Source organism: Paenibacillus sp. FSL L8-0435, from assembly GCF_037965655.1.
Taxonomy (GTDB): Bacteria; Bacillota; Bacilli; order Paenibacillales; family Paenibacillaceae; genus Paenibacillus.
Map to the genome: position 1 here is coordinate 2,941,243 of NZ_CP150185.1, position 57,671 is coordinate 2,998,913.

38 protein-coding genes and 1 riboswitch (2 of these 39 only partly in view) are annotated in these 57,671 nt (G+C 46.2%); of the genes, 29 read left to right on the forward strand and 9 right to left on the reverse strand.

Annotation, left to right across the window (positions count from 1 at the left end):
• Positions 1-1,392 carry the 3' portion of an acyl--CoA ligase gene (locus NST33_RS12975; RefSeq protein ID WP_221819577.1) on the forward strand. 201 nt of this gene lie to the left of the window's left edge, so 1,392 of the gene's 1,593 nt are visible here — the last part of the coding sequence; the start codon falls outside the window, past its left edge; it ends in the stop codon at positions 1,390-1,392.
• Positions 1,393-1,635: 243 nt separating this feature from the next.
• Positions 1,636-2,880: an aminopeptidase gene (locus tag NST33_RS12980; RefSeq protein ID WP_221819576.1), complete on the forward strand. Its 1,245-nt coding sequence runs from the start codon at positions 1,636-1,638 to the stop codon at positions 2,878-2,880.
• A 318-nt stretch (positions 2,881-3,198) separates the two neighbouring features.
• Here NST33_RS12980 and NST33_RS12985 read toward each other — a convergent pair whose 3' ends face one another.
• Positions 3,199-3,657, reverse strand: coding sequence for a GyrI-like domain-containing protein (locus NST33_RS12985; RefSeq protein ID WP_339308119.1), 459 nt, complete (start codon positions 3,655-3,657; stop codon positions 3,199-3,201).
• Positions 3,658-3,823: 166 nt separating this feature from the next.
• Between NST33_RS12985 and NST33_RS12990 the strand changes: the two genes are divergently transcribed.
• Positions 3,824-4,984, forward strand: a complete 1,161-nt coding sequence (locus NST33_RS12990; protein WP_339308121.1) for a leucine-rich repeat domain-containing protein — start codon at positions 3,824-3,826, stop codon at positions 4,982-4,984.
• 231 nt (positions 4,985-5,215) lie between these two features.
• Here the strand turns inward: NST33_RS12990 and NST33_RS12995 are convergent, their stop codons facing one another.
• The gene (locus NST33_RS12995; protein ID WP_076214767.1) at positions 5,216-5,848 is read right to left on the reverse strand and encodes a nitroreductase family protein; all 633 of its coding nucleotides are present in this window, start codon (positions 5,846-5,848) and stop codon (positions 5,216-5,218) included.
• 130 nt (positions 5,849-5,978) lie between these two features.
• On the opposite strand from NST33_RS12995, the gene NST33_RS13000 reads away from it, so the two are divergent.
• Positions 5,979-6,218, forward strand: a complete 240-nt coding sequence (locus NST33_RS13000; protein ID WP_260632639.1) for a hypothetical protein — start codon at positions 5,979-5,981, stop codon at positions 6,216-6,218.
• A gap of 134 nt (positions 6,219-6,352) precedes the next feature.
• Here the strand turns inward: NST33_RS13000 and NST33_RS13005 are convergent, their stop codons facing one another.
• On the reverse strand, positions 6,353-7,126 hold the full coding sequence (locus NST33_RS13005; RefSeq protein WP_339308123.1) for a M15 family metallopeptidase: 774 nt from the start codon (positions 7,124-7,126) through the stop codon (positions 6,353-6,355).
• A 462-nt stretch (positions 7,127-7,588) separates the two neighbouring features.
• Entirely contained in the window at positions 7,589-7,951 is a 363-nt protein-coding gene (locus NST33_RS13010) for an iron-sulfur cluster biosynthesis family protein (RefSeq protein WP_221819572.1), read from the reverse strand.
• A 167-nt stretch (positions 7,952-8,118) separates the two neighbouring features.
• Here NST33_RS13010 and NST33_RS13015 point away from each other — a divergent pair, with 167 nt between their 5' ends.
• From NST33_RS13015 to NST33_RS13045, 7 genes are all read left to right on the forward strand, one after another.
• Entirely contained in the window at positions 8,119-8,703 is a 585-nt protein-coding gene (locus NST33_RS13015) for a TetR/AcrR family transcriptional regulator (protein ID WP_339308126.1), read from the forward strand.
• A 13-nt stretch (positions 8,704-8,716) separates the two neighbouring features.
• Entirely contained in the window at positions 8,717-9,280 is a 564-nt protein-coding gene (locus NST33_RS13020) for a nuclear transport factor 2 family protein (protein WP_339308128.1), read from the forward strand.
• Entirely contained in the window at positions 9,270-10,130 is an 861-nt protein-coding gene (locus NST33_RS13025) for an ergot alkaloid biosynthesis protein (RefSeq protein ID WP_339308130.1), read from the forward strand. Before NST33_RS13020 ends, NST33_RS13025 begins: the two co-directional genes overlap by 11 nt.
• A gap of 222 nt (positions 10,131-10,352) precedes the next feature.
• A complete protein-coding gene (locus tag NST33_RS13030; protein ID WP_339308132.1) occupies positions 10,353-11,327 on the forward strand; it encodes an ABC transporter ATP-binding protein in 975 nt (324 codons plus the stop codon).
• Entirely contained in the window at positions 11,320-12,834 is a 1,515-nt protein-coding gene (opuFB, locus tag NST33_RS13035) for an osmoprotectant update ABC transporter permease/substrate-binding subunit OpuFB (protein WP_339308134.1), read from the forward strand. Before NST33_RS13030 ends, opuFB begins: the two co-directional genes overlap by 8 nt.
• Before the next feature lie 50 nt (positions 12,835-12,884).
• Positions 12,885-14,231: an NAD(P)/FAD-dependent oxidoreductase gene (locus NST33_RS13040; protein WP_339308684.1), complete on the forward strand. Its 1,347-nt coding sequence runs from the start codon at positions 12,885-12,887 to the stop codon at positions 14,229-14,231.
• A 41-nt stretch (positions 14,232-14,272) separates the two neighbouring features.
• On the forward strand, positions 14,273-14,893 hold the full coding sequence (locus tag NST33_RS13045; RefSeq protein ID WP_339308136.1) for a DUF1349 domain-containing protein: 621 nt from the start codon (positions 14,273-14,275) through the stop codon (positions 14,891-14,893).
• Positions 14,894-15,123: 230 nt separating this feature from the next.
• Here NST33_RS13045 and NST33_RS13050 read toward each other — a convergent pair whose 3' ends face one another.
• Positions 15,124-15,597: an SET domain-containing protein gene (locus NST33_RS13050; RefSeq protein WP_091031152.1), complete on the reverse strand. Its 474-nt coding sequence runs from the start codon at positions 15,595-15,597 to the stop codon at positions 15,124-15,126.
• Between the two features lie 196 nt (positions 15,598-15,793).
• On the opposite strand from NST33_RS13050, the gene NST33_RS13055 reads away from it, so the two are divergent.
• The 5 genes from NST33_RS13055 to NST33_RS13075 all read left to right on the forward strand — a co-directional run bounded on the left by NST33_RS13055 (position 15,794) and on the right by NST33_RS13075 (position 27,973).
• Positions 15,794-17,350 carry an ABC-F family ATP-binding cassette domain-containing protein gene (locus NST33_RS13055; protein ID WP_017688769.1) on the forward strand — a complete coding sequence of 519 codons (1,557 nt, stop codon included), beginning with the start codon at positions 15,794-15,796 and terminating at the stop codon, positions 17,348-17,350.
• A 452-nt stretch (positions 17,351-17,802) separates the two neighbouring features.
• The gene (locus NST33_RS13060; RefSeq protein WP_339308139.1) at positions 17,803-23,028 is read left to right on the forward strand and encodes a fibronectin type III domain-containing protein; all 5,226 of its coding nucleotides are present in this window, start codon (positions 17,803-17,805) and stop codon (positions 23,026-23,028) included.
• Between the two features lie 337 nt (positions 23,029-23,365).
• Entirely contained in the window at positions 23,366-25,201 is a 1,836-nt protein-coding gene (locus tag NST33_RS13065) for an assimilatory sulfite reductase (NADPH) flavoprotein subunit (RefSeq protein ID WP_339308141.1), read from the forward strand.
• A 53-nt stretch (positions 25,202-25,254) separates the two neighbouring features.
• Positions 25,255-26,976, forward strand: coding sequence for an assimilatory sulfite reductase (NADPH) hemoprotein subunit (cysI, locus tag NST33_RS13070; RefSeq protein WP_339308143.1), 1,722 nt, complete (start codon positions 25,255-25,257; stop codon positions 26,974-26,976).
• Positions 26,977-27,256: 280 nt separating this feature from the next.
• A complete protein-coding gene (locus NST33_RS13075) occupies positions 27,257-27,973 on the forward strand; it encodes a YebC/PmpR family DNA-binding transcriptional regulator (RefSeq protein ID WP_036608916.1) in 717 nt (238 codons plus the stop codon).
• An 85-nt stretch (positions 27,974-28,058) separates the two neighbouring features.
• Here NST33_RS13075 and NST33_RS13080 read toward each other — a convergent pair whose 3' ends face one another.
• The 4 genes from NST33_RS13080 to NST33_RS13095 all read right to left on the reverse strand — a co-directional run bounded on the left by NST33_RS13080 (position 28,059) and on the right by NST33_RS13095 (position 31,047).
• Positions 28,059-28,547 carry a DMT family transporter gene (locus NST33_RS13080; RefSeq protein ID WP_221819561.1) on the reverse strand — a complete coding sequence of 163 codons (489 nt, stop codon included), beginning with the start codon at positions 28,545-28,547 and terminating at the stop codon, positions 28,059-28,061.
• A gap of 14 nt (positions 28,548-28,561) precedes the next feature.
• The gene (locus NST33_RS13085) at positions 28,562-29,260 is read right to left on the reverse strand and encodes a helix-turn-helix domain-containing protein (RefSeq protein ID WP_339184651.1); all 699 of its coding nucleotides are present in this window, start codon (positions 29,258-29,260) and stop codon (positions 28,562-28,564) included.
• A 45-nt stretch (positions 29,261-29,305) separates the two neighbouring features.
• Complete coding sequence (locus NST33_RS13090; RefSeq protein ID WP_036608521.1) at positions 29,306-29,731, reverse strand: DMT family transporter; 426 nt, start codon at positions 29,729-29,731, stop codon at positions 29,306-29,308.
• Positions 29,732-30,249: 518 nt separating this feature from the next.
• Positions 30,250-31,047, reverse strand: a complete 798-nt coding sequence (locus tag NST33_RS13095; protein ID WP_339308147.1) for a Nif3-like dinuclear metal center hexameric protein — start codon at positions 31,045-31,047, stop codon at positions 30,250-30,252.
• 346 nt (positions 31,048-31,393) lie between these two features.
• Between NST33_RS13095 and NST33_RS13100 the strand changes: the two genes are divergently transcribed.
• The 13 genes from NST33_RS13100 to NST33_RS13160 form a co-directional block, all read left to right on the forward strand.
• Positions 31,394-31,990: a biliverdin-producing heme oxygenase gene (locus tag NST33_RS13100; protein WP_339308149.1), complete on the forward strand. Its 597-nt coding sequence runs from the start codon at positions 31,394-31,396 to the stop codon at positions 31,988-31,990.
• A gap of 314 nt (positions 31,991-32,304) precedes the next feature.
• Positions 32,305-33,882, forward strand: a complete 1,578-nt coding sequence (locus NST33_RS13105) for a TerB N-terminal domain-containing protein (protein WP_339308151.1) — start codon at positions 32,305-32,307, stop codon at positions 33,880-33,882.
• A 6-nt stretch (positions 33,883-33,888) separates the two neighbouring features.
• The gene (locus tag NST33_RS13110) at positions 33,889-35,232 is read left to right on the forward strand and encodes an ATP-binding protein (RefSeq protein ID WP_339308153.1); all 1,344 of its coding nucleotides are present in this window, start codon (positions 33,889-33,891) and stop codon (positions 35,230-35,232) included.
• The gene (locus NST33_RS13115) at positions 35,229-37,448 is read left to right on the forward strand and encodes a DEAD/DEAH box helicase (protein WP_339308155.1); all 2,220 of its coding nucleotides are present in this window, start codon (positions 35,229-35,231) and stop codon (positions 37,446-37,448) included. Before NST33_RS13110 ends, NST33_RS13115 begins: the two co-directional genes overlap by 4 nt.
• A gap of 147 nt (positions 37,449-37,595) precedes the next feature.
• Positions 37,596-37,706: riboswitch (purine riboswitch) on the forward strand.
• Between the two features lie 106 nt (positions 37,707-37,812).
• Positions 37,813-38,766, forward strand: a complete 954-nt coding sequence (locus tag NST33_RS13120; protein WP_221819555.1) for a DMT family transporter — start codon at positions 37,813-37,815, stop codon at positions 38,764-38,766.
• Between the two features lie 395 nt (positions 38,767-39,161).
• A complete protein-coding gene (locus tag NST33_RS13125) occupies positions 39,162-39,587 on the forward strand; it encodes a cupredoxin domain-containing protein (protein ID WP_074094860.1) in 426 nt (141 codons plus the stop codon).
• A gap of 96 nt (positions 39,588-39,683) precedes the next feature.
• Complete coding sequence (locus tag NST33_RS13130; RefSeq protein ID WP_339308157.1) at positions 39,684-40,706, forward strand: SDR family oxidoreductase; 1,023 nt, start codon at positions 39,684-39,686, stop codon at positions 40,704-40,706.
• A gap of 156 nt (positions 40,707-40,862) precedes the next feature.
• Positions 40,863-48,365 (forward strand): fibronectin type III domain-containing protein, encoded by a 7,503-nt coding sequence (locus NST33_RS13135; RefSeq protein ID WP_339308159.1) that lies wholly within the window; start codon positions 40,863-40,865, stop codon positions 48,363-48,365.
• A 127-nt stretch (positions 48,366-48,492) separates the two neighbouring features.
• Positions 48,493-49,203 (forward strand): trehalose operon repressor, encoded by a 711-nt coding sequence (gene treR / locus NST33_RS13140; RefSeq protein WP_237175597.1) that lies wholly within the window; start codon positions 48,493-48,495, stop codon positions 49,201-49,203.
• A gap of 173 nt (positions 49,204-49,376) precedes the next feature.
• The gene (locus NST33_RS13145) at positions 49,377-52,715 is read left to right on the forward strand and encodes a DUF5107 domain-containing protein (RefSeq protein ID WP_339308162.1); all 3,339 of its coding nucleotides are present in this window, start codon (positions 49,377-49,379) and stop codon (positions 52,713-52,715) included.
• Between the two features lie 51 nt (positions 52,716-52,766).
• Positions 52,767-55,103, forward strand: coding sequence for a beta-galactosidase (locus NST33_RS13150; RefSeq protein WP_339308164.1), 2,337 nt, complete (start codon positions 52,767-52,769; stop codon positions 55,101-55,103).
• A gap of 350 nt (positions 55,104-55,453) precedes the next feature.
• Positions 55,454-56,434 (forward strand): glycoside hydrolase family 5 protein, encoded by a 981-nt coding sequence (locus NST33_RS13155; protein ID WP_339308166.1) that lies wholly within the window; start codon positions 55,454-55,456, stop codon positions 56,432-56,434.
• A gap of 179 nt (positions 56,435-56,613) precedes the next feature.
• Positions 56,614-57,671, forward strand: the 5' portion of a protein-coding gene (locus NST33_RS13160; protein ID WP_339308168.1) for a bifunctional aldolase/short-chain dehydrogenase. It continues 1,012 nt past the right edge of the window; the window shows 1,058 of its 2,070 coding nt (coding positions 1-1,058); the start codon lies at positions 56,614-56,616; its stop codon lies off the right edge, out of view.

Sequence of the window (57,671 nt, forward strand, 5' to 3'; positions counted from 1 at the left end):
TTGGTCATGGTACCACGCCGTATTATTGCCTATGTCATTTATATCGCTTGTCTGAAACTGGGGATTGCCGTTATTCCTTCCTCCGAGATGTTACGGGCAAAAGATCTGGAATATCGTCTGCGTCACTCTGAGGCGCGGGCTGTTATTGTATGGTCCGAGACGACCTCAGAAGTAGAAAAAATGGACGCGGATCTGCCGTCACTGGCACATCGCATCGTGGCATCACCGAATGGAGAAGTTAGCGTACCTGCTGAAGGTTGGGTCAATGTGCATCAGTTAATGCAGAATCAACCCGATGAGATGGCTGCGGTGGAAACACACCGTGATGATACGGCTATCCTTGCTTATACTTCGGGTACAACAGGTAATCCCAAAGGAGTTGTACATAGCCACGGTTGGGGATATGCCCACCTGCGGATTGCTTCTTCATTATGGCTGGATATTCAACCTTCAGATACCGTATGGGCAACGGCTGCACCTGGCTGGCAAAAATGGATCTGGAGCCCGTTCCTGTCGGTACTCGGAAGAGGCGCGACTGGCTTGGTCTACAATGGATCATTCCAGCCCAAGCGTTACCTGGAACTGATGCAGGAACATCAGATTAATGTCCTTTGCTGTACCCCAACGGAATATCGGTTGATGGCCAAAGCCGATGATCTTGGACATTATGACCTGTCTCATCTGCGCAGTGCAGTTTCAGCAGGTGAACCGCTCAACCAGGAAGTTATTGAAATCTTCCAGCGTCACTTCGACCTGACCATTCGGGATGGATATGGACAGACTGAGAGCACGTTGTTAATCGGCAGTCTCAAAGATGCGCCTGTACGTATTGGTTCCATGGGTCAGTCGATTACACCTGGCTTGATTGAAATTATTGACGAAGAGGGACAACTTGTTCCTCCGGGTGAAGTAGGAGATATAGCGGTACACAAAGAGATGCCGGCCTTGTTCCGTGCCTATTATCAGGATGAGGGACGGAAGGAAGCGAATCAGCGTGGCGATTATTTTGTAACAGGGGACCGTGCACGTAAAGACGAAGAAGGTTACTTCTGGTTTGAAGGGCGCAGTGACGATATCATCATCAGTTCGGGTTACACGATTGGACCATTCGAAGTGGAAGAAGCACTCATGAAACACGCCAGCGTGAAGGAATGCGCGGTGGTTGCAAGTCCGGATGAGATCCGTGGCAATATTGTTAAAGCATTTGTTGTACTGCGAGATGATTCACTGGCTTCACCAGAACTGATGCGTGAATTGCAACACCACGTCAAAGAAATTACAGCACCTTATAAATATCCACGTAAGATCGAATTCGTTACGGATCTGCCAAAGACCAACTCTGGTAAAATCCGCCGGATCGAGTTACGTGAACAAGAAAAACGTAATGGTTAAATCGTTTTGTATAAATGAAATTTTAGATATTAAGCCTGCGTAATGAAAGAGAAGGAATCGATTCTGCAGAAGCGATAGCGGTCGTATTTGTCTCCAAATTTTAACCTTTGAAAATACGATGAAGAAAATTTGGAGACAACGACGATCTAAAGAACGATCCTTCGCTGTAACGGCCACTCAACAGATCCGAAGTCAATTTCCAAACCGATGCCATTAATATATTAAAATGGAGTGAATACAACTATGAGTCAATTTGAACAAACCTTTGAAAAGTCATTGGAACAATACGCAGAACTTGTTGTTAAAGTTGGCGTGAATATTCAAAAAGGACAGGATCTGCTCGTTACTGCACCGATCGAAACGCTTGAATTTACACGTCTGATTGTGCAAAAAGCCTATGCGGCTGGTGCAAACTATGTACAGGTGGACTTTGATGACGACAACATTACCCGCAGTCGTTTTGAACATGGTTCCAATGACAGCTTCGACTATTATCCAGCCTGGAAAGCGGATATGATGGAGAATTTTGCAGCAGCAGGCGGCGCTACCCTGACGATCAAAGTTCCAGATCCTGAACTGTATAACGGAATTGACTCCGATAGCGTTTCCCGTGCTACCAAGGCAGCTGCACACGCACGTCGCGGATATGCCAAATACACACGCAACCATGAAATTAGCTGGTGTCTGATCAAGGCCCCGACCAAGGCTTGGGCGAACAAAGTATTTGCCGACATCCCGGAAGAAGACCGAATCAACGTGATGTGGGAAACCATCTTTAAAATGAACCGTGTAGATGGCGGAGACGCTGTACAAAATTGGAGAGAGCACCTGAATACCTTGACTGCAATGGGAGACTTGTTGAACAAAAAGAACTATAAGAGCCTGCACTACCGTGCGCCAGGTACAGACTTGAACATTGAATTGGTCCACAACCACATCTGGGGTGGCGGTGGTAGCGAAAATAAACAAGGTGTATACACGGTCGCCAATATGCCGACTGAAGAAGTATTCACCATGCCTAAGCGCAGCGGAGTGAATGGGTATGTTAGCAGCACCATGCCTTTGAACCTGAACGGGCAACTGGTAGACCAGATGAGAATCACATTCAAGGATGGACAGGTTGTAGCGTTTACGGCAGCATCTGGTGAAGAGCATCTGAAGAACCTGTTTGCTACTGATGAAGGTGCACGTTATCTGGGTGAGGTCGCACTCGTACCACATGACTCTCCGATCTCCAATCTGAATCGCATTTTCTACAATACGGGTATTGATGAGAATGCATCTTGCCACTTGGCTGTGGGAAGTGCGTATCCATTCAACATGAAAGATGGCACAACCATGTCGAACGAAGAGTTGCTGAAGCATGAGTGCAATGTGAGCTTGACTCACGTCGATTTCATGATCGGTTCCGCTGAACTGGATATCGATGGTGAGTTACAGGATGGTACAATCGAGCCGGTATTCCGTAAAGGCAACTGGGCATTTTAATTTCTAATCTAGTTATATAAGTTGAACTAAAGATTATTTACACTGACACTACGATGACAGAATAACCTTCCAATCGCTGTTATCCCCAGATTTTTTTTGATTCCCTTTTCCGAAGGGGAAAATCCGGGGATAGCGTATGCTTCCGATGCAGCTTTCTTTCAGAAAGCTTTTAGGCGCACGCTTCGCTTTTTCAGGTTTTTTCTGTCCTCTCCGTTATCGTGTAAATGATTAGTTCAACTTAAATAGTAGCAGTAATATTACTGAATAAAAAAGTGACTTCAACTTGAAGTCACTTTTTTCGTTTCCTCGTAACATGGGTTACACAGGTTTCACAGGCACACATATCTCGCAATAATGCTGATGGAGCAGTTCCCAACGATATCGTTCTATAACCGGCTTGTTGTCCATCCGATAACCACTTGTTTGTAAATGAGGGATGATCACATTCCATGCATGCTGAATATCTTCTGCCGTGTGCTTCACTTTACAGATGAGATAATCTCCGCCTGTTAACTCGCCAATCTTAACAAACTCATCTTCCAGACGTTCAGATTCTGTGATAACAATACAGGCATCATATCTACATTTCTCGGGCGGTGTGGTAGTAGGGTCGTCTTGGGGTATGCCCAGTAATGTTGCTGATTCATGAAGCAATTGTTTTTTGTCTGCCCATTGTTTCAGCGTATTCATCGCTTGAGCATTGGCTGGACCGTAAGGACCAACTTGTCGAACATAGGCGATACGGTATGACGGAAGGTTTTCGATAACCATTTCCATGAAAATCACCTCTCTATATGGTTTTCTCTTACATGTTGGATGCTAACATGGTATAAAAGAATTTGCTTAGGTAATTGTTGAATCCCGGCGACGAACCTCATAGAATAGGGATAATATGTTGGAAGACTGTTCCAATAGAACAAAACGAGAGGGGGAGGTATCAGATATGGATATTACTTATGCCTTCACGGATGAACATTTCAGGCAAGTTGTGTTGGAACGTTTTTGTGATCAGCGGGATTTCATTCAGGAGAGTGACGTTTGTGAGGTTGAGATATTGCAACTTTCCAATCACAATATTAGCAATCTTGATGGAATTGAATATTTCAGGGATCTTCAAGAGTTGGATTGTGCCTATAATCAATTGACAAGTGTGGATTTAGCTCAGAATCACAAGCTGAGAATATTACGTTGCAGAGAGAATCAACTTCTTACACTGGACCTCAGTCTCCATTCGGAATTGCAGGTGCTGGACTGCAGCTTTAATCGACTTCGAAAATTAGACCTTTCTCATAATTCCAAACTTATAACGGTGGAGTGTCATTGGAATATGTTGTCGAAGCTGGCTTCGGAGCCCCTTGAGCAGTTGGAGGAACTTAGTTGCAGTTATAACGCTCTTTTCTCACTTGAACTTGAACACAATAAGCAACTGCGGCGACTTGATTGCGCCAACAATTACATGTTGGAACTTGATGTAACAAGTTGTCCAAACTTGATTGAACTTCGTTGTAACCACAACCATATCAAACAGTTGGATTTTCGTTCAAATATGGTTTTAGAGAGTGTCCGTTGTTTTAACAACCATATTAGCAAGCTGAATATTCGCCATAACATGCAACTAAAAGAGTTGTACTGTTCCGAGAACAAATTAACTGAGTTGGATTATAGCGCTAATCCCAAGCTGGAAAGACTGCAGTATGCAGATAATCTAATGTTTGAATCCAATCATGAAGTTCCGGGTATGGGGTTGTTTCAGTATGACGTCTCGATGTCCAACTATCAGATGCGCTTACTTACTCAGGATAAAGAACTGGTAGTCACTGCACAGGTTTCAACCAAGACAGAGATGGAAATATTGTCCCTATATATGGAAGAGACGTGGAAACGGTGGGACATGCTAGGTGAGCAGGCACTTAAAACCATTGCCGAGGCTCATCCGGACGAAGATATCAATGCATTGATTTTGGCTGATGCAGAATTTCAGGGAGATCAATATTTCCGATTGGGTTATGATGCGGGGGATACACCTGCTGGTCGACTGTACATATATGCGGAGTTTGACGATGAATTTCACATGTTGGATACGTTGATCTATGAAACGTATTAAAGCCACGAGATCGTGGCTTTTTTGCTGTGTTGAACTAAAGATTATTTACACTGACACTACGATGACAGAACAACCTTCCAATCGCTGTTATCCCCAGATTTTAATTCCATTCCTTTTCTAAAGGGGAAAATCCGGGGATAAAGGCGCACGCTTCGCTTTTTCAGGTTTTTTCTGTCCTCTCCGTTATAGTGTAAATGTTAGTTCAACTTATATAATTTGTTATATTATATGTTATTCAGCGTGCATTTTGTTGAAGCTAACATATTCGTTAATCGGTTTACGGTAACCGCGTGGGCGCTGTTTGGCTTCCGACTTTTTGCCGATGGTGATCAGCATAACCGGTACGTAATGGTTAGGGATTTCCAGACTCCGTTGCAGTTCTTCCGAGTCAAAGCCAATCATTGGACAAGTGTCCCATCCGCGATCCTGAGCGATCAGCATCAATTGCATGGCAGACAGGCTGGCATTGCGAATCGCATCCTCACGTTGGAAGAATCTGCCGCGAGATTCGTAAAATTCGGTGACACTTTGGGATTCCTGCTCGTATTGGAACGGAGTAAGAGCGCCTAGGTTCAGCAGGCCTTCGTTAATCGTGCGGATATGGTGATGAGCGTTGACGTCGCCCAGTACCACGATGACCGCAGAAGCTGTTTTTACCTTATATTGCTGGGAAGCTTCATAGACTTTCTCTTTCTGTTCCTCGTCTTTAATCACAAGATAGTGCGTGTGTTGCAGATTAAAGGCAGATGGTGCAAATTTGTTCAGGGCAAACATTTCTTGCAGTTCCGAATCCGAAATTTCAATTCCTTCTTCAAAAATAACGGCCGATCTACGGTTTTTGACCAGATTCTCCAACTCACTCATGGTAGTTTCCCTCGCTTATGTATGATTTATAAACTGACTATAACACACTTAGTTACTTTATGTAAGTATTATTTTAGAATAAGACAAGGATTGTCTGCCATACGCTAAAATAAAACACTAGAGGTGATTCATGAAAGCATTGATCGCAAGGTATATGGGAGGACATGACCCTCATGAATTTCGGGTATATGTAATCCAATCTTCGACGTTAAAACGTTTTGTAGTAGTGGAGATTATTCTAGGCCCCATCGTGTACAATGTCGCACTTTATTTGTGCCAAAATGCAATACTGGCTGGAGTAGGCTCTTGGGCTGGAACAGAAGGTCTGAAGAGACTGCCACTGGTCTTCAGAAAAATCGTTGGGACATGATGAAGTGTGTAAATGAAAAATTGAAGCAGAAGAGGGCCAGTTGCGGCCCCATCTTCTCCTTCAGTCATGTTATCTATAGTCACGCTTCTTTTATCTAATCCAATAACTGTTTAGGCTTTGGGCTCAAACCTGCCTTATTTGGCACGTTCCAAATACTGCTCCAGCGTAAGTTTCTGGTTGGTAATCTCACCAGCAATATACACCCCTACATAACGTACATGCCATGGCTCATAGGAGTAACCAGTCAATTTCTCCTGATCTTTGCCATAACGGATGATGAAACCGTACTTGTGGGCATTGGCTTTCAGCCATTTGCCTTCTTTGGTGTTGCCAAAGCTTTGCTGAAGATCATAACCAGCCGAAGCGCTGGAGATATCCATAGCTAGACCAGTCTGATGTTCGCTTTGTCCTGGCCGAGCACTTGTTTTATTGGCAACAGCTTCACCTTTGATACTGGCATTACGGTCAAAGATCGATTTCTGGGTCGCATAAGAACGATAGCCAGACACCGCTTTGATATCAATGCCTTCTTTTTTGGCAGCGGCAAATAGTTTCTCTAGCGCTGTTGCAGCCACTTTACGCATTTGTTTCTTCGGACTGGAGCCTGAGAAGCTAAAAGGAATATTAGGCACAACCAAATCTTGAGGTGTATAAGTTGAAGGCAGATTTCTCTTTTTATTGACAAGTACAACTGTACTGGACACATTGGTCACAGTTGCCACATTTTTAATCGTTTTGATCGTACGACCAGGTGCATTGTCATGCAGAAATTGAGTGAAGCTAGAGCTTGCCGCAGACGCGATGGGATTCAGGCTTGAAGTGATGGGAAACGTAGTAAAAGCAGAACCTGCTACAACAGAGCCTACGAGAATTGTAGATATGATGGATTTACGAGTGAAAGATTTCATGATGTGTGTTCCTCCTCGGAATATATGAATCTATATACCGAGTATACTAGAGGATTATATCCATAGGTTCTCCAATTGTTTCCGAGTTGTAAACAAAGTTTGCTATAAAATCTAACTAGAGGATATTTACCTTGCCACTTCGATGACAGAACAACCTTCCGATCGCTGTTATCCCCTGATTTTTTTGATTCAATTTTATAATGGTGAAAATCTTGTGATAGCGTATGCTTCCGATGCAGCTTTCTTACAGAAAGCTTTTAGGCGAACGCTTCGCTTCTTCAGGTTCTTTCTGTCCTCTCCGTTTCGTGTAAATGTTTAGTTTATCTTTTATAGAGTCTTTTTTGCAACTCTGATAGAGGCATATAAGGAAAAGAACGTTAAAAAAGCCGTTGCATTAGATGCAACGGCTTTTGATGTGAAGAGAGATAATACTAGATTACTTCAAGTATGCTGGAAACTGTGTTACAACATGCAAGCATCGGATCCACCGGAGTTTCCCGCAGTTACTGCACGGGTATCACGAACGCGAACGTTGGCGCTGAGCACACCAGAATCACTGCTTAATTTGAAAGAAGGATAATTCTCTTCTGTATCCAGCTTCATGTGTTGTTCTAGGTTTAGCTGCTGCTTCGGGTCAACATAGAACGGAACCAGATTGGTTTCAATCTGCGCGTCGAGAGCCGCAAGTTCATCAACAATGATAATAGCGATAACTCCGTTACATCCGCAACCTTCCAGGTCATAGATCACTTTGAAATATCCAAGTTGGTCATTCAGGCTTTCCGTCAATCGTTTTGCAGCCAAATCTGTAATTTGAATATACATATAGGTACACTCCTTTATATGTGGTCATGGTTGTAAGTGGTAAAAGAATTCATTCAGCTTCTATTCCCATTATACCACTTTGGCAAAAATCAAAGCATTTATTTTCTTGACTGATCAGTCTGGAAAAGGTATTCTTTAGTTAATGAATAGGGAGGTGAGGTCTGAAATTGGGAAGAGCCAAGGAGTTTGACACGGAGACCGTTCTAAGAAAAGCAACGTCTGTATTTGGAGCGTACGGTTATGAAGGTACATCTTTGAGCTTACTGCTGAGTGAACTTGGTATTGCGAGGCAAAGCCTGTATGACACCTACGGAACTAAACATGATTTATTTGTCTCTGCTCTTAAATTCTATATTCAGCAGAAGACAGAGGCGGGGATCAGAATATTAAACGAATGCACAAGTGTGAGGCAAGGCGTGACGGAGTTGTTCAACGAAGCGGTTAACGTGTTGACAGACAACGAACGTCGTAATGAATGTTTCATCATTAATAGCGCGGTTGAACAGGCACCACAAAATCACGAAATCGCAGCCTTTATTCAAACCACTAACCAACAAATGGAAGATGTTTTTCATAGTGCACTGTTACGAGGCCAAAGGAGTGGCGAATTGAAGCACACAGAGGAAGACTTGCCCGGACTTGCCCGTTTTCTAAATTATTCCCGACTCTCATTGACCTTTACGGCGAAGAGTGGTGCAAGTGCAGAAGCGCTGCGGGATTTTGTACAGATGACCCTAAGGGCTATGGATTAACGTTTTACATGATATGAGTAAGAATTCTTTACGTTTTTTTGAAAATGAACGCTTAGGGCGTTTATTTTTTGAATATTATAGACCGATTGGTCTGGAAAAAGCGCCGAACAAACAGAAGGAGGAAATAAGGATGACACAATCTCAGCAGTTGGAAGCGGGCAATAGTACACCGTATCGGATCATGCAAGGATTTACTCAATTGCTACTGGAGGGAAAACTAGAACAATGGTTGGAGCTATATACATCTGAAGCTATCTTCGAATTCCCATACGCACCAGCAGGATACCCTCAGATACTGGAAGGCAAAGCCGCAATTAAGAATCATCTTCATAATCTGCTGGGGATGATTGAAATTCAGCAGTTTTCTGAACCGGTGATCTTGGCTGATTCCACGAAACAACAGTTTGTGGCTGAATTTACTTGTAAAGGGCGTTCATTAGTTACAGGCAAGCCATACAACCAAACGTACATCTCTGTAGTGAGCCACTCTAATGGAAAAATTACACATTATAAAGACTATTGGAATCCGATGGTCGTACTCGAATCGGACTTAGGAGGAAACAAGCATGATCAATGATAAACCGTTGACACTTATTACGGGAGCTAATGGAAAAACAGGAAGCCGTGTTGCGGCCATACTTCAAAAGCATCAATATCCGGTGCGTTTGGCAGGAAGAACGAAAACATCTCTTTCTGGTTCTGCCGATAATTATGTCTATTTTGATTGGTATGATTCCGAGACATATGCGCCGGCGCTGAAAAATGTGAACCAGGTGTATCTTGTTGTGCCAGTCATGGACATGACCCCAGAAGACGTCATGATTCCGTTCATCAAGGAAGCATTGTGGAACGGCGTTAAGCGATTTGTCTTGCTTGGCAGTGCTTCAATTGATGAGGATGGTCCTATTTTTGGCAAAGTACATCAATATTTAAAAGCCCATGCTCCTGAGTGGGCTGTATTGCAGCCTTCCTATTTTATGGAGAACTTTACGGAGGGGCCACATCGGGAGACGACGAAACAACTTGGGAAAATATACAGTGCTACGGGTGACGGGAAAATTGGATTTGTTAGTGCAGATGATATCGCAGCGGTGGCCTTCCATGCTCTGACAGATGTTGTCCCTCATAATACGGAGCATATCATTACAGGGCCAGAGACGTTGTCCTATGGACAGGTTGCAGACGTCTTGAGCCGTGTACTGGGTCAGTCCATTCAGCATGAATCTTTGTCCGATAATGAATTGAGGAACAGCATGATTCGCGCAGGAATGTCAGAAGAATACGCTGCTGCCCTCGCAGGACTGGATGTGCCTATCCGGGAGGAGGGGAGAGAAGATCAAAGGACGGATACGGTGAAAAAATTAACGGGGAATAACCCGATTTCATTCGAGCAATTTATTCTAAATCATATGGAAGTATGGGAATAATGGAAGAAATATTTTCATATTCAATGAGAAGACGGTGCCTAGTGCCCGTCTTTTTGCATGTCTGCCAGCATGTTGACATCGTTGATTCGAATATGGATCTCTCTCTAACCTGGGTCACTACGGAAAGCAGTGATTATACGAACTCACTTTTGGGGAAATAGATGAGAATGAATGTTAGGGCGTGTCTGAGACACGCCCTAGATAAAGGGGCGAAGAGAGCGAATGATTCAGTTCGAAAATGTATCGAAACAATATCCTGATGGAACAACGGCTTTGCGTCAGGTTAACCTCAACATTAACAAGGGAGAACTGTTTGTCATGATTGGTCCGAGTGGATGTGGCAAAACCACCATGCTCAAAATGATCAATCGCCTGATTGAGCGAACAGATGGAACCGTGCGCATTAATGAACGCCCAATCGATGAATACAACATTCACGAATTGCGCTGGAATATCGGATATGTGCTGCAACAGATTGCACTATTCCCGCATATGACCATTGCCGAAAATATTGCAGTTGTTCCTGAACTGCGAAAATGGAAGTCAGATCAAATCAAGGAGCGTGTACATACGTTACTGGACATGGTGGGTTTGCACGGAGATACGTACAGTGAGCGTAAACCGTCCGAGTTATCCGGAGGACAACAGCAGAGAATTGGTGTATTGCGTGCACTCGCTGCCGATCCCGAGATAGTTTTGATGGATGAACCGTTCAGTGCACTCGACCCAATGAGCCGCGAGAAATTGCAGGACGATATTCTGGATATCCAGCGTCAGATGAAAAAAACAATTGTGTTTGTCACCCATGATATTCAGGAAGCGATGAAGCTGGGGGATCGCATCTGCATTATGAAGGATGGACAGGTTTTGCAGGTAGGCACCCCGGAAGAACTGATCCGACAGCCAGCTAATGATTTCGTACGTGAATTTGTTGGAAGTGCTAACACCGATACAAGTTCACAATCTGATTTTGATCTCGAATCCATCATGTCACCACTCTCACCGGGTCATGTGCCTAAATCAGCCAAAACTGCCGTTCCTGTATCCATTACGTTGATGGAGTTAGTTGATATCATGGCTTCCCATGACCATCTGCTGGTTGAACGTAACCGCCAGGTTATTGGTGAGATCAGTCGAGTTGATCTGATGAAATACTGGTCTGGTCAGTTACAGGAACGAGGTGAAGGACATGAATAGATTCTCGGAGGTGTTCAGTGAGCGCAAAGGTCAGTTGTTGTCTGCTCTGCTGGAACATATTCAGATCTCATTTATCGCCTTGTTCTTTGCTGTCCTCATCGCTATTCCGCTTGGTATTTACTTGACACGCAAGCCAAAAGTCGCTGAACCGATTATTGGGGTTACGGCTGTGTTGCAGACGATACCTTCCTTGGCGCTTCTCGGATTGCTCATCCCGTTATTCGGCATAGGAACACTTCCTGCAATTATTGCATTGGTGGTGTATGCGCTGCTTCCTGTACTTCGCAACACGTACACAGGCATATCCGAAGTTGATCCTTCCATGGTGGAAGCAGCGAATGCGATGGGCATGAATAGTTGGCAACGTCTAATCAAAGTGGAACTGCCACTGGCGATGCCTGTCATTATGGCCGGAATTCGGACCGCTATGGTGCTTATTGTAGGAACGGCGACGCTTGCTGCCTTGATCGGCGCAGGAGGTTTGGGTGCATTAATTTTGCTGGGCATTGATCGGAACGATACGGCACTGATCATCCTTGGAGCCATTCCGGCCGCCTTGCTGGCGATTTTGTTTGATGTACTATTGCGTCAGTTCCAACGATTATCCTTTAAGAAAACACTGGTTACCCTTGGTTCGCTGGCAATAATCGCGATACTTGTGATTACCATTCCCTTCGTGGCACGTGGTGGACAGAAGGATCTCGTCATTTCCGGAAAATTGGGGGCGGAACCCGAAATTCTCATTAATATGTACAAATTGCTAATTGAAAAAGATACAGACCTGACCGTTGAACTAAAACCCGGATTAGGCAAAACGCCATTCCTTTTCAATGCACTCAAGTCAGGTGATGTTGACATCTATCCCGAATTCACCGGGACAGCGATCTCCGAATTCATGAAGGAAACAGCAGTCAGCACCGATCGGACAGAGGTGTACGAACAGGCAAGAGATGGAATGCTGAGCCAGTTCAACATGGTGCTTCTGAACCCTATGGATTACAACAATACGTATACGTTGGCTGTTCCAAAGAGCATCGCAGATCAATACAATCTCAAGACCATTTCGGATCTCAAACCGGTTGAGCAGCAGATCAAAGCAGGATTCACACTTGAATTCTCGGATCGGGAAGACGGATACCTTGGCATACAGAAAAAGTATGGGATTGAATTCCCGAACGTTGCAACAATGGAACCCAAGCTTCGTTATGGTGCTCTTCAGCGCGGAGATATCAATCTCGTTGATGCTTACTCCACAGACAGTGAGTTGAGACAGTATGAACTCGTTGTGCTGGAGGATGATCAGGAGTTATTCCCACCGTATCAAGGTGCGCCGATGCTTCGTCAAGAAACGGCAGATCAATATCCACAATTGGTTGAGGTGCTGAATCAGCTTGCTGGAAAAATTACGGATGATGAGATGCGTCAGATGAACTATGACGTGAACGTAGAGGGCGAGAATCCTGAACAGGTTGCAGCAGAATACCTTAAACAGGCCGGATTGTTGTAACTTCAGGCATCCCTGCAATAGATGTACCAAAAGGATGAGGAGGAACCATGATGACACAAGAAACGTATGACTTGATTGCGATTGGCACAGGAAGCGCGGCAAGCTCTGTAATCACCCGTTGCGCTGAAGCTGGCTGGAGAGTTGCTGTAATTGATGAACGTGAGTTCGGCGGAACGTGTGCACTGCGTGGCTGTGATCCCAAGAAAGTGCTGGCTGGAGCGGCTGAGCTGATTGACTGGAATGAACGGATGCAAGGGAAAGGAATTCAGGGACAGGCGACCATCAACTGGTCTGAACTTATGGCCTTTAAACGCACCTTTACCGAGAGCATACCTAGAGCAAGTGAAGATCAATTCAAACAGGCCGGAATGGATACGTTCCATGGTAAAGCTTCATTTGTCGATGAAGACCATATTCAAATTGGAGAAGAAGTGCTCCATGGCAAACACATCCTGATTGCTACCGGTGCAACACCTGCGCCACTTGAGATTGAGGGCTCAGAGCATCTTATATATAGTGATGACTTTCTGGATCTGGAACAGCTGCCGGATCGATTAGTTCTGGTAGGCGGTGGATACATTGCATTTGAGTTTGCGCATATTGCGGCCAGAGCCGGGACGGAAGTTCATATCCTGCATCGGAGTGAGCAGCCTCTGAAATCGTTTGATGCGGAGCTTGTAGAATCTTTGTTGCAAAAATCAAAAGAGATCGGCATTCATGTTCACTTGAACGCGGAGGTGAAGTCCATACGGCAAGAGGGGAACGCCTATGTTGTTCATGGCACACGTAATGGTGCAGATCACCAGTGGCAGTGCGGACTTGTCGTTCATGGAGCCGGGCGTGTTCCTAATGTGGATGGGCTGGAATTGGAGAAAGCCAACGTCAGCTACAGCAAAAAGGGGATTACGGTGAACGAGTACTTGCAAAGTGAAAGTAATCCGAGAGTGTATGCTGCTGGCGATGTAACGGATACAAAAGGGTTGCCTTTAACCCCGTTAGCAGGTCAGGAATCCCGGGCTGTATCGTTCAATTTGTTGGAGGGAAATCAACACAAACCAAATTATAAAGTGATGCCTTCCATTGTGTTTACTGTCCCTGCCCTTGGAGCTGTAGGTATGAGCACGGAACAAGCCAAAAAAGAGGGCTACGAGGTGCAGGTTAATGATATGTCGAAATGGTATACTTACAAGCGAACTCATGAAAAATTTGCCATGGCCAAAGTGGTGATCGACAAATCAACCGGACGTATTCTGGGTGCGCATGTGCTCGGGAGCAAAACAGAAGAATTGATCAACCTTTTTGCAATGGCGATTCAGTTCAATCTGACTATCGATCAGTTAAACACCATGAATTTTGCATATCCTACTGCTGCATCGGACGTGGGTTCTTTAATTTAGAAGTGATGATGAATGAACTCCCCTTTGGGACGGAAGGAAGGATGAAAACAACGATGTCATCGGATTTTATTGGGCTTCATGAAGGCAAGTGGACAAAGGAACCCGTTGCTGCACGGATGGATGGGGATCGTTTCGTTGTGGAAGCTCGGGAAGGCAGTGACTTCTGGGAGAACACATTCTACGGGTTCTGTCATCGGGATGGACATGCCATGCTTGCTCCATGGGACGGAACGGAAGCGATTGAGGTATCGTTTGATCTAAGCTCATTCACCCAATTGTATGATCAGGCTGGACTAATGTTATGGTACGGAGAAGACCAATGGATCAAGGCCGGAGTTGAGGTTAATGATGGCGTGGCACATGTTGGAGCTGTCGTGACGGATACGTATTCAGATTGGTCACTCTCTCCTGTGCCAGAGTGGGGTGGACGAATCGTAACAATCAGAGCCTCCTACAGTAATGAGGCTGTTGTCATTCGTGCTCGCACAGATGAGCATCCTTGGCGTACGATTCGGGTTGCACGGTTTGCCTATCCAACGAACAAACATGCAGGTCCATTTCTGTGTTCACCAAAGCGTGCAGGGTTCGAGGTAGCCTTTACCAAGTGGAGATCCACGACACCCGATCAAGACTTGCATACAGATCCGCCGATTACGGATTAAAACAAGTTCAGATGCACGATAAACAATGAAACATGAACAGGTGTATCTGGCTTAGAAAGCAAGACAACACAAATAAGCAAGTCTTCCATTAACGGAGGACTTGCTTATTTGTGTGTTTAAACTTTGGACTGTTAAAAGTCTCCAGTTACTCGTTTCATCATTCACCGGGGTCAGTGAGTTCTTTTCCCACATACAATAGAGTACTTGCGAACTTTACTTGAGTTTAACGTTTATTTACTCGTGTCCGTATCCAGGGACTGGGGTTCGGTCTCTTTTTCACCCTCATCATCATTGGACTTATTGAACTCAAGCATACGCTCCTCGTAATCATCAAGGAACCATAACGGGTCCATACTATCTTCCTCACCGTTGTAATTGATTACGATTTCTTCACCAGCCTTGATGTCTGTATACGCGTAGAAGTCAAAGGTGTGGTTATCAAAATTGATATCATAAGTAGCGTTGGGTTCATAGGAGTGGTTGATCAGACTGCCGTAACCGAGCAAAATAGCGGTATGATTCGCCCCATATTCGAACACGTAATCTTCCAGAATCGTTTTTTCCACATGCTCATGATCTTCATTTGGGTAAGGCACAACGGGTGCCTGATGAATAAGCGTTCCTTTGGCAATATCAACGGTAGCAAATACCCCGCGGTTAAACTCACCACCATCACCCAACTTGGATTGTTTCACTTCAATCATATTGTTCACCTGATGCTCTTCGAAGAGCTCCGTTCTATATAATAGTAATTCGTTAAGGCAAAATTTTAACCCATACTTTCATATAAGGCAAATTTCAGACAAAAAGGTGCAATATTTTTAATATGGCGTTGAGTTGTGCAGGATATAACGCTTATAATATACAAAGAATTAAGTCTATATAGAAAAGGTGTCATGAATGAGCATATTAAATGTAGAAAAATTAAGTCACGGTTTTGGTGACCGTGCTATCTTTAACGACGTTTCATTCCGCCTGTTGAAGGGCGAACATATTGGTCTGATCGGGGCCAATGGTGAAGGTAAATCCACCTTCATGAACATTATTACAGGAAAACTTCAGCCGGATGAAGGCAAGGTAGAGTGGTCCAAACGGATGCGTGTTGGTTATCTGGACCAGCATGCTGTATTAAACAAAGGCCAATCGATCCGTGACGTACTTCGTGGCGCGTTCCAGTATTTGTTCGACATGGAACAGGAAATGAATGATATGTATGGCAAAATGGGCGATGTTACCCCGGAGGAACTTGAACAACTACTTGAAGACGTGGGTACGATTCAGGATACGCTGACAAACCAGGATTTCTACATGATCGATGCCAAAGTGGATGAAACCGCACGTGGTCTGGGTCTGACGGATATCGGTCTGGATAAAGACGTCAATGACCTGAGTGGTGGACAGCGTACCAAAGTACTGCTTGCCAAGCTGCTGCTGGAAAAACCCGATATTTTGCTCCTCGATGAGCCTACGAACTATTTGGATGAATTGCATATCGAATGGTTGAAACGTTATTTGCAGGAATATGAGAATGCTTTTATTCTGATCTCCCACGATATTCCGTTCCTGAACAGTGTTATCAACTTGATCTATCACATGGAGAACCAGAATCTAACTCGTTATGTAGGCGATTATGATCATTTCCAGGAAGTGCATGAGATGAGAAAACAGCAGCTGGAGTCGGCGTACAAACGCCAACAACAAGAGATTGCTGACCTTAAGGATTTTGTGGCGCGTAACAAAGCAAGTGTAGCAACACGCAATATGGCGATGTCCAGACAGAAGAAACTCGACAAGATGGATGTTATCGAGATCGCCAAGGAGAAACCGAAACCGCAGTTCAACTTCCGTGATGCAAGAACATCTGGCAAGCTCATTTTCGAAACTAAAGGTCTTGTAATTGGATACAACGAACCGTTGTCCAGACCACTGGATCTGCGTATGGAGCGCGGACAGAAGATTGCCCTTGTTGGTGCGAACGGAATCGGTAAAACAACCCTGATGCGCAGTATTCTGGGTGAAATTCAAGCTCTGGAAGGAACCGTTCAACGTGGTGAACATCTGGAGATTGGTTACTTCCAGCAAGAGATGAAGGATGCCAACTACAATACATGTATTGAAGAGATCTGGCAGGAGTTCCCTTCATATACCCAATTCGAGGTGCGTGCTGCACTTGCAAAGTGTGGTTTGACTACAAAACACATTGAGAGCAAGGTAGCTGTACTAAGTGGTGGCGAGAAAGCTAAAGTGCGTCTCTGTAAGCTGATCAATAATGAAACCAACCTACTTGTGCTCGATGAGCCGACGAACCATCTGGACGTTGATGCCAAGGAAGAGTTGAAACGTGCGCTCAAGGCTTACAAAGGCAGTATTCTTCTAATCTCCCACGAACCGGAATTCTACCGTGATGTCGTTACGGAGACGTGGAACTGTGAGTCTTGGACAACAAAAGTATTCTAAATAGAGGTTGTTCAAGAAGTCCGCTTTTGATTACGAATCATGTGCGAGCTTGCGAACAAGCTCGAAGCGTGAGAAAAGGCGCGAATTTTGCTTGCAAAACAAGCAGAACTCGCGCCTTTTTTGTGTGGTTTTAACGAAAAATGTTTGAGCCCAATGCACAGTTGACAGCTTGAATAAGGCAATAATATAATTCAGGAAAGCAATTACATTTATATATTAGAAACCTGTTTCACTGCATAGGGGCAAAGAAAACACGGTATTCCGTATGGGTATCATTGCACTTAGAAGGGAAGACGGGTCTTTTTTTGCATTCAAATGAAACCGGTTTCATTAAAATAAGGAGGTGGACAAAACTCGTTACTGACCACTGGTTGCTGAGGATAGGCTGAACAACAACACCACGCGTTCAAGAACCATGCTTTCATCTTTCACGCCAAAGGAGAGAATGAACATTGGCTAAACTCAGGAAACCCATGATATTTATGTTATCAGCAACACTTGCGCTGTCTTCGGGACCGTTGATGCTACCGAGTAAGGCGTATGCCGATCTGAGCAGTATACCCGCCACGTTGTTGCAGGACGATTTTTCGGATGGGAATTACACGGAATCACCCGCGTGGAACGTAAGCTCAGGCAACTGGGAAGTGTTCGCTGACCCGACAGATGCGTCCAACTTTACGCTTTTCCAGAGCGATACCAATGAAGGCATCATCTCTACTGGAGACTCCATGTCGGACATGACCGTGTCCATGCGCTTTTATACAGGAGAAGGTAAAGGATTTCCGGGCATTTTGCCGCGGTTTCAGGATAAGAGCAACTTTTACTATTTTCAAATGCATGTTCCCAATAATAAACTCGTTTTCTCCAAACGGGTAAACGGATCAGACACAACTTTGAACACGATGGACTATGCGTTTGCCAAAGATACATGGTACACACTCAAAGTGGTGTTATCAGGTACCACCATTCGCGTGTATATCGCGGAAAACGGCTCCGATCAGTTGGTATTTGATCTGGTCGATACTACATACGGGTCAGGTACCGTGGGCATTCGGAATAAGTGGCAGTCGTTACATGCAGATGACGTAATCATTGCCGAGCAGCCGCCTGGGAACGATATTCAGCTCTCCATTGCTGAGCAGACGGCGTCTTCGGTTTCACTGCAATGGTCTGAAATCGCGGGAGCATCAGCCTATCGCTTGTACCGTTCCTCTACGCCTGAAGGCGGCTATTCCCTGGTAACCAGTACCGGAACTTTGGAACACACGGATGAAGGATTGAGCGGGGATACGGTGTATTATTACAAGCTGGCTTATGAATACGGAGGTCTAACCGAATCATTATGGACTGCTCCGCTGGAAGTTCGGACGACAGCATCGGCACCACAGGCTCCTGGCGAATTAAAGGCCGAAGCACTCAACGCAACAAGCGTGAAGCTATCTTGGTCCGCCGTGGACAAGTCAACTGGTTATCGCGTGATTCGGGCCAAAGCTGGCAGTGAGCAATACGAGCAAATCTATGAAGGTAAAGGGCTCACATTCACGGATAATGCACTTGAGCCGGGCAACAGCTACAACTATCGCGTAACAGCCTATAACGCAGCTGGGGAGTCAGCATTCACTGTTGCAGAAGCCACGACATACTCCATTGACTCTCCAGCAGAGTTCGCTGCCACAGCTGTGACGGACACATCAATCTCTCTGGGGTGGAATGTCTTGCCTGGATCTGATGTAACGTATATCGTGTCCCGTGCAACCAGTGCTACGGGTACGTATCAGCAGGTCTATAGTGGCAATGAAAACACGTTTAACGATGGCGGTCTGACGATGGGCACAGGATATTTTTACATCATCCAGGCGACCGTGGACGGCGTAACTTCTCCAGCATCCGCACCGTTGGGTGTTACGACGATTCGTACAAGCATTACACCGGGGCAACTGTGGCCGGATCTGGACGGTAAGCCGATTGATGCGCATGGGGCAGGCTTTTTCTATGATGAACAGACGGAGATGTATTACTGGTATGGTGAATACCACACGGGCGGATGGCCAGCGGTTGGTGTGCGTGTGTATTCATCCAAGGATCTGATGAACTGGACGGACCGAGGCATGGCTCTAACGACACTTCAATCCATGGATGATTTTGACAATGACCCGTTGATCTCCGAATTGTATGCGGGGCGTGAAGACCGCGTGGATATCTGGGCAGATATCCGCAAAGGACGGATTATTGAACGACCAAAGGTCATCTACAACGACAAAACGAAGAAATACGTGATGTGGGCTCACATGGACGGCGACAAGGACCCCTATAACGATAATGCGAATTACGGTAAGGCGCGAGCCGGTTATGCGATCAGCGACTCTCCAACAGGGCCTTTTGTGTATCAGAAGAGTTACCGGATGGACAGAGCTCCCGAAGGGGAGAAAGATTTCTTCCCAAGCGACCGGGGTATGGCACGTGACATGACGTTGTTCAAGGATGATGACGGTACCGGTTACCTGATCTACTCGAGCGAAGAAAACCTGACGTTATATATCTCCAAACTGAATGAAGACTATAGTGACGTAACAGGGTGGCATAAGGAAGGACGAACGGATGACAAAGGCAATCCGGTACGAGATTCCACCTATCAGGCGGAATACGGCGTCGATTACGTGCGAGTGTTCCCGGGAGGGCAACGTGAAGCACCGGCGATGTTCAAGTATCAGGGGAAATATTATATTTTGACTTCCGGAGCTTCCGGTTGGGCCCCTAACGAAAACAAAGTGACGGTGGCGGATAACATTTTTGGCCCGTGGTCAACGCAGACCAATCCGTTCGTGCGTACGTTGCCAACTGATCCCGATCCAGGCAAGGCATTTGGCACACAGACCACATCCGTCATTCCGGTCGATCCGGAAAAAGGCAAATTCATTTACGTAGGGGATACGTGGAATGGTGGCAATTTCTCGAATGATGCTGCAAAATACGTGTTCTTGCCAATTGAGTTTGGAATAGGCTCCGACATCGCGATCAAGTGGTATAACAGCTGGACACCTGATCTGCTGAATTCGATGGGCAAGGTAGATATTGCTGATCCCTTGCCAGAAGCCGTGGCGCTAGGCAAAGTACCATCCCTGCCAACAACGTTGAATGTGCGCGAGGGTGGAGCACTGGTATCAACGCCAGCAGTCTGGACGATTGATAACCGGGCCATGACGGCAGAAGATTTTGCCAAGCCAGGACCGCTCACATTACAGGTAACCACACCGGAATATAACAACAAAAAGCAGGCGGTTCGTGTAAATGTCATTCCGGAGAATACAGTTTTTTTCGTGAATAGTGGTGGTTACGAAACGGCTGATTACAGTTTCATGGGTGCTTATATGAAGGGAACGCTTGCGAACCCGGAAACGGCGGATCAGATGTACGCTCCGTCTGAGGGATATAGTTGGGGGTATGTCAGCGCAGATGCACTGCCATCCGGTTCGAATGGCGGGGATATATTCTCGACCGTACGTTATCTCAACGGTGGCAATGTCAGCAATTCTCCTAAAGGCACGGATTTGACCTATACATTTGATGTGCCAAACGGGACATATGATGTATACGCCGGATTCAACGATCCGTGGACCAATACTTCGCGCAAAGCGAATTTAATCATCAATGGCGCCAACACGGGTGCAGTTACTTTTACGCCTGCCAGCGTTAGAGCCCACAAAGGCATCAGCGTGTCGGACAACAAGCTGGAGTTGACTGTGCGCAATACGGCATCACAGGACCCGATGATTAGCTGGATTATGATCGTTAAACCTGACGCTACACCACCTGCAAATGATAGTGCAGGCCTTAACGCTGATGCGTTAGATTCTACGAGCGCAACGCTTCACTGGGATGCTCATCTTGGTGCAGCAAGCTACAAGCTCTACCGCTCAGATCGTGAGCATGGAGAGTATAAGGTGGTCTATAGCGGCAATGGACGGGAGTACACGGACAGTGAACTGAACCCCGGCACGGATTATTATTACAAAGTGGAAGCTTTGGATGCGACGGGGCAATCCGTGAGAGGTGTATCTTCCGCTTATCAGGTGCAAACGGCTCAGCAGAACGCTGCCGATGTAGCTACAAGCATTACAGCATTGGAACAACCTTCCGCAGGTGCAAAAAAACTGAAGTTCCCATCCGTGCCGCAAGGTTTCACGGTGAAGATCGCTTCCAGTTCGGTACCGTCGGTCATTCAAACTGATGGAACGATTGTCCCACCATCTAAGGAAACAACAGTAACCCTGGAGTTGGAAATTACTCGAACTTCTGACGACAGTAGAGCCCTGACTGCACCGTTGACGGTGAAGGTGCCGGCATCTGTTCCTTCCCCTGGAGGTACGGACCCTGGTTCGGGCGGTAATCCAGGCGGCAATTTCGGTGGAAATCCAGGAAATAGTTCTGGTTCAGCCAACAATGGCGGACAGTCAGGAAGTGGTAACCCAAGTGCAGAGAATGCTGTACCACAACCTAAACCGGAGAAAGACCGTTCAGTTCTGGAGTTGCAGGGACAGTCTGATCAGAAGGGTGTAGTGCAGTCCAACGTGGATGTTTCAACGATTAAAGAGGCTTTTCAAGTTGCCCCCTCAACAGATGCGGGTCAGCGATTGGTCGAACTTCGACTGAAGCCGGTTTCGGGAGCAACGGCATATGAAGTTTCTCTGCCTGCCTCTGCGTTAATAGATCAGGGAGAGTCACATGTGTTCAACATTGTTACAGAACTGGGGATGTTGGAGCTTCCTGCGACATTGTTAACGAAGGATATCGTTGGGGATGGGATTGCATCAATCCGATTGATCAGAACGGAGCTGCCAAAAACAGTCGCAGATCAGCTTGGCACGCAATATGGAGTCCAGCTTGAACTTCAACTGGATGGTCAACCATGGCCATCGGAAAGCGAGTTGAACCTTCGTCTGCCTTTCCAATCCTCACAAAATGCTCAGCAGGATCGGATTGTAGCATTTGCCATTGGCTCGAATGGTGTGGCAACCCCAATGCCGCAAAGTTACTACGATCCAAAAAGCGGGCAGCTTGTATTTTCCGTAACATCACTCACAGGAAATTATGCTGTTGTGCCTGTGGAGCAGACATTCGCAGATCTTGCAGAAGTGCAGTGGGCCAAGAAAGCAATGGAGGCTTTGGCTGTCCGAGGTGTAATTGATGCAGAGGCAAGCGGTGATTCCACGCAGTTACATCCAAAACAGGAGATGACCCGCGGCCAATACATGCAATGGTTGATGACTGCGCTGGGCTTGAATGCTTCTTCCGGGAATGCGTTCTCTGATGTAAACGAAACTGCTCCGTATTACGAAGCAGTTACAGCTGCGCGTTCGCTAGGTATCACCAGTGGCACCGGTGACGGGCGCTTCCTGCCAGAGTCCACAATCACTCGTCAGGAGATGATGACATTGACAGTGAGGGCACTTGCAGAGGCTGGGCTGGTTGACTCCGAGACGGCTGCAACAGATAACCTTACTCGTTTCCACGACGCTTCCGAGATTCGCTCCTATGCCCGGGATAGTGTCGCATTACTTGTGGATCTGGGCATCGCCCACGGGTACAACGGTGAGGTGAAACCACTTGCCGAAGCAACCCGAGCCGAATCGGCTACATTGTTATATGCGATGATGAGCAAACTGGTATGGAATAAATGATAATACACCAGAATCGTAACGTGTGAAAAAGAAGGCTTACTTTGACCTGGAACTCAGGTTGGAGTAAGCCTTTTGGAGTTAGCCTTGTTCATATATTCCACTTTCCACTTCAACTTGAGCTGGCCGCCAAATTAAAAAATAAAACAATACCGTCCTTGATTTGAAAAGGAGGGTTTTTGTTGTTTTTTGTCCTTTATCAGTGAAACTGATAAATGCTATAAAATCATTGAAATTGACCCTCAACACCCGGTGTGTTAGGTTTTAGAGAGAAGAAATTAAATTAATGTGATGATTTTAGTCGGAATTAAAATCGAAGCAATGCGCGAGGTGGCAAACAGTGGAACTTCAAGTGACAAACAGCCCTTTTAATCAAGAACAAGTTGAACTGCTTAATCGTCTTATTCCTACATTGACCGATGGACAACGTACTTGGTTGAGCGGATATATTGCAGCAATTCAGGCAAGTGCGACAATAGCAGCTCCAGCTAACCTGGTACAGGCTGCACCAACTACAGGAATTGCACCTGACAGTGCTCCGCCAGTATCCCGGGAAGTTACCGTGCTTTTTGGTTCACAAACCGGGAATTCCAGTGGCCTATCGAAGAAGCTGGCCAAGAAACTTGAAGAGCAAGGTCTTCAAGTAACGTTGTCATCGATGGGAGATTTCAAACCGAACGGACTTAAGAAAATTGAAAATCTCCTCATCATCGTCAGTACGCATGGCGAAGGCGAACCACCGGATAATGCGATTCCGCTGCATGAATTCCTGAACAGCAAACGGGCTCCGAAGCTTGAAGGACTTCGTTACTCGGTGTTGGCTCTGGGAGATACCTCCTATGAGTTCTTTTGTCAGACAGGTAAGGACTTCGATAAACGATTGCAGGAATTGGGTGGTACAGCTCTTGTACCACGCGTGGACTGTGATGTTGATTTTGATGAAGCAGCTGCGGAGTGGATGAATGAAGTACTGGCATCCTTAAGCAGTACATCTGCTGCTGCGAGCACGGTAACCACTGAGGCTGTTACAGCTGCGCTGAGCGGCGGGGAATCCGAATATGATCGCACGAATCCATTCAAGGCTGAAGTGTTGGAAAATCTCAATCTGAATGGCAGAGGATCGGACCGTGAAACACGCCACATTGAGTTGTCTTTGGAAGGCTCCAGTCTGGACTACGAGCCAGGTGACAGCCTTGGGATATTCCCTGAGAATCATCCGCGCCTTGTGGAGGAATTGATTGCAGCCATGGGATGGAATGCCGATGAACGCGTGACCGTGAATAAAAACGGCGATCAGGCATCTGTGCACGAAGCGTTGCTGCGTTATTTTGAAATTACAGCTGTGACGAAACCGGTCGTGGAACAACTTGCGAAACTGAATCCTGGGAGTGGCCTGACGGCGTTACTCGCAGATGATTCAGAATTCCGCACAGTCATGAATAGCTGTGATCTGCTGGATCTGGTTCAGGATTATAATCTGAAAGGGATTCCTGCCGGAGAATTCGTAGCTGCTCTTCGCAAAATTCCGGCACGTCTATACTCCATAGCGAGTAGTTCGAAGTCTTTCCCGGATGAAGTTCATCTTACCGTTCGCTCCGTACGTTATGAAGCGCGTGGCAGAGAACGTTACGGTGTATGCTCGGTACATCTGGCTGAACGAATTGAAGCTGGAGACACACTGCCAGTATATATACAGCATAATCCGAATTTCAAGCTGCCTGAGAACCCGGATACACCGATCATCATGGTTGGCCCAGGTACAGGTGTAGCGCCGTTCAGATCTTTCCTTGGTGAGCGTGAAGAAACTGGAGCAGAGGGCAAGACATGGCTGTTCTACGGAGATCAGCATTTCGCCACTGACTTCTTGTACCAGACGGAGTGGCAGCGTTGGCTCAAAGATGGCGTGCTCACGAAGATGGATGTAGCCTTCTCACGTGATACGGAACAGAAAGTGTATGTACAACATCGCATGCTGGAACACAGCAAAGAACTGTACCAGTGGCTTCAGGAAGGGGCAAGCGTATATATCTGTGGTGACGAGAAAAAAATGGCACATGATGTGCATGCTGCGCTCACCATGATTCTTGAACAAGAAGGCGGTCTATCGCCTGAGCAGGCATCGGAATATCTGACACGGTTACAGCAGGAGAAACGTTATCAGCGGGACGTCTATTAATTACCGGCCCAGCCGGATTGCACCATCCCGCAGAGACGAGAGGAGAAAGCAGCATGGTTTATAATAACTTACTTAACCCACAGCGCACGAATAGTGATGTGGAAGATATAAAGATCAAAAGTGATTACTTGCGCGGAAGTCTGACCGAAACGTTGGCCGATCGCATCACGGGCGCAATTCCAGAGGACGACAACCGTCTGATGAAACACCACGGCAGTTATATGCAGGATGACCGCGACCTGCGTAATGAGCGTCACAAATCTAAACTGGAGCCTGCATACCAATTCATGTTACGTGTGCGTGCTTCCGGTGGGGTTGTAACCCCGGAGCAGTGGTTGATGATGGACAGAGTGGCACATAAATATGCGAACGAGACGATTCGTCTGACCACACGTCAGTCTTTCCAACTGCATGGTGTACTGAAGTGGGATCTTAAGAACACCATTCGCGAAGTGAATGATTCGTTGTTAAGCACACTGGCTGCATGTGGTGACGTAAACCGTAACGTGATGTGTAACCCGAATCCGAATCAATCCGATGTGCATGCTGAAGTGTATGAGTGGGCATGTCAGGTGAGTAATCATCTGGACCCTCGCACCCGGGCTTATCATGAGCTGTGGCTGGACGGAGAGAAAGTGATTGATTCCCAGGACTCGGACGAAGAAGTTGAACCAATCTATGGCAAAGTGTATTTGCCACGGAAGTTCAAGATCGGTATTGCTGTACCACCATCCAATGATGTGGATGTCTATTCACAGGATCTTGGCTTTATTGCTATTGTGGAGAACGGCAAGCTGCAAGGCTTCAACGTTTCCGTTGGTGGCGGCATGGGGATGTCTCATGGTGACGCCAAAACCTATCCTCAGGTGTCCAAAGTCATTGGTTTCTGTACGCCAGAGCAAATGATTGATGTTGCAGAGAAAACAGTTATGATTCAGCGTGATTATGGAGATCGTGCCGTTCGTAAACATGCTCGTTTCAAATATACGCTGGATGACCGTGGTGTGGAGTGGTTCATTGAAGAGTTGACTACCCGTTTGGGTTGGAAACTGGATGCAGCACGTCCGTATCATTTTGATACTAACGGAGATCGATATGGTTGGGTAAAAGGTAATAATGGCAAATGGCATTACACGCTGTTCATTCAGAATGGTCGTGTAAAAGATGTAGACGGCTATCCGCTCATGACGGGTCTACGTGAAATTGCAAAAGTGCATACGGGTGATTTCCGACTGACTGCGAACCAAAATCTGATCATCGGTAATATCAGCAGCCAGAAGAAGAAAAAGATCGAAGCTCTGATTCAGCAATACAATCTGACCGATGGTGCACATTACTCTGCGCTACGCAGAAGCTCGATGGCTTGTGTTGCACTTCCGACATGCGGTCTTGCGATGGCTGAGTCTGAACGCTACTTGCCGTCCCTGATCGATAAACTGGAGCCTGTACTGGACGAGGCTGGGCTTAGAGACGAAGAAATTGTCATTCGCATGACCGGCTGCCCGAATGGATGCGCAAGACCGATGCTGGCGGAGATTTCATTTATCGGTAAAGCGCCAGGTAAATACAATATGTATCTCGGTGGCAGCTTCACCGGACATCGCTTGAATAAGCTGTACAAAGAAAACATTGGTGAAACCGAGATTCTGGACACGTTGACTCCAATGGTGAACCAGTATGCCAAAGAGCGCAATGAAGGTGAACATTTCGGAGACTTTGTCATTCGTGCCGGTTATGTTCCTGAAGTGTTGGATGGTCGACAATTTCACGCTTAATTGACCGGGTAACATGAACTGAAATTAGGACTGATTTAGGGCGGAAGCATTCCTTTAAGGGGTGCTTCTTGTCTGTTTATATATGGAGTGAATAGAGGTAACGATAGTTACTGCTGAGAGATTTATGGGAGGATAAACTGAGGCTAATCTTCAAATGGAGATGGATAATCACCGCAGTTAATCCCATTATTTCGTGTGTATTAACTTGTTGAAGTACGCTCAACAAGATATAATGGCATAGTAGAAAGCAGATTACATGTTGAAAGTGAGCGGAAACGATATGGGTCGTAAGTGGAATAATATCAAGGAAAAGAAAGCTTCAAAAGATGCAAACACGAGCCGGGTCTACGCTAAATTCGGCGTTGAGATCTATGTAGCTGCCAAGAAGGGCGAACCGGACCCGGAAGCGAACCGTGCACTGAAAGTCGTGCTGGAACGTGCCAAAACGTATAATGTACCCAAAGCCATCATTGATCGTGCGATGGAAAAAGCAAAAGGCAGCGGGGATGAGAACTATGAAGAGTTGCGTTATGAAGGCTTCGGACCGAATGGTGCGATGGTCATCGTTGATGCACTCACCAACAATGTGAATCGTACTGCGCCGGAAGTGCGCTCTGCGTTTAACAAAAACGCTGGCAACATGGGTGTCAGTGGTTCTGTTGCTTACATGTTTGATCCAACAGCGGTTATCGGTATAGAAGGCAAAAACTCCGAGGAAGTACTGGAACTTTTGCTTGAAGCAGATGTGGATGTACGTGATATCGTGGACGAAGACGATGCTGTAATTGTATATGCAGAACCCGATCAATTCCACGCTGTACAAGAAGCATTCAAAGCTGCTGGTATTACTGAGTTCACAGTAGCCGAGCTGACCATGCTTGCGCAAAACCATATTGAACTTCCAGAGGATGCACAAGCTCAGTTCGAGAAACTGATCGATGCGCTTGAAGACCTTGAAGATGTTCAACAAGTCTACCATAACGTAGAGTTCGTTTAAGAGAACGAGAAGATATGTGGTTTGATTGTACAAAAAGAGTGTCTGCCAATCTACGGGATTGGACGGACACTCTTTTTTTGTTCGTTTATGAGTTGGACTGTAGTGTTCCAGGGGACTTATCTGATTTTTCCGATTTACCCCCACCGAACTTGAACAATACAATTCCGCCAACAATGACAAGTACACCGAGCAGCTGATTCCACGAAAAAGGAATTTGCTCCAGACCGAGCCACCCCATGGAATCAAACAATAGAGCAAAGCTCAGTTGGGATGTTAGCACGATCGAGATGGCATACGTGGGACCAAGCAACTTCATCCCTTGCACGAGACAGAAGACCACGCCAACCCCGATGGCTCCACTGAGCCAGTACCAGGGTTGCATATGCTGGAAGCTGAATGTATTTTTGCCCTCTACCAGCAGAGAGATGAGGAAAGAAGCAAGGAATCCGGTGAAAAGCACCATCGTTGTTGTGGACCATGAACCGGTGCGTTCATTGACTTTGCTATTAAAAATCGTTTGCAGACTGACAAGTGCACCTGCCAGTAGTGCAAGCGAAATACCTGTGATTAACATGGTTGTCGAACTCCTTATTCATAAATATTGTGACCTGTTATTTCACGTAGACCCGCCCGGTCCTTAATCATAATCAATCCCTGATGTCGTTCAATTAACCCGTCTGCACAGAGCTTCTGGATGACCCGGTTCAGGTGTCGGTAACTGGTGCCGATCAGATTCGCGATGTCGGTCAGATTGAACGCGTCCAGCTCTTCGTGAACGATACTGCCCGCTTCTTCTGTCGAGATGGAGAGCAGGTAGCTGGCTAGACGAACCTCAACGGGATACATCAGGTTGAAATTGGAAAAGTTCGAGTCAATGTAGAATTTGTGTGAGATGATTTTAAGCAAAAATTTAAGCAAAGGTGCATAATCGCTGGCAAGCTCAGCGAGCCACTGATAATGAATGCGAAGCATCACCACAGGTGACACGGCCTGAACCGTATTAACAATATCGCTTTCACGGACATACTCTATGTCACCGACCACTTCAAGCGGTGTTTTGAAACAAAGCACCAGCGTTTTGTCCTGAGCGGAGGTGGTGAAAATCTTGATTTTACCCTCAACCAGTACGTACAAATATTCGGAAGTTTCCCCTTCACGACAGATCAGTTCACACTTCTCAAAGTGGCATAACGTCATATGTGCACGCAGGGGCTCGTGAAATACAGTTTCAAGTTGATATTGCTTCAAATATTGCATTAATTGTTGCTCGTTATGGAACTCTTGCACGCTGTGATTCACCCCCGACGATATGTTTCAATCCTTCTCCAAAAACTATAGTTTCATAATAATGACACCAGTCACCATTAAGGCAATGCCCAGAAATTGCGGCAGTTTCATCTTTTGTTTCACGACGCCGAACCATCCGTTACTATCCACCAGAAAAGTCAGGAATAGCTGGGCAATGAGCAGAGCCGAGATCGTGAATGTAACCCCGATTTGCTGAATGGCCGTCACTTCGCTGAAAATAATGACGGCGCCAAAAGCACCTCCAGCCAAGTACATGGGTTTTACTTGTTTGAGTCCTTGAAGGTTGGTGTCTCTAACAAACATTAGGATCAGCGCCGCTAAGATGAATCCTGTCAGTTGTGTAATCGTAGCGGCCTGCCATGTGCCCATGTCGGTGCTAATCCGAGTATTGGCAACCCCTTGGAGAGTGATACACGCGCCGCCCAGTAATGCAAAAATAATTCCTCTCATATGTACGCTCCTTATTCAATCACTTCGACTTCTATTATTAAATGATAAATTGACTCTGAACGCCAAGGACAAATGTCCTGAGCTTTGAAGTCACAGCATCTAGAGTACTATAAAGAACTCGGTAACTCCAGATGGGGCATGAAGAGATGCGTGGTATATGTGCTCAGTACTCATTTTTCATCATAGTCTAACGAACCAGTGACACCTTATTGTACTGATTTGGTTGAACTGAGAAATCTAACGAATCTCAGCGACGCTAATTGGGCTACGTTGGGTAGATATGGACGGTAAACAGGGGGGAATGGAGGAACAGGGTGTCTACGATTCGTTACTTTTGAAAATCGGCAAATATTCGCACAATAGAGTGTATCAGGTTCGTTAGCTATCCAAGAAATGTAACGAGAGTCTACCCAGTGTACCCCGGAGCATAGAAAGTATCCAAAGCTCCGGGGGAGGATAGGCAATGATATTAGAAGCAATCAGCTAGAGATTTTCTCCGTACAAATCCAATAATATTATCAGATCACAGTGTACACAGGCTTCTCGCCTACAAAACGAACGGACAGTTCAGGAAAAAGTTCTGCAAACCTGTCTGCCAATAGCTTCATTCCCGGAGCTTCGCTCTCGGCATGTCCCATCATGATCAGTGCCTGGGACTTGCCTTGTTGCACGGCATCACGGATATATTCTGGCGTCTCCCATTCAAACCCTTCCCCAGCAATGATGAGGTCCAATTGCTCGTTCTGAATCAAGGGAATCGTCACATGTCCATTACCACGAAAACCTACCAGTACCGCTGCGCGTCTACAGACTATTTCCGCATTGCCTGCAACGCGTACATAATCGATGCCCAGGGAACTTTTCACATGGTGAGCAATAGCTTCAACGGTGCTTCCTTCCGGAAAAGAAAGAATGTCTGCTTCCGCTATTCGTTGTTCCACATAAGAGGACCATCCCAAGGCCTGAATCAGTCCTTCAGTAATGCCATCCGGTTGGAAGCGGTGGATGATATCATGACATCGATAGATGGAAATGCCTGCTTCGTTGATCAACTTTCTTTTGTCCACATAAACCGAATCATTTGCAAGCCAATCCGTATGACTGTGATGGTTGTAAAACGGAGATTCATGCGCAATGATCAAGTTCGCACCTTCCTGTATGGCTTGTTCAATAACATAATGTGTGGGCATAAAAGCAATGATAATGCCTGTGACCTTACGATCAAGTGAGCCCGTAATGAGCTGATCTACCGTGTTTTCCGGCAATTCAATGTTATCTGTGAGATGAAGTACAACGTCTTGAACAGTAAGATCCATAGAATGCATTCCTCCAATGACAGGATATAAAGTTAGTGTACCATGTTGGCATTTGAAATCTACTGCCTTCCAGATTATAGGGTCGTTTTTATTGTTTTCGGTTAATACTTAAACATACAGATTACAGTCGGTTAAGATAACAACGGAGCAATGAATTGGGCTGTACACGGATGTTGGATTCATATAGTTTTCTCAAACAAGAATAAGTATACTTACATAGAGCCTTTGTTTGTATTAAATGGAGCTGACTTCAAGGAAAGCAGTTTCCATTTCAATATACTGAGAATCAGTTGAGGTCCGCATTCATTTGCAACAATAGAACAGATTGTGAAAGGGGATAAATACGATGACAGCAACAACTATTATGGAACGTCTGAAGAGCGAGACAGCTCATTATCACAGACAAGTAGAACAGAACCCTTATGCAAAAGCCATTATGAATCAAACCGTGAATATAGAAGAATATAGAACATATTTAGAGAAATTTTATGGATTCCTGAAACCGCTGGAGGATCAGGCTGTACAGCAGCCTTTCTGGGGAAGTACGGGACTGGATATTGAGATTAGAGGCAAGGCTGGACTCTTGGAAAAAGATTTACGAAATCTGGGTGCCAGTGAAGAGGAAATCAGCCAACTTCCGCTCTGTGAAGAACTGCCGGATATTTCAACACCTGCCCGTTTGTTCGGATATCTGTATGTAATTGAGGGGTCCACGAACGGTGGACAGATTATGACCAAACGTTTGTCGCAGTTCCTGCCGATTGAGGCGGATCGTGGATTGGAATATTTCAACGCCTACGGCTCAGAGACAAGAACAAGATGGAGCGAGTTTACAGGTTTGCTGCAACAGTCCATCAGTACTCCAGAAGATCATGACAACATGGTACACAGTGCATCAGAGACATTCCGACTGTTAGATCAATGGATTAATACCGACAAGTAACACTCCTTATATAACATCATGAGAAGGGATTTTCCTGGCCATGGCCGAACCGAAGTCCAAGAAATAACAAAAAGTGAAGGGAAAAATCGTGCAATTGTCGTGTGATTACGTCTGTGCAACGTTCGATTTGACCAAGATATCATCAATTTGTGAAAAAGTTAAAAATACTTGATAAAAAGAGGGCAGAAATGCCTTCTTTTTTGTGTCCAGGAATGTCTAAATTTCGTCACCGCAGACACAGGACAAGTGATATAATGATCCCTATGGATACACTTGTTCGTATTCTGTCTTGGAGGAGGGTGAAATAACGTTCTATGAAAGACAACTCAAGACAATTGGAATTTATGGAGATAGATCTGAGTGAAGAACCTGAAACAGCAGCAGTGCCGGTTCCTGATCGTTCAACCATTGTGCAGTCTGCACATGATACGATGCAGCATCGTGGAGGTATATTGTCCTCAGAGAAACGTTTTGTAGAGGAAGCAAAGCGGTGGGCAGAGATGGAGGGGGATGTATCCCCGTGGGTTCCCTTTATGAGTTACTGGCCAACGTATGGCGTGATGAATGATGCCCAGCGCAAGTGGTATATGTTTTGGAGGAAGGAAGTACGTCAGGGGAGATACCCGGATACCGATCTGTCCTATCTATTTGTTCATATCTACGAGTTAATTAACGGCATTGGCTGGCAGAATCCTCAGGATGGTTATGATCAATTGAAGCAGCTATGGGTGAACTACCGTGAACGGCTGCCCCAATTAAATATATATATGCAAGAGTGGATGGTCGATTATGTGCTGGTCCATCAGATGGAGATGTCCTTATCCGAGGTCATGGTCCTTTCGGGCGGATATCTGCCAGCAGAGATGCTGGATAGGGAACTGCAACGTATTTTACAGGATAAGGTATCGGATATCTCGTTAAATATGCTGCAAAGATACTATGATTACGATATTACACTCAGTAAATTCTACAGAGATGGCGGCAAAGAAGTGATGGAGCAGTACATCCCACGGGTCATGGCCTTGGTTGATTCGTATCTGGAACGTACGCGACAAGTTGGACTGTTGCTTGAGTGTGATCCCAACGATGAACGCACGATGGAGCGCATTCTGTTTCGCAAAGCAGTCTATGATGATTCGATCTATGGAAGATCGGTATCGTTCAGATATATGCCCATAGGCGAACAGGCTGAATTTGTGCAGATGGTTACGCGGATCTATCGATGTACTGAAAATAAACTTCGTGAATTGCGCGGATTCAGAGGCCGATTGCGAGGACAGACTCTTGAACCCGAACTTGCAAATCTGATTGAACGTTACCTGGACAAAACATATGCGATCGAGCAGGCGGAGTCTGTGGAACAACCGGTGATTCGTATTGATACGGAGAAATTGGCATCGTTACAGCAGGAAAGTGAGTACGTGCGATTGGCGCTTACAATTGAGGATGATCACGCTTCTGAAGTGAAGGATGAAGAGGTTAACAGTGCAAATGTTGCAAGTAATCCAGTAGATGCGCTGGAAGCAGGGGATGAGATCACTCCAACTGAAGATTCCACGGTGCCGGACCCATCCGCAGAAGAGATTGTAACAGGAGCGTCAGCAGAATCGATTGAGTTGCAGTGGGACGAGTCTGTTGAGGCTGATCTGGATGAAGAATGGCTGCTTTTTGCCAAGGAAATCTCCCCTCAGCAGGTGCAAACGATTCATGTTTTACTTGGAGCAAACCCGGATACGGAGCTGATGCGTCTGGCTGAGCAATATGGAACGATGCCTGCGCTTCTGCTGGATGAAATTAATGATGTGGCTATGGAAACGATCGGTGATCTTCTGATTGATGGTGATCGGATTGTTCCTGATTATATAGATGTGTTCGAACATGTGAAGAGGTGATACGCAGTGACAGAACTTAAAATACCGAAGCGGCTGACCACCGCACTTGTAAATTCATTGACAGCGGGTGTTGTCCCGCGAATTGGACTGGAGCAGATTGCTGTTGGTCGGAAACCGGAAGTGGAAGCCATCTTGCGGGATATGGACAATATCGCCGAGGGTGGAGCAGCGTTTAAACTCATTACGGGTCGTTACGGCAGCGGTAAAAGCTTTCTTTTGCAGATGATTCGTAATTATGCGATGGATCGGGATTTCGTTGTGGCAGATGCCGATCTTTCACCAGAGCGGCGATTGGTGGGAACCAAAGGGCAGGGACTTGCCACATACCGCGAACTGATGACTCGTCTGTCTACACGCACACGCCCGGATGGGGGAGCGTTGGAGCCGATTTTGCAAAAATGGATCGCAGGGTTGCAACAATCCACGATGCAGAGTCAGAACCTGCGCCCGGATGATCCCGCTCTGCCGCTTGAGGTAGAGAAACAGATTTATGCTGTGACGGGTGAGATGCAGAATCTGGTTCACGGCTTTGATTTTGCCAAGGTACTGGCTTCTTACTGGAATGGGTACAAGCTAGCTGATGATGATCGCAAACAGGCGGCCCTTCGCTGGCTTCGAGGAGAATTTGCAACCAAAACGGAAGCGAAAAAAGAACTGGCTGTTGGGGTTATCATTGACGATGATAACTGGTACGACTACTTCAAATTGTGGTCTGAATTCACAGCGCGCATTGGTTACAAAGGATTGCTGTTGTTCATTGATGAAGCAGTGAATCTGTACAAAATTACAAACAGTGTCTCCCGTCAAAGCAACTATGAGAAATTGCTGACCATGTTCAATGATACGATGCAGGGCAAGGCGGAGCACCTAGGCATATTTGTAGGAGGTACACCACAATTTGTAGAGGATGAACGGCGCGGATTATACAGTTATGAAGCGCTTCGCTCCAGGCTTATTGATGGTCGTTATGCAGCCAAAGCGTATGCGAATTATACAGGCCCGATCCTGAAACTGGCGATGTTATCACATGAAGAGATTCTGATTCTGCTCCAGAAGCTGCGGCAGATTCATGCCTTGCATTTTGGATACAGCGCAAGTCTCACGGATGAACAATTGGTTGATTTTATGCAAACGGCGGTGAACCGACTGGGTGCGGATGAATTGCTGACCACGCGTGAAGTGGTACGAGATTTTATGGATGTACTGCATACGTTACACCAGAATCCTGAAGTGACTTATACTCAATTACTTGGCCAGCGGGTTGCCAAACCTCAGGAAACGGGAAAAGGCACAGATGCTTCAGCAAATACGGATGATCTGGACGATTTTCTGGCGGAGTTTGAATTATGAGTGATAATCCATTCTATCGGCTGGCACCGTTTGTTCAGGAGTTTATTTATAAAAAAAGATGGGAATCGCTTCGTCCTGCCCAGATTGAGGCCTGCAATATCTGTTTTCATACCCCGCATCATATGCTGATTGCGGCGGGAACGGCCTCCGGCAAAACGGAGGCGGCTTTTTTTCCTGCATTGACCGAGCTGTATGAACGGCCTTCCAAGTCGGTTGGTATTTTGTACATTGGACCTCTGAAAGCCCTGATTAATGATCAATTCGAACGTCTTAAGGATCTGTTATCCGAAGGAAATATTCCGGTTTGGCATTGGCACGGGGACGTACCTCAGGCGGAGAAAACAAAACTGATGAAAAATCCGTCCGGTGTGCTCCAGATAACGCCAGAATCGCTGGAAGGTCTGCTCATGAATCGACCAAATGCAATCCCGGCGCTGTTTCATGACCTGCGGTATGTCATCATCGATGAGGTGCATGCTTTCATGGGAGCGGATCGGGGCATTCAAGTACTCAGCGAACTTGCCAGAATCGAGCGTATGGCTGGCTGTGCACCGCGAAGAGTGGGCTTGTCCGCTACACTTAGTGACTATGATACGGCTACATCTTGGCTTGCTGCGGGAACGCAGCAGGGAGTGGATGTGGTCTCTTCCCCGGGCGGTCGCAAGTTGCGACTGCGGGTGGAACATTTCTCCTTTCCAGATGCACAGGACGAGGAACAGGCGGAGCAGCTTCATAACGCACGTAAAGCGTACTACGACTTCATCTATGAGAGCACACATCGTAAAAAAGCGCTGATCTTCACCAACAGCCGCACAGATGCTGAAGTTACCATTCTTGAGATGCGGCGGGTCGCGGCTCGCAGACAAGAGCGTGATGTGTTCCATGTGCATCATGGAAGTATCTCCGCCATGCTGAGGGAAGAGACGGAAGCTGCCCTACGCACTGGATCGGGTCCCGCGGTTGCTGCGGCAACGGTCACGCTTGAACTAGGCATCGATCTGGGCGAACTGGAACGTGTGGTTCAGCTCGGTGCGCCGTATAGTGCGTCCAGCTTTGTACAGCGTCTGGGACGATCAGGCAGACGAGAGGACATGGCATCGGAGATGCTTTTTGTATGTCCGGAGGAAGAGGATGAGGAAGCGCAATTGCCAGCGCGTATGCCGTGGACTTTGATGCGTGCGATTGCTGTTATCGAACTATATGTAAAAACGAAATGGGTCGAGCCGCTTGAAGCTCGCAAAATGCCCATAGGTGTGCTCTACCATCAGACGATGAGCATGTTGAAAAGTATGGGGGAGGCGGAGCCGAGAGATCTTGCAGAAGCGATCCTTTCGCTGGCTCCATTTGCGTTGATTAGACCTGATCAATATCAGGTTTTCCTGAATTACCTCATTGAGACGGATCACCTGCAATGGACAGAGGATCGAACATTGATTATCGGTCTGACAGGTGAGAAAATCGTGAATAATTATCGCTTCTACGCGGTGTTTAAGGATGATGAGGAACATAAAGTTTTAAACGGATCGGAAGAAATTGGTTCGATTACAACCGTACCCCCACCTGGCTATTGCTTCTCGCTCGCAGGCAAACTGTGGAAAGTGGAAGAGGTCGATCACAAGCACAAGGCTGTGTATGTGAAGTCTGCGAAAGGTAAAGTAGATACGTTATGGCTTGGAGCGGGAGGAGATATTCATACGTCGGTGGTACAGAAAATGCGTGAAGTGTTGTCCGACTCCGTGATCTATCCCTACCTGTCACCACAAGCCGTCAATCGACTTGAACGGGCGCGCCGCCTAGCTCGTGAAAGCGGACTGTTGAAGCAGGTCGTGATTCCGGCAGGGGGAGATTCGTTGTATGTTCTTCCTTGGGTGGGAAGTAAATCTTTCCGTACATTGGAGCGCTTGATGAAGCATAATCTGTCCAAGAAACTTGCCTTGCGTTCGGTTGTGCCCATGGAGCCATATTATTTTGTAGTGTCCGGCAAGGTCGATGAACGAACATTGTTAGCCGAGATTATGAGTGAGTGTCGAACGGCTGAAGACGCATCTGCGTTACTGGCTGAAGATGAAGCGCCTTATCTGGGCAAGTATGATGAATTTGTCGCGCCGCCTTTGATCCGTGAGGCTTTTGCCGTTGATGGGCTGGATCTGGATGGATTGAAGGAAGGTTTACAGCAAACATTGGAGTGGGACTCCTCAGGCTCCAATCGAACATGACGTTTTTACGTAATCAGAGTACTCGAAGTATAGTACAGCGATCGAAGCGACTCGGTGTAATAATGTAGTTCAACTTTTTGTACGGAATAGGGTTGACACCATCTCACCTCCCATGTAATATATGAAAAGTCGTCACACACGAATTACATCAAATTGCATATATCATTTCGTATAACCTCGCAGGCCGAAAGTGTACACAGGGCGAGGGTCTCTACGGGAAGCCTATACTTCCTAACTACGATGCCAAGGAATCAATGTATTCCTTGCTCGTAGTTAGGATTTTTTGCATTTAGATAGTGTCTGTGACATTGGCATGAACCAACATGCGGGCGTATTTTTCTTATCATCAGGAGGTTTATTCACAATGAAATATTATCTGTCCGTTCTCGCGGGAGCGATGAGCTATGGCATATTATCCACGATTGTGGTTCTGGCGTACGGCGAAGGATATAAACTTGGAGAGGTTGTGGGAGCACAGCTGATCACGGGTTTTCTTCTATCCTGGATGCTGGCGCTATACACAAGATTTAGAACAAAACGTAAGTCACAGGCAAATGGCAAAGCATCAGGAGCCGTGGCACAGGTATTCAAGCGGTTGACGTGGAAACAACGTCTGATATTGATGGCTGCTGGAACACCAACCGTAATTACAGGTCTCGTGTATTATCAGTCTTTGCGTTACATTCCGGCTTCACTTGCCATTATCCTGTTGTTCCAGTTCACTTGGATTAGTGTATTGATTCAGGCGATAAGCAAACGACAACGTCCAGACAAAGTCACGTTCCTGACGTTGATCATTCTGTTCGGTGGAACCTTGCTGGCAGCGGGTTTCCTGGAACAAGGATTGGGTGAGTTCAACGGTCTGGGTATTGCTCTTGGACTAATGGCAGCCGTAAGTTATTCCCTGTTTGTCTTGTTCAGCGGCAAAGCGGTTCCTTCAGCGCATCCAGCCTTCCGCAGTGCGTGGATGGTTACAGGCGGATTGATCCTGCTGTGCATTTTGTTCCCGCCGACATTCCTTTTTAACGGATTGATCTGGAGCCAATTGCTTGTATTTGGATTGCTGCTTGGATTCTTCGGGGCATTCATTCCACCAGTACTGTTCGCTATCGGCGTTCCGCATATTGGTGGTGACATGGCCGGAATACTGGGTGCAGTGGAGCTTCCAATTGCAGTTTTGTTATCCTCAATCGTGCTCCATGAGCATGTCAGCGGATTGCAATGGTTCGGAGTTATTATTGTACTCATTGGTGTAGCCTTGCCAGAGCTGTATAAATTACGTATGAGACGAAGTCGGAATACACCGATCTATTCCTGAGTTATACAAAAAGGGATATTGCGAAGCATGAACGGGAATACCCGTAGATAAGCCTGAGAAATCAGGCTTTTTCTATTGAAATATTCTATATAAATTGAACTAAACATTTACACGAAACGGAGAGGACAGAAATAATCTGAAGAAGCGAAGCGTGCGCCTTTATTCCCGGATTTTACCCTTTGAAAAAGGAAATCAAAAAATCTGGGGATAACAGCGATCGAAAGGTTGTTCTGTCATCGGAGTGTCCAGTGTAAATATTCTTTAGTTCCACTTATATAGCTCAACCGCAATAGCCCAGAGGGGTCATTTTCATTGTCATGCGAATCAGGTATGCTTAAAGAATACATCCGTCTGTTGATTGAATATTGATGGGACATCGAATGAGGAGTGTTTATATGAAAAGCTGGTTTGGAAAAACATGGCCTTGGTTAACGCTGGGTCTGACCGTTGTTGTACTGCTTGGATCATTTTTGGTTTATTTTATGGGCAAAGACGTATCCCCGGGATCGGGAAGTGCAGTAACAGCACAAGCCGAGACTGCGGAGGATTTGAAGGGATATGAAGTCATTGATGTGGACGTGAGCAACGATGGTTTTGGACCAGACGTTATCGAGGTGAAAGCTGGCGTACCGACTAAAATCAACTTTATTCTGACCCGGTCGGTGACACATGTGAAATCAGTGGGATCACAAAAGCTAGGCATGGATCTATACATGCAAAAGGGACCCAATTATTATACGGTCGACAAAGATCTACCCAAGGGAGAATACGAGATTCACTGCGGCATGTACATGATATATGCAACGATTAAGGTCGTATAAACAGAAGGAGCAAAGTTTCGGGTCACCGAGCTTTGCTCCTTTTTTTGGTGCGTGATATCATGGAAAAGTGGGTAAAATCGATCAGGAGGTGGCGAAATGAAAGCGCTATTTATTGGAGGGACAGGCACCATCAGTACGGCCATTACGGAGATGCTTGCACAGCAAGGCTGTGAACTGTATTTAATTAATCGCGGCAATCATAACGATGACTTACCTAGTGAGGTCAACGTACTTCAAGCGGACATTAATGACGAGACACGTGTAGCGGAACTGATAGCTGATCTGGAATTTGATGTTGTGGCAGACTTTATCGCTTTTGTACCGTCTCAATTGGAGCGAGATTACCGTTTGTTCAAGGATAAAACCAAGCAGTTTATATTTATAAGTTCAGCATCAGCGTATCAGACTCCCCTGGCTGATTACCGGATCACGGAAGGTACGCCCTTATCGAATCCATACTGGGAGTATTCTCGCAACAAGATTGCCTGTGAAGACTATCTGATGAAACAATACCGCGAGCACGGATTCCCTGTGACCATCGTTCGTCCGAGCCATACGTATGGCGACAAATCGGTACCTCTCGGTGTTCATGGTGCTCAAGGCAGCTGGCAGGTTTTTAAGCGTATACGTGAAGGCAAACCCGTTATCATTCATGGAGATGGCACCTCACTGTGGACCATTACGCACAATACTGATTTTGCCAAAGGATTTATCGGGCTTATGGGAAATATCCATGCCATTGGTGAATCGGTACATATCACCTCGGACGAATCCGTCACATGGAATCAGATTCATGAGATTATAGCTGACGTGTTGGGCGTTAAGCTTCATGCGGTACATGTACCCTCTGAGTTCTTGGCAGCATGTAGCGATCAGGATCTTCGCGGCGGATTGCTGGGTGACAAAGCCAATACCGTTGTCTTTGATAACAGCAAGCTGAAGCGGCTTGTTCCGGAATTTGTAGCAACGACAAGAGCTGATCAGGGCATTCGACGTACGATTGAGCACATTCTGGCGCATCCTGAATTACAGACCGAAGATCCGGAATTTGATGGTTGGTGTGACAAGGTCGTTGGCGCACTAGACGAAGCGTTATTAAAGATCAGAGATGAGAAATGAGAAGTAAGGCGTTCATGATCAAGTGTTTACATTCATGCGCTTAATCGTTATAATCAAGAAAAAATGACACTTGTTAGGGGAGGCACCCCAACTTAGGACATCGTTCCTTTGTTGGGGTGCCTCCTTTTTTTTGTGTGCCAAAAAGGAGAGTAGACGTTGAAGAAATCAGGAAAACGTGTGAAGAAACAAGCGGAACAATTAACCAAAGTGGTACTGGCATTTGCGTTATTATCACCTCAAGCCCTGTTGCTTGAATGGGGCGCAACGACGGTAATGGCTGAAACGGTTGAAACCATCGGGATTGTATCCGATACGTCCAGCATGAAGGCTGTACAGTCCTCCAAGGTGAAAGTGGAGATGAACAGTGATGGTAAATACAGAATTGTATTACTACCAAACACAAATGTATTTTACGGTGGTGATACAGGGAATGTATCCACCATTATCGACCATAATGGATCTCCCGTGAACTTCAAAACATTGCCGCTTAATTATTACCGAATTAACAATAATGTGATTGAAATGTCCCGGCAAAAGGACAATGTCGAATATATTTTGCGTGTATCTATCGTTAATGCTACCTCACAAGGTGGATACATGAAGGTTGAACTGGAAGCCATCAACCGCAGTGGATCGGCACTGAATTTGGGTGGAACATTTTATTGGGATACGATGGTGAATGGCAATGATGCATCTCCGTTTGAAGTCATCGAGAATGGATGGCGCAATTACAGCGGCGGCGTTCAGGTCACGGCTTTTTATGCGAATACGTACAATGTTGTGAATGCAGATCGCATATACATGGGACAGTACAGCGGTCCGGACAATGCGCAGCTAACAGGGGGTTCTTCACCTTCGTCATTCACTACAGGGCAGACCGTTACGGCGAGTGATACAGCTGCGCAATTCTGGTGGAATGCCAAAGCAACAGCGAATCAGGCTTCACGCAAATTTTCAACGATCGTGGGAATCGGCCCTCAGAACGTTCCGCCTTCATTTACACTAACGGCTCCTTCTTCGGGGCAAACGTATTACAAAGGCGAGCAACTTCAGATCTCTGGTACAACGCGAGATACGGATGTAGGAGACCTATTGACCGTGAAATGGTCCATTGATGGTGGGTCTGAGAACATTTTGACCCAGATGACCGCGACGGGTTCAAATCAGTCTTTCAACACTAACTACACATTGCCTGACACCCTGCCAGATGGTACACACACATTGCAAGTATGGGTCATGGATGACAAAGGTGGGGTGTCCTCAGCAGGAACCGTTAACTTTACGGTTAGAAGTTTTGTTGTGCCTGGAACGCCGACTTATACACTGGTTAACCCTAATAACTTGACGGTCAACTGGGATAAGAAGGCCAATGACGCCTCTGTTACATATGAGCTGAAGAATATGACCACGAATCAGATCGTGGATACAGGTGCGTCAAACAGTCGGCAGGTGACAGGGCTCACTCCGAATACCAGTTATTCTTTTGCTGTACGTGCCAAAAATTCAAGTGGTTCCTTCACGGGGTACTCCAGTCCATCCACCAAATATACATTGGCGAATCCACCCGCTGCTGCGGCTGTGACACAATCAGGCAACTCTGTTACAGCGAGTTGGAATAATAATAGTAACCCTGCGGGCACTCATTACAAAACGGAAATACGCAGTCCAGGTGGGCAAGTCCTCGCAACGGGAACAACAACTTCCACACGTACAGAATTTGCCCTGACCGGACTCGCGGATGGAAAATATGAAGTTCTTGTGGCGGCACTGAATGGTGAAGGGATACAGACCCCGTTTATATCCGCTGGAGAGATGATTAAAGATACGACGGGTCCAACTGCTCCTTCCATTACAGTCACTCCATCCACATGGACCAAGGAAGATGTTCTGGTCACGGTTGAAGAGGGGAAAGATGCCTTAAGCGGAACTCAGAAGACTGAAGTGAAAGTTGGTCTGGCAGGAGAATGGCGTGAATACAGCGCTCCGTTTACCGTAAACAGTGAAGGCAACACAACTGTTATGGCACGCAGTATTGATGCGTTTGGTAATACAGGACAGGAAACGGCTGTGACAGCCAGAGTAGATCGGACGGCACCAACGCCACCTGTCATCTCGCTCAATCCGCCGGAATGGACAAAAGCGGCGGTAATCGTGACATTAACGGAGGGTACGGACGAAGCAAGTGGCATTGGTCTGACACAATATAAGCTGGGAAGTGAGGGAGAATGGATCGACTATAAGGCTCCTCTTACACTAAGTGAAGAAGGGATAACCGAGATTTACGCACGAAGTGTTGATCGGGCCGCGAATGTCAGTGCTTCCACTTCGGCAACAGCCAGAATCGACAAAACTGGGCCTGAGCAACCAACGATTACGTTAAATGAAGAGGATTGGACGAATCAGGATGTAACTTTTGCAATAAACAGTGGTGAAGATGCAGGCAGTGGGCTTGCCAAGAGCCAATATCGACTTAACAAAGAAGGTCCCTGGATCGATTACACGGGCGAAGTGACGGTCACCGATGAGGGAGAAACGATTGTATATGCACGCTCACTTGACCGTGTAGGCAATATAAGCACGTCCGCTCAGGCTACAGTTCGAATTGACACGACAGCTCCAACCGAGCCGGTAATTAGTTTGAGTTCTTCTGGATGGAGTAAAGAACATGTACAATTTACTATCGCCGGAAGCGTGGATGAACGAGCGATCTCCTATGAATACAGCATGAATGATGACCCGTATATGGCAGGAAATAGGGGTACAGTAAGTAAAAATGGGGCTACCACCATTCGGGCGCGAGCAAGGGATACCGTTGGCAATGTAAGCAAGGAAGTGAGTCGAATCGCCTATGTGGATCAGATGGCTCCCACGATTACTTTTGCACCGAACGGACATGGCTGGACGGACACGGACATATCCACTACCATTCAGTATGCCGACGCCCACTCAGGCATTCAGGAACTGGAACGATTCTATCAAGTTACGAACAGTGCAGAATCACCGGATCATTGGCTTGAAGCTCGCTCTGATGAGCATCAAATATCCATCGAATCGGAAGGCATATGGTACATCCATGCGAAAACCATGGACAGAGCAGGGAATACATATGAGACAACATCTTTGCCTTATCAGATTCAACGCAAGCCTGAGCAACCAAGTCATGTGAAAATAACACAGATTGGTGAGACGTCAGCTGAACTTACAGTGGATCTGCCAACGGGGGAAAGGTATACCGATGGATATCAGTATGAGATAACGAATAAAACAACAGGACAGTCATGGACACTGGATTATCCTAACCACAGTATAATCGATCACTCCCTAAGTGGTGGTCAAGTCTATGAATATGAAGTTAGAGTGAGAAACCATACCGGAGTAAGTGATGCAGTAAGCGCTCAAGTATTAACTACCCCGGCAGCTCCCGGAACGTTGCACGTTCGAAAAGTAGATTCCCAGCCCAATTTGGCCGAGATTCAATTTGATCCAGTACGAGGAGCAGATGCTTACCGCATCATCGTGACTACTTCGGACGGTGCCACCGTATTTGATCAGACGGTATCTGATCCTGGCAGCCTTCCCTATGTCAGCAACCTCGTTCCAGGAACCATTCATAACATCTCGGTAACCGCAATGAATGAAAGTGGCGCAGGTGGTAGCAGTAGGACCGGATTTCTCACACTGCCGGCAATGCCCGGTGAGTTTATGGCGGTTCAAATTCAGGAGCATGATATTTCATTAAAATGGGAAACACTGACTTCTGCAACGTATTATGGGCTTTCACGCGATGGAACAGCCATATATGAAGGTGAGCAGACGGAGTATCTGGACTCGGGTCTGGATAGCGGAACGGAGTACAGCTATACGTTAATAGCCGGAAATGAGACAGGAACAGGACCGTTGGCAGGATTACCTTTGCTCAAGACTTTACCTGGGCAGGTGTCCGGCTTACAGGTATCAGATGCTTCCACAGGGAGCCTTCGTCTGAATTGGGAAGAAGTACGAGGAGCCGATCGTTATGAGTTATGGTTGAATGGAGAGAAGTCGGGAACGGTTCCTGCTGGAACCCAAGAATGGGTCTTTGCGGGACTGAGTTCAGGAACATCTTATCAACTGGATGTACAAGCAGTGAACGGAAGTGGACAGGGGATGCGCAGTTCGGTATCAGGAACAACGCTACCAGATAGCCCGTCGGGACTTTACGTTGTTCAAGTAACTGAACAGGGAGCAATCTTGAGCTGGGAGCCTGTAGCTGGGGCAACGAAATATCGGGTGGTCCTCGATGGACATAGCCATGAGATATCAGATACACAACTCGCAGTTCACCACCTGTCAAGCAGTCATGAGTATACCTATGAAGTACAGGCGGGCAATGCTGCCGGGTACGGTGTATCTACCAGTAGTACAATTCTTACGCTACCTAGCAGGCCGGAAGGACTTAATGTCACATCGACTGGTGAAACAAGTATGGGACTTGCATGGCAAGCTGTAGATACGGCGAATCTCTATATTGTGAAAATCAATGGAACAGAAATGGGCAGAACATCAGAACTGGCCTACATGCTTGAGGGACTGTTGCCAGGTACAGAGTACGCTTTGGAAGTTCAGGCTGTGAATGCTTCTGGATCAGGTGAAACAGCTCAGCTCATCCGATTGTCCAAACCTGTGTCGCCTGCCGAAGTACTTGTTGATTCAGAAGTACATCATGCAAAAGTTTCCTGGTCTGTCGTGGAAGGTGCCGCTGAATACGTGATTGAGCAGAATGGTAAGGAGATCTATAGAGGAATGGAGAATGAAGCAACGATTACAGGACTCCAGGATGGAACGTGGCATCGCTATCAACTATGGGCGGTCAACAGACAGGGAACTCGTTCTGAAGCGACGGATGTATCTCTGCTGACTTTGCCTGAGAAACCCGTTAAGATTGCGGTATATGATGTGGCAAAAAACAGCCTAAGTCTGGATTTCAGTAACACTGGTGTCCAAGGGGCAGATCATTATGTCATTGAACGGGATGGAAGAGAGATCACTCAGATGGATTCAAGTGAAACCCAATTCGTAGACAAGGATCTGTCGCCAGGAACGAAATACACTTATGCAATTCGGGCAGTCAATGTGAGTGGAACGAGTGCGCCGCTTACTTTCAGTGTGATGACTCAAACGTTACCATTGGTTGCAGAAGGTATCACAGTTGAAGCCGGAACACATGAGGTGGATCTGGCTTGGTATGTTGTTCAGGGAGCGGCTGCATATGAGATTCGAAATCGGGTAACGGGAGATGTACAGAGCGTGTCTGAACCGTCTGTACATCTCAATAGTATGCTGGATGGCACAGCATATGAATTCGAACTTGTTGCGATTAATGAAGATGGGCATCGGTCAGAGTCTATTCAGATTCAGGTTTTAACGAAACCCATCTCACCTCAGACGGCAGGCATAACACATATCACAGATCAGACTGCGGTACTGGACCTGACTGGAAGCTCCACACGGGGAGCAGAGCAATTCATTATTATGCGGGATGGCGTTGAAGTCGCTAAGGTTCCAGCAGATCAAGCTTCATTTGAAGATCTTGGACTGACACCAGGAGAGCATTACACGTATACCATCAAAACATCCAATGCAACGGGAGAGAGTGATTCCGGTTTCGAAGTTCACTTGCGAACGTTGCCTGCGACCATTCATGAACCTTTACATGCAAGGAAGATTAGGGAAAAGGAGGGATTAATCTCTTGGCCAAAGGTACAAGGTGCGGAGGGATATACCATACGAATCGGAGATCAGATGTTCACCACGATTGAAGAAGGGGATATCACAGAGGTGAGATTAACTCATCTGGAGAGTGCAACCCGATATGATCAGGTACAGATTATTCCTTATAATACGGCTGGTTCAGGAAGTCCAATGATCGTGACTCCTTTTTACACCTTACCTCATGTTGATTCACTGGAAATGAAGATATATCCGGAGACAGATCACGTCAAACTGGAATGGGACTTCCCTTATGGGAACGAAACTTTTGTTATATTACTGGATGGTACAGAAGTATACCGAGGCAAAACAAAAGAGTTTATTGTTGATCAACTGGATGCAGGCAAACAGTACTCGATTGAAATCTACACAGAGAATGATCAGGGAGATGCATCGGAGAAGCTGGCGTATTCCGTTCTGACCAAACCAGTAGCTCCTGTCAAAGTAGAGTTTAATTCAGCGAAGGATCACATTCGTCTTCTATTGGAACAGAGCCGGGTCGAAGGTGCCGAGCAGTTTATCATTGAGCGTGACGGTGTAGAGATTGCTCGTGTTCCTGCAGACGAACTGTTCTATGACGACAAGGAACTCGAACCGGGCGTGAACTATATCTATACAGTGAAGACCATGAATGCCTCCGGCAGTAGTGATGGTGGTTATTACCTTCAAGCAATGACTTTGCCCGGTAGTGCTTCTTCTCCTCCTGTAGTAGAGGGGCGTTCAATGTATGGTGCAGACATTGTATGGGAACTGATTCCTGGTGCTGCGGGTTATCGAGTTTATCGAAATGAAGAGCTTGTAGGAACGACCATGGAGACATCCATACATGTGTCTGAATTAAACAGTGCCGAGCGTTATACTGACTTTGCAATCATTCCATTTAATGAGGCAGGTGAGGGTGAGGCGCTCCAGGTTCCGGAATTCGAGACGTTGCCTTCCGAGGATCTGACAGTTGCAGCCGTAGCGCAAGGCACAAGTGCGATTAAGCTAACTTGGGAACTGGATTCAATAAATGAGGTGATTGTGATCACCCATAAAGATCGTGAGATCTACCGTGGCACGCAGCGCAGTCATGTATGGACAGGACTGAATGCCGAGCAACATTATGAGGTGGAAGTATGGACGGAGAATTCAGCAGGTGAAAAAAGTGAAAGCAAACGGGCCGCAGCCATGACTTTTCCGTATCCACCATCCGCCTGGAGCGGTGGCGGTGCAACCCCGAGTCCAAACGGTACATCGGAACAAGCCGATGAGGTTAGTTCACAACCAGAACCGTCTGAGCAACCTGATGTAACTGCGAAAAAAAATATCAAATTTATTGATATCAGCCAAACATTCAATAAAGATCAGATTACCTGGCTGGCAGAACAAAATATTATTCAAGGTGTAAGTGAAACCCGCTTCGAACCACGCCGTCCGATCACGCGTGCAGAATTTACCGCATTAATCGTGCGTCTGATGGGTGTGGACACAACGGTAGATGAACAGCATGGATTTCAGGATGTAAACGACGATGATTGGTTCGCTCCAGAGATTAAGGCAGCCGTTCACCATGAGATGGTTCAAGGGATGGGGAATAGGAAATTCGCTCCACATGCACTGGTAACCCGTGAACAGGCATCCAAGATTATAGCAAATGTTGTTCGTAAAATCAGACCGGAACCGCTGACTTCCCCAAGAGCGTTTACCGACCAGACTGATGTATCTGATTGGGCCAAAGAAGAAGTGCAGGAACTTGCAGGTTTGTACATGATTACCGGATATGAAGACGGCAGCTTCCGTCCCATGCAGCACTTAAGCAGATCCGAAGCTGCAGCGCTGATCTTCCGCTTAAATAAGCTGATTCAAGTCATGGATGAGAACGGTATAGATCAAGTGGAAAAAGCTTCAGCGTTCGATCGTCATATCTAGATTGAATTGATTCTTACATGTGATACTACATTCATCGGCAGTAACGACATTACCGCTTGATTGGTTTTTAATGTTATAATAGGTTGCCAATATGATAAAAAAGGGTAATGAACAATGGTGATGAATAATGAATAATAAATTTATCCGGATATATGAAGATATTGCAGATCGTATTCGGACCGGAGAGATTGAGGCAGGGACGCTGCTTCAATCGGAACTGGATCTATCGGAAAGTTATCAAACGTCTCGAGAGACTATTCGCAAAGCATTGAAAATGTTGTACGAAGAAGGTTATATTCAGAAGATTCAAGGCAAGGGCTCGATTGTACTGGACATACGCAAGATCGATTTTCCCATCTCAGGTCTGGTTAGCTTCAAGGAATTAGCCAAAAAAATGGGACATCGCGCTAAAACGTATGTGAAGGTATTTGAGGAGCAACAGGTGGATCAGGCGTTGCACAAGAAAATTAACTTTGGTCTGAATGAACAGGTCTGGGAGATCAGACGTGTGCGCAAAGTGGATGGAGAGCATGTCATACTGGACAAAGATTACATTAGCCAGCGGCTTGTTCCTGGGCTCAGCAAAGAGATCTGTAATGATTCCATCTATGAGTACATTGAGCAAGAGCTGGGGCTTTCGATTTCGTTTGCCAAAAAAGAGATTTTGGTGGAGGAACCTACCGCCGAGGACAGGGAACTGCTTGACCTTGAAGGTTTCCACAATGTAGTTGTGGTGAGGAGCCAGGTGTACCTGGAGGATGCCAGTCAATTTCAGTATACGGAATCAAGACATCGACCGGACAAGTTCAGGTTTGTGGATTTTGCACGTCGTAGATAAGTTAATCAAGATCGATCAGAGAGTACCTTTCACTGAATTATTCAGTGGATTGGTGCTCTCTTTGGTTATGGGGGAATCCGAAGATCGTCCATCAAGAACCGCTTAATGTCAATGTTCTTCCTGCATGTCGGAGCGTATGATCACAATATATACGAGGCCGAGGAGTGAGGGAATTGAATCACGTGACAGCGACATCCAATGTTCGCATATGGGAAGAAACCAGAGATATTCCAACCTATGGTATAGGTAAACCGGACAAAAATCCGATGTTTCTTGAAAAGAGAATCTATCAGGGAAGTTCGGGTAAGGTGTACCCGCATCCCGTGATCGACAGCATTGAAGATGAAGCCCAAATGAAGTCGTATCGATTAATTATTCTTGAAAATGAATATGTACGTATCGAGCTGATGCCCGAACTGGGGGGACGGATCTATCGTGCGCTGGATCGGACCAACAACTACGATTTTGTATATTATAACCGGGTGATTAAACCTGCACTTGTGGGTCTGGCAGGGCCATGGATTTCAGGTGGAATTGAATTCAACTGGCCACAGCATCATCGGCCCAATACGTTTGGTCCAGTCGATTATACATTTGGCAGTAATGAAGATGGAAGCGCTACCGTGTGGGTGGGTGAGATTGATCGCATGTATGGTACCAAAATGACCGCTGGCTTCACACTACATCCTGGCAGAGCCTATCTTGAAATCCATGCCGAGGTATACAATCGCACCAGCGCACCTCAAACTTTTCTATGGTGGGCCAACCCGGCTGTAGCTGTTAACGATCATACACAATCCGTGTTTCCACCTGATGTAACGGCTGTGCTGGACCACGGAAAACGGGACGTATCCCGCTTTCCCATCGCAACCGGCACTTATTACAAGATGGACTATTCCGAAGGTGTGGATATCTCGCGATACAAAAACATACCGGTTCCAACATCCTATATGGCTTATAAGTCGGATTATAATTTTGTGGGGGGGTATGACCACGGGATTCAGGCAGGTTTGTTGCATGTAGCCAATCATCATATTTCTCCGGGCAAGAAGCAATGGACCTGGGGGAACGGGGAATTCGGGCAAGCTTGGGATCGTCAGTTAACGGACGAGGATGGGCCTTATATTGAATTAATGACCGGGATCTATACCGATAATCAGCCTGATTTTACGTGGTTACAGCCCTATGAAGCGAAATCATTCTCGCAGTATTTTATGCCGTATAAAGGAATTGGTATGGTCAAAAATGCAACGATTGATGCAGCGGTTAATCTGGAAATGGACGAAAGGACCGGAATGGTAACCGTGATGGTATATGCGACGTCGGTTTTTGAACAAGTGACCGTTGAAGTGATAGGATCAACCACGGTATATCTCCATGAGAGATGTAATATCTCACCTACGGAACTATATAAATCTTCATTCCCGTGGAGCGGACAAGAAGAATGGCATCAGGTGAAGTTAAGTGTTCGAACTGCGGAAGGAAAAGTACTTGTAGCCTATCAGCCTGAGAGGTCTGAGATTCAGGAAGTTCCAGATCCGGCCACACCACTCCCGCTACCATCCGAGATTCGTACGAATGAACAACTATATCTGGCTGCTCTTCATTTGGAGCAATATCGGCATGCCACGTATGAACCGGAACCTTATTATCTGGAAGGGTTGAAGCGTGATGCAACGGATATTCGTCTAAACATTGCTTATGGCACATTGCTGCTGCGTAGAGGGCTGTTCCAAGATGCAGAGAAGCATTTCAGACAGGCCGTACAATCGCTGACGTGGAAAAATACGAATCCATATGATAGTGAAGCATTTTACCAACTCGGTCTGAGTTTGAAACTACAGGGGAAACAGGAAGAAGCCTACGCAGCACTGTATAAAGCCGTATGGTCTGCACAGTATCAGGATACGGGTTATTACATGCTTGCTCAGATCGATATGGCGTTACATCGAGACATCGAAGCGTTGGATCACATCGAACGTTCGCTGATTCGTAACTCCAGAAATTATAAGGCTCGGCATCTGAAGGTGGCTCTGCTGCGCAGATTGGGTCAAGATAAACAGGCCATTCAATATTCGCGTGAGACATTGGAACTGGACCCGGTTGAATTTGGAGCTGCATATGAATTAGTCCTGATCTATAGCGGAGCGACTACACCTTTAGAGAGAGAACAAGCGGGGCAAACACATGAGCATTTCCATCGTCTGATGCGAGGAGACGTTTATAATTATCTGAATCTAGCCGCAGACTACGCGGATTGTGGATTGTGGGAAGAAGCACTGACGGTACTCTCTTATGTTGAATCCGAAATTGCACAGCCGTATCCTATGGTTGGTTATGCTCGGGCCTACTTGTATCGTCAGCTGGGGGATATGGAGCAGGCCCGGGAGTGTCAAAAGCAGGGGAAAGCTGCTCCAACGGATTATTGTTTTCCTAATACGTTATTTGAATTCATGGTGCTTCAGGATGCATTGGCAGTGGATTCGAATGATGCGCGTGCTCACTATTACCTGGGAAATTGGTTATATGATCATAAACGCTACGAGGAAGCAATCACCCATTGGGAAACCTCACGCGAGGTGGATGCTTCATATTCGACTGCACATCGGAATCTGGGACTGGCTTATTATAACAAGTCGAATCGGCCCGATCTTGCACTGGCAGCATTAGAGGAAGCTTTCCGGTTGGATTCGCAAGATGCACGGGTCTTCTACGAGTTGGATCAGCTGCGCAAGAAGATGGGGTATTCCTGCGAGCATCGAATCAAACAGCTGGAAGATCACATGGAGCTGGTTCATCATCGTGACGATCTGTACATTGAGTGGGTAACTTTATTGAATATGCAGGGTAGCCATCAAGAAGCATGGAATGCCCTTCAGACCCGGCGGTTTCATCCATGGGAGGGTGGAGAAGGCAAGGTAACAGGACAATATGTTACGGCACTGACGGAACTGGCAAAGCGAAATCTGGAGAAACAACAACCTGAACTAGCATTGGAGCTGTTGCAGAAGGCTTTGGTTTACCCAGAGAACTTAGGTGAAGGTAAATTGGAGGGAGCCGGAGACAACCCCGTTTACTTTTATCTTGGCTGTGCGTACCAGCAACTGAAAAATAATCAGGCGGCAGAGGAGAATTTCCACAGAGCATCCATCGGTTTGAATGAACCGACAAGCGCGATGTTTTATAATGACCAACCGCCGGAATCCATCTATTATCAGGGTCTGGCCTGGCAGAAGCTTGGCAATGTGAAGGAAGCCAACAGGCGGTTCAACAAATTAATTGATTATGCCGAAAGACATATGCATGATCACATCCGAATGGATTATTTTGCAGTATCTCTGCCCGATTTCCTGGTGTTTGACGACGATCTAGATCAGCGAAATGAAGAACATTGCCGATATATGCGGGCTTTGGGTCTTCTGGGACTGGGTCGAACGAGTGAAGCCGAACTTGAGCTGGAGCGGGTACTGGAGAAGAATCCCAATCATCAAGGGGCAATCATCCATCGATAATTGATAATCGTTTCAACACATCCCATTTATATCGAAGGAGTTATAAAATCCATGAATGATATAGCAGGTAGCCAGATTCGCTTTATATTGGATGCGGAAGATAAAGAGATTCGTGCGGGTCGCATGACTGGCAGTGGCGGCAAAAGCCCACGAGGGGAATCGTATGATTTTACCAACTATTATATGACTCGTAATGCTAAACCCCATATTCCCGTGGTAGGTGAGTTTCATTTCTCCAGATTCGCTTACTTGCAGTGGGAAGAAGAATTACTGAAGATGAAGGCAGGCGGGGTGAACATCGTCGCTTCCTATGTCTTCTGGAATTTTCACGAGGAGCAGGAAGGCGAATTTAATTGGTCAGGAAATCTGAATTTGCGGCACTTTGTGGATCTGTGTAGCAAACATGAGCTGCCGCTGATCGTACGAATTGGTCCATTCTGTCATGGGGAAGTGCGTAATGGCGGAATGCCGGATTGGTTATTCAGTTATCCATTCGAAGTCAGGTCGAACGATGAAGGATATCTGTATTACGCCAAGCGATTATACCGGGAGATTGCTCGTCAGCTCAACGGCTGTTTTTATCAGGAGGGTGGCCCTGTTATCGGGGTACAGTTGGAAAATGAGTATATGCACGCTGGCGCACCCATGGATGCCTGGGGGTATACCCGCGAAAAATATATTACCTCCGGCCGGGATGGACGAGAACATCTGAAGATGCTTCGCCATATTGCCGAAGAAGTCGGTATGAAGCCGATGTTCTATACTGCCACGGCCTGGGGCAAAGCTGCGGTGCCTGAAGAAGGAACATTACCGATGCTAGCGGGGTATGCTTACACACCATGGATTCCCAATCAGCCTCCAAGCCGGGAGTATTTGTTCCGGGATCTGCATATGAATCCTGTGGAAGAAGTGGATTATGAGAGTCAGGAATACCCTGCTGCGTATTGTGAACTTGCTGGGGGTATGCAGGTCAGTTATTACGCTCGTCCGGTTGTTGATGCGGACAGTGTTGAGGCGATGACCATTGTGAAGCTTGCGAACGGCAGCAATCTGGTTGGGTATTATATGTATCACGGGGGGACCAATCCGATAGGCAAAAATTCATATATGAACGAACAGGCATTGCCGAAAATGACGTATGATTACCAATCGCCACTCGGGGAATTTGGGCGTGTTGGTGAATCGTATGACCGCATTCGTACCTTGTCCATGTTCCTGGAAGGATACGGTGAGTTACTTGCACCAATGGGCTGTGTTGTACCGGATGGTCAACAATCGATAACCCCGGAGAACACGTTGGATCTGCGCTGGTCTGTTCGGCAGCAAGCAGGCTCTGGATTCCTGTTCATGAATAATTATCAGGATCATGTGGCGATGCCTGATCGTGATATCCAATTGGAGCTGCATACCAGCAAAGGGACTGCTTTTTATCCAAGAGAAGGAACGATGCAGCTGAAATCTGGCATGGCGGCCATTCTGCCTTTCCATATGAATCTGAATGGAATGAAGATCATTAGTGCTACCGTTCAGCCACTGACCCGATTTATGGTAAATCAGGAACTCACAGCTGTCTTTTATGCCCATGATGGCATGATGCCTGAGTATGTTATTGATGCATCATCTGTTACAAATGTGGATATGCCCGAAGGTACATTATCTGAGCAGGGGAATGAAGTTGTGATACATCCTATTACTGGCAAGGACCATCATCTACGAATCACAACATCGGACGGTGTAATCATACGAATCATTACGTTGACCCGTGAAGAGGCCTTGAATGCCTACCGTTTCCGTGTGGGCGGAGAAGAAAGGCTTGTAATTAGCAGCAGTCATCTGTATGTACAGAATGAGATGCTCATATGTACATCCGTGGAGCAACCAGAGATAGAGGTATCCTTCTATCCGGCTCCAGAGCATGTTTCAGCTTCCAAATATGCTGTGTCATCCCAGTCGAAGCAGGGAATATTCGGTACGTATACATTCCAAGTTTCGCCTTACGAGCCTGCTGTAGAGGTTGATTACCCCAAAGAGTATGCAGCAACACTGAGATTGGACACAGCGTGGCCGGAACAAGTAAATGACGTGTGGGTTGAGATTGATTATGAAGGAGACGTTGCAACAGCACATATTCATCATCAGATGTTAACGGATCATATTCACTATGGACACAGCTGGGTGCTTGGTTTGAAGCAATCCCGTCATTTGCTGGCTGATCACGCGCTTCGTCTGTCTATAACCCCAATTCGAAGAGGGACGATTGAGAGTTATGTTAATCAGGCTTATGTGGAGCGGTTTGAGGGCGTGGAGATTGGAAAGTTTAATGAAATTCGGGTGAGACCACAGTATCGGGTTGGTTTGGTATTGGCGGGAGTTAGAGAAGACACTTAGTCAAAATCAGGAGTTAAACAAGACTTAAACAACAGTTAACTTTCGTTAATAATACAGAGGGTTCTTTCTCCGAACGATTGTGAGGGGAGAGAGCCTTTTTTGCTGTGTTATGTAAAAACAAATGATTCCTAATCATGGTAAAAAGATCTTGACTGGTAAGCGTTTTCAATTTATTATAACTTCATAACCTTAACGATAAGGTTTATTTAAACTAAATAATGTAACTATAATAAAGTTATTAGTTGTTTATTTACTAATAAAAAACTTCTATTACCAACGATTTTAGTTAACTTATTGCCTAGAGCAGGGTTAATTGAAATAAAAAAACAAATACAGGAGGTTCCAAACGAATGGTTAATCTGAAAAAGTGTACAATCTTCACGGTTATTGCTGCTCTCATGTTCATGGTATTAGGGAGTGCAGCCCCCAAAGCATCTGCTGCCACAGGTTTTTATGTAAGCGGTAACAAATTGTATGATTCCACAGGTAAAGCTTTTGTCATGAGAGGTGTTAATCACGGACATTCCTGGTTCAAGAATGATTTGAATACCGCTATCCCTGCAATCGCCAAAACAGGTGCCAATACGGTACGCATAGTTCTTTCGAATGGTAGCCTGTACACCAAAGATGATCTGAACGCTGTTAAAAATATTATTAATGTGGTTAACCAAAATAAAATGATAGCTGTACTCGAGGTGCATGACGCCACAGGGAAAGATGACTATAATTCGTTGGATGCGGCGGTGAACTACTGGATTAGTATTAAGGAAGCTTTGATTGGCAAAGAAGATCGGGTCATCGTTAATATCGCCAATGAATGGTATGGAACGTGGAATGGAAGTGCGTGGGCTGATGGTTACAAAAAAGCCATTCCGAAACTTCGAAATGCGGGAATTAAAAATACGCTAATTGTGGATGCAGCCGGATGGGGACAGTTCCCTCAATCCATCGTGGATTATGGACAAAGTGTATTTGCAGCCGATTCACAGAAAAATACGGTCTTCTCCATTCATATGTATGAGTATGCTGGCAAAGATGCTGCAACGGTCAAAGCCAATATGGAGAATGTGCTGAACAAAGGATTGGCTCTGATCATTGGTGAATTCGGGGGATATCACACAAACGGTGATGTGGACGAGTATGCCATCATGAGATATGGTCAGGAAAAAGGGGTAGGCTGGCTTGCCTGGTCTTGGTACGGAAACAGCTCTGGTCTGAACTATCTGGACTTGGCCACAGGTCCGAACGGAAGCTTAACGAGCTTTGGCAACACTGTAGTTAATGATACCTATGGTATTAAAAATACTTCCCAAAAAGCGGGGATTTTCTAATCCGCCGTTGAAACAGGAACACTCTGACGGTTACGTCAGGGTGTTTTTTTAATAAAATAGTTCAATCTATAATGACTTTTGAATATTTCCGTTTGGTTTTAAAATATTTTGTTTTCAAAATAAAACAAAGATGTTAAACTCGGATTAGGAATAAAACAAACATTATCGGAGGGAAACAAATGGTACAGAGTTTATGGAATGCATCGCAGGCATCTGAGAAAACAACAGGACTTGAGCAGTTGGTTTACCGATCCAATCTGATTGGAACTGATCGCAGTGTATGTAACATCTACGGTGGCAATACGTCTACCAAAACGACAGTGAAGGATTTTCGTGGTCGTGATGTAGAAGTAATGTATGTGAAGGGAAGCGGCTCTGACCTCGGTTCGATGGAAGCGAAGCATTTTACGGGACTTGGACTTGAAGACATTCGACCATTAATTGAACGTGAATCCATGTCGGATGAAGAGATGGTTGAGTATCTGGGACATTGCATGATTGATGCCAAGCACCCGCGCGCCTCTATCGAGACTCTTCTGCATGCGTTCCTTCCATATAAACATGTGGATCATACGCACCCGGATGCGATTATCAGCCTGTGTTGTGCGCATAACGGTAAGGAATTGGCGAGAGAGATCTACGGAGATCGTTTTGTATGGGTGCCTTATGTACGTCCAGGGTTTACGTTATCTAAAATGATTGCTGAAAGCGTATTCTCGAATCCCAATGCCGAACTCGTACTGATGGAAAAACACGGACTTGTCACTTGGGGTGAAACATCCGAGGAATGTTACGCTCAGACCATCAAGATTATCAATGAAGCGGAAGCATTCATCGAAGCACGGGTGGACGAAGGAAGTTTGTTCGGTGGTGTGAAACACCCGGCACTGGCCGCTGATGTTCGTCGTCAGATCGTATCACGTGTAATGCCAACGATTCGTGGAGCGGTATCGGATAGCAAAAAAATGATTTTGTCCTTTGATGATCAAGAGGACGTACTTGCTTTTGTGGGCGGAGCAGATTCCCCAGAATTGTCTCAGGTGGGCGCAGCTTGCCCGGATCATCTGGTACATACCAAAGTGGTACCTCTGTTCATCGATTGGACACCTAATGCGGAAGATATCGAAGGCTTAAAAGCCAAGCTGGTTGAAGGTGTGGCTGCTTACAAAGAGCAATATCAGCAGTATTTTGAGAGCAACAAAAACGAAGGTGATGTCATGTTCGAAGCGGCACCTCG

What these genes read in the sequence shown, in the direction of transcription:
- cysI (WP_339308143.1), top strand. Translation starts at nt 25,255, where the DNA reads ATGGTTTATAATAACTTACTTAACCCACAGCGCACGAATAGTGATGTG.
- NST33_RS13130 (WP_339308157.1), top strand. Translation starts at nt 39,684, where the DNA reads ATGAAAGCGCTATTTATTGGAGGGACAGGCACCATCAGTACGGCCATT.
- NST33_RS13120 (WP_221819555.1), top strand. Translation starts at nt 37,813, where the DNA reads ATGAAATATTATCTGTCCGTTCTCGCGGGAGCGATGAGCTATGGCATA.
- NST33_RS12990 (WP_339308121.1), top strand. Translation starts at nt 3,824, where the DNA reads ATGGATATTACTTATGCCTTCACGGATGAACATTTCAGGCAAGTTGTG.
- NST33_RS12985 (WP_339308119.1), bottom strand. Translation starts at nt 3,657, where the DNA reads ATGGAAATGGTTATCGAAAACCTTCCGTCATACCGTATCGCCTATGTT.
- treR (WP_237175597.1), top strand. Translation starts at nt 48,493, where the DNA reads ATGAATAATAAATTTATCCGGATATATGAAGATATTGCAGATCGTATT.
- NST33_RS13020 (WP_339308128.1), top strand. Translation starts at nt 8,717, where the DNA reads ATGAGTAAGAATTCTTTACGTTTTTTTGAAAATGAACGCTTAGGGCGT.
- NST33_RS13090 (WP_036608521.1), bottom strand. Translation starts at nt 29,731, where the DNA reads ATGAGAGGAATTATTTTTGCATTACTGGGCGGCGCGTGTATCACTCTC.
- NST33_RS13010 (WP_221819572.1), bottom strand. Translation starts at nt 7,951, where the DNA reads ATGTATATTCAAATTACAGATTTGGCTGCAAAACGATTGACGGAAAGC.
- NST33_RS13125 (WP_074094860.1), top strand. Translation starts at nt 39,162, where the DNA reads ATGAAAAGCTGGTTTGGAAAAACATGGCCTTGGTTAACGCTGGGTCTG.
- NST33_RS13050 (WP_091031152.1), bottom strand. Translation starts at nt 15,597, where the DNA reads ATGATTGAAGTGAAACAATCCAAGTTGGGTGATGGTGGTGAGTTTAAC.
- NST33_RS12980 (WP_221819576.1), top strand. Translation starts at nt 1,636, where the DNA reads ATGAGTCAATTTGAACAAACCTTTGAAAAGTCATTGGAACAATACGCA.
- NST33_RS13075 (WP_036608916.1), top strand. Translation starts at nt 27,257, where the DNA reads ATGGGTCGTAAGTGGAATAATATCAAGGAAAAGAAAGCTTCAAAAGAT.
- NST33_RS13150 (WP_339308164.1), top strand. Translation starts at nt 52,767, where the DNA reads ATGAATGATATAGCAGGTAGCCAGATTCGCTTTATATTGGATGCGGAA.
- NST33_RS13095 (WP_339308147.1), bottom strand. Translation starts at nt 31,047, where the DNA reads ATGGATCTTACTGTTCAAGACGTTGTACTTCATCTCACAGATAACATT.
- NST33_RS13045 (WP_339308136.1), top strand. Translation starts at nt 14,273, where the DNA reads ATGAAAACAACGATGTCATCGGATTTTATTGGGCTTCATGAAGGCAAG.
- NST33_RS13030 (WP_339308132.1), top strand. Translation starts at nt 10,353, where the DNA reads ATGATTCAGTTCGAAAATGTATCGAAACAATATCCTGATGGAACAACG.
- NST33_RS13025 (WP_339308130.1), top strand. Translation starts at nt 9,270, where the DNA reads ATGATCAATGATAAACCGTTGACACTTATTACGGGAGCTAATGGAAAA.
- NST33_RS13080 (WP_221819561.1), bottom strand. Translation starts at nt 28,547, where the DNA reads ATGTTAATCACAGGTATTTCGCTTGCACTACTGGCAGGTGCACTTGTC.
- NST33_RS13000 (WP_260632639.1), top strand. Translation starts at nt 5,979, where the DNA reads ATGAAAGCATTGATCGCAAGGTATATGGGAGGACATGACCCTCATGAA.
- NST33_RS13040 (WP_339308684.1), top strand. Translation starts at nt 12,885, where the DNA reads ATGACACAAGAAACGTATGACTTGATTGCGATTGGCACAGGAAGCGCG.
- NST33_RS13055 (WP_017688769.1), top strand. Translation starts at nt 15,794, where the DNA reads ATGAGCATATTAAATGTAGAAAAATTAAGTCACGGTTTTGGTGACCGT.
- NST33_RS13105 (WP_339308151.1), top strand. Translation starts at nt 32,305, where the DNA reads ATGAAAGACAACTCAAGACAATTGGAATTTATGGAGATAGATCTGAGT.
- opuFB (WP_339308134.1), top strand. Translation starts at nt 11,320, where the DNA reads ATGAATAGATTCTCGGAGGTGTTCAGTGAGCGCAAAGGTCAGTTGTTG.
- NST33_RS13155 (WP_339308166.1), top strand. Translation starts at nt 55,454, where the DNA reads ATGGTTAATCTGAAAAAGTGTACAATCTTCACGGTTATTGCTGCTCTC.
- NST33_RS13115 (WP_339308155.1), top strand. Translation starts at nt 35,229, where the DNA reads ATGAGTGATAATCCATTCTATCGGCTGGCACCGTTTGTTCAGGAGTTT.
- NST33_RS13005 (WP_339308123.1), bottom strand. Translation starts at nt 7,126, where the DNA reads ATGAAATCTTTCACTCGTAAATCCATCATATCTACAATTCTCGTAGGC.
- NST33_RS12995 (WP_076214767.1), bottom strand. Translation starts at nt 5,848, where the DNA reads ATGAGTGAGTTGGAGAATCTGGTCAAAAACCGTAGATCGGCCGTTATT.
- NST33_RS13100 (WP_339308149.1), top strand. Translation starts at nt 31,394, where the DNA reads ATGACAGCAACAACTATTATGGAACGTCTGAAGAGCGAGACAGCTCAT.